Annotated in this window: 41 protein-coding genes and 1 pseudogene; 11 read left to right on the top strand and 31 right to left on the bottom strand. The window is 70.1% G+C overall.

What is annotated here, in order from left to right:
• Positions 1–51: 51 nt before the first annotated feature.
• Positions 52–1,812 carry a 2-isopropylmalate synthase gene (gene leuA / locus ACFWDI_RS29310; RefSeq protein ID WP_385308466.1) on the bottom strand — a complete coding sequence of 587 codons (1,761 nt, stop codon included), beginning with the start codon at positions 1,810–1,812 and terminating at the stop codon, positions 52–54.
• 325 nt (positions 1,813–2,137) lie between these two features.
• Here leuA and ACFWDI_RS29305 point away from each other — a divergent pair, with 325 nt between their 5' ends.
• Together ACFWDI_RS29305 and ACFWDI_RS29300 are read left to right on the top strand one after the other, a co-directional pair.
• Positions 2,138–3,205, top strand: a complete 1,068-nt coding sequence (locus tag ACFWDI_RS29305) for a M4 family metallopeptidase (RefSeq protein WP_385308464.1) — start codon at positions 2,138–2,140, stop codon at positions 3,203–3,205.
• Between the two features lie 25 nt (positions 3,206–3,230).
• Positions 3,231–3,497, top strand: coding sequence for a protealysin inhibitor emfourin (locus tag ACFWDI_RS29300; RefSeq protein ID WP_385308461.1), 267 nt, complete (start codon positions 3,231–3,233; stop codon positions 3,495–3,497).
• On the opposite strand, the gene ACFWDI_RS29295 is transcribed toward ACFWDI_RS29300, so the two are convergent.
• From ACFWDI_RS29295 to ACFWDI_RS29260, 8 genes are all read right to left on the bottom strand, one after another.
• Positions 3,481–4,140, bottom strand: a complete 660-nt coding sequence (locus tag ACFWDI_RS29295; RefSeq protein ID WP_385308459.1) for a TetR/AcrR family transcriptional regulator — start codon at positions 4,138–4,140, stop codon at positions 3,481–3,483. The two genes, ACFWDI_RS29300 and ACFWDI_RS29295, sit on opposite strands and share 17 nt — an antisense overlap.
• Before the next feature lie 74 nt (positions 4,141–4,214).
• Entirely contained in the window at positions 4,215–5,156 is a 942-nt protein-coding gene (gene era, locus ACFWDI_RS29290) for a GTPase Era (RefSeq protein ID WP_362680851.1), read from the bottom strand.
• Between the two features lie 20 nt (positions 5,157–5,176).
• Positions 5,177–6,136 (bottom strand): WxL protein peptidoglycan domain-containing protein, encoded by a 960-nt coding sequence (locus ACFWDI_RS29285; RefSeq protein ID WP_385308456.1) that lies wholly within the window; start codon positions 6,134–6,136, stop codon positions 5,177–5,179.
• Positions 6,137–6,498: 362 nt separating this feature from the next.
• Complete coding sequence (locus tag ACFWDI_RS29280) at positions 6,499–7,854, bottom strand: beta-xylosidase (protein ID WP_385308453.1); 1,356 nt, start codon at positions 7,852–7,854, stop codon at positions 6,499–6,501.
• 286 nt (positions 7,855–8,140) lie between these two features.
• A complete protein-coding gene (locus tag ACFWDI_RS29275; RefSeq protein ID WP_385308451.1) occupies positions 8,141–8,503 on the bottom strand; it encodes a hypothetical protein in 363 nt (120 codons plus the stop codon).
• A 38-nt stretch (positions 8,504–8,541) separates the two neighbouring features.
• Positions 8,542–8,895: a cytidine deaminase gene (locus tag ACFWDI_RS29270; protein ID WP_385308449.1), complete on the bottom strand. Its 354-nt coding sequence runs from the start codon at positions 8,893–8,895 to the stop codon at positions 8,542–8,544.
• 61 nt (positions 8,896–8,956) lie between these two features.
• Positions 8,957–9,691, bottom strand: coding sequence for a hypothetical protein (locus tag ACFWDI_RS29265; RefSeq protein ID WP_385308446.1), 735 nt, complete (start codon positions 9,689–9,691; stop codon positions 8,957–8,959).
• 92 nt (positions 9,692–9,783) lie between these two features.
• Entirely contained in the window at positions 9,784–10,665 is an 882-nt protein-coding gene (locus ACFWDI_RS29260; protein ID WP_385308443.1) for a helix-turn-helix transcriptional regulator, read from the bottom strand.
• A gap of 105 nt (positions 10,666–10,770) precedes the next feature.
• Here ACFWDI_RS29260 and ACFWDI_RS29255 point away from each other — a divergent pair, with 105 nt between their 5' ends.
• On the top strand, positions 10,771–12,186 hold the full coding sequence (locus ACFWDI_RS29255) for an MFS transporter (RefSeq protein WP_385308441.1): 1,416 nt from the start codon (positions 10,771–10,773) through the stop codon (positions 12,184–12,186).
• 55 nt (positions 12,187–12,241) lie between these two features.
• On the opposite strand, the gene ACFWDI_RS29250 is transcribed toward ACFWDI_RS29255, so the two are convergent.
• From ACFWDI_RS29250 to ACFWDI_RS29220, 7 genes and pseudogenes are all read right to left on the bottom strand, one after another.
• Positions 12,242–12,595, bottom strand: a complete 354-nt coding sequence (locus ACFWDI_RS29250) for an MmcQ/YjbR family DNA-binding protein (protein WP_385308438.1) — start codon at positions 12,593–12,595, stop codon at positions 12,242–12,244.
• Entirely contained in the window at positions 12,592–13,890 is a 1,299-nt protein-coding gene (locus tag ACFWDI_RS29245) for a hemolysin family protein (RefSeq protein ID WP_385308436.1), read from the bottom strand. The genes ACFWDI_RS29250 and ACFWDI_RS29245 overlap by 4 nt, the downstream gene beginning before the upstream one ends.
• Positions 13,887–14,384 carry an rRNA maturation RNase YbeY gene (ybeY, locus tag ACFWDI_RS29240; protein ID WP_385308433.1) on the bottom strand — a complete coding sequence of 166 codons (498 nt, stop codon included), beginning with the start codon at positions 14,382–14,384 and terminating at the stop codon, positions 13,887–13,889. The genes ACFWDI_RS29245 and ybeY overlap by 4 nt, the downstream gene beginning before the upstream one ends.
• A gap of 12 nt (positions 14,385–14,396) precedes the next feature.
• Complete coding sequence (locus ACFWDI_RS29235) at positions 14,397–15,425, bottom strand: PhoH family protein (protein WP_327323531.1); 1,029 nt, start codon at positions 15,423–15,425, stop codon at positions 14,397–14,399.
• Positions 15,426–15,600: 175 nt separating this feature from the next.
• A complete protein-coding gene (locus tag ACFWDI_RS29230) occupies positions 15,601–16,710 on the bottom strand; it encodes a carbohydrate kinase family protein (protein WP_385308430.1) in 1,110 nt (369 codons plus the stop codon).
• Between the two features lie 257 nt (positions 16,711–16,967).
• Positions 16,968–18,272 carry a glucarate dehydratase family protein gene (locus tag ACFWDI_RS29225; RefSeq protein WP_385308428.1) on the bottom strand — a complete coding sequence of 435 codons (1,305 nt, stop codon included), beginning with the start codon at positions 18,270–18,272 and terminating at the stop codon, positions 16,968–16,970.
• A pseudogene (locus tag ACFWDI_RS29220) lies at positions 18,269–18,430 on the bottom strand (5-dehydro-4-deoxyglucarate dehydratase); the annotation flags it as partial. The pseudogene ACFWDI_RS29220 and the gene ACFWDI_RS29225, both read right to left, overlap by 4 nt.
• 118 nt (positions 18,431–18,548) lie before the next feature.
• Between ACFWDI_RS29220 and ACFWDI_RS29215 the strand changes: the two are divergent.
• Positions 18,549–19,361 carry an IclR family transcriptional regulator gene (locus ACFWDI_RS29215; RefSeq protein ID WP_385308426.1) on the top strand — a complete coding sequence of 271 codons (813 nt, stop codon included), beginning with the start codon at positions 18,549–18,551 and terminating at the stop codon, positions 19,359–19,361.
• Positions 19,362–19,466: 105 nt separating this feature from the next.
• Here the strand turns inward: ACFWDI_RS29215 and ACFWDI_RS29210 are convergent, their stop codons facing one another.
• From ACFWDI_RS29210 to ACFWDI_RS29190, 5 genes are all read right to left on the bottom strand, one after another.
• Positions 19,467–20,474, bottom strand: a complete 1,008-nt coding sequence (locus tag ACFWDI_RS29210) for an adenosine deaminase (protein ID WP_385308424.1) — start codon at positions 20,472–20,474, stop codon at positions 19,467–19,469.
• Between the two features lie 25 nt (positions 20,475–20,499).
• Positions 20,500–21,408, bottom strand: a complete 909-nt coding sequence (locus ACFWDI_RS29205; RefSeq protein WP_385308421.1) for a ribonuclease Z — start codon at positions 21,406–21,408, stop codon at positions 20,500–20,502.
• A 13-nt stretch (positions 21,409–21,421) separates the two neighbouring features.
• Entirely contained in the window at positions 21,422–21,781 is a 360-nt protein-coding gene (locus ACFWDI_RS29200) for a histidine triad nucleotide-binding protein (protein ID WP_385308418.1), read from the bottom strand.
• 291 nt (positions 21,782–22,072) lie between these two features.
• Positions 22,073–25,279: a S41 family peptidase gene (locus ACFWDI_RS29195; protein WP_385308415.1), complete on the bottom strand. Its 3,207-nt coding sequence runs from the start codon at positions 25,277–25,279 to the stop codon at positions 22,073–22,075.
• 46 nt (positions 25,280–25,325) lie between these two features.
• Positions 25,326–25,865: a hypothetical protein gene (locus ACFWDI_RS29190; RefSeq protein ID WP_385308413.1), complete on the bottom strand. Its 540-nt coding sequence runs from the start codon at positions 25,863–25,865 to the stop codon at positions 25,326–25,328.
• Positions 25,866–25,939: 74 nt separating this feature from the next.
• On the opposite strand from ACFWDI_RS29190, the gene ACFWDI_RS29185 reads away from it, so the two are divergent.
• Complete coding sequence (locus tag ACFWDI_RS29185) at positions 25,940–26,335, top strand: hypothetical protein (protein ID WP_385308410.1); 396 nt, start codon at positions 25,940–25,942, stop codon at positions 26,333–26,335.
• 16 nt (positions 26,336–26,351) lie between these two features.
• On the opposite strand, the gene ACFWDI_RS29180 is transcribed toward ACFWDI_RS29185, so the two are convergent.
• The 4 genes from ACFWDI_RS29180 to hrcA all read right to left on the bottom strand — a co-directional run bounded on the left by ACFWDI_RS29180 (position 26,352) and on the right by hrcA (position 30,539).
• Positions 26,352–27,095 (bottom strand): 16S rRNA (uracil(1498)-N(3))-methyltransferase, encoded by a 744-nt coding sequence (locus tag ACFWDI_RS29180; protein ID WP_385308407.1) that lies wholly within the window; start codon positions 27,093–27,095, stop codon positions 26,352–26,354.
• Positions 27,095–28,165 (bottom strand): nitronate monooxygenase, encoded by a 1,071-nt coding sequence (locus ACFWDI_RS29175; RefSeq protein WP_385308404.1) that lies wholly within the window; start codon positions 28,163–28,165, stop codon positions 27,095–27,097. The genes ACFWDI_RS29180 and ACFWDI_RS29175 overlap by 1 nt, the downstream gene beginning before the upstream one ends.
• Before the next feature lie 214 nt (positions 28,166–28,379).
• Entirely contained in the window at positions 28,380–29,516 is a 1,137-nt protein-coding gene (gene dnaJ, locus ACFWDI_RS29170) for a molecular chaperone DnaJ (protein WP_385308402.1), read from the bottom strand.
• Positions 29,517–30,539, bottom strand: a complete 1,023-nt coding sequence (hrcA, locus tag ACFWDI_RS29165; protein ID WP_385308399.1) for a heat-inducible transcriptional repressor HrcA — start codon at positions 30,537–30,539, stop codon at positions 29,517–29,519. It lies immediately after the preceding gene.
• A gap of 195 nt (positions 30,540–30,734) precedes the next feature.
• Between hrcA and ACFWDI_RS29160 the strand changes: the two genes are divergently transcribed.
• Together ACFWDI_RS29160 and ACFWDI_RS29155 are read left to right on the top strand one after the other, a co-directional pair.
• Entirely contained in the window at positions 30,735–31,469 is a 735-nt protein-coding gene (locus ACFWDI_RS29160) for an MBL fold metallo-hydrolase (RefSeq protein WP_385308396.1), read from the top strand.
• 10 nt (positions 31,470–31,479) lie between these two features.
• Complete coding sequence (locus ACFWDI_RS29155; protein ID WP_385308393.1) at positions 31,480–32,301, top strand: DUF3097 domain-containing protein; 822 nt, start codon at positions 31,480–31,482, stop codon at positions 32,299–32,301.
• 118 nt (positions 32,302–32,419) lie between these two features.
• Here ACFWDI_RS29155 and hemW read toward each other — a convergent pair whose 3' ends face one another.
• Both hemW and ACFWDI_RS29145 read right to left on the bottom strand, forming a co-directional pair.
• Positions 32,420–33,652: a radical SAM family heme chaperone HemW gene (hemW, locus tag ACFWDI_RS29150; protein WP_385308390.1), complete on the bottom strand. Its 1,233-nt coding sequence runs from the start codon at positions 33,650–33,652 to the stop codon at positions 32,420–32,422.
• Positions 33,653–33,739: 87 nt separating this feature from the next.
• Positions 33,740–35,701, bottom strand: coding sequence for a SpoIIE family protein phosphatase (locus ACFWDI_RS29145; RefSeq protein WP_385308474.1), 1,962 nt, complete (start codon positions 35,699–35,701; stop codon positions 33,740–33,742).
• 240 nt (positions 35,702–35,941) lie between these two features.
• Here ACFWDI_RS29145 and ACFWDI_RS29140 point away from each other — a divergent pair, with 240 nt between their 5' ends.
• Both ACFWDI_RS29140 and ACFWDI_RS29135 read left to right on the top strand, forming a co-directional pair.
• Positions 35,942–40,063 carry a HAMP domain-containing protein gene (locus tag ACFWDI_RS29140; protein ID WP_385308472.1) on the top strand — a complete coding sequence of 1,374 codons (4,122 nt, stop codon included), beginning with the start codon at positions 35,942–35,944 and terminating at the stop codon, positions 40,061–40,063.
• A 7-nt stretch (positions 40,064–40,070) separates the two neighbouring features.
• A complete protein-coding gene (locus tag ACFWDI_RS29135; RefSeq protein ID WP_327323547.1) occupies positions 40,071–40,655 on the top strand; it encodes a response regulator in 585 nt (194 codons plus the stop codon).
• 132 nt (positions 40,656–40,787) lie between these two features.
• Here the strand turns inward: ACFWDI_RS29135 and ACFWDI_RS29130 are convergent, their stop codons facing one another.
• Both ACFWDI_RS29130 and lepA read right to left on the bottom strand, forming a co-directional pair.
• On the bottom strand, positions 40,788–42,677 hold the full coding sequence (locus tag ACFWDI_RS29130) for an AMP-dependent synthetase/ligase (protein ID WP_385308386.1): 1,890 nt from the start codon (positions 42,675–42,677) through the stop codon (positions 40,788–40,790).
• Between the two features lie 292 nt (positions 42,678–42,969).
• Positions 42,970–44,835: a translation elongation factor 4 gene (gene lepA / locus ACFWDI_RS29125; RefSeq protein ID WP_385308383.1), complete on the bottom strand. Its 1,866-nt coding sequence runs from the start codon at positions 44,833–44,835 to the stop codon at positions 42,970–42,972.
• A 204-nt stretch (positions 44,836–45,039) separates the two neighbouring features.
• On the opposite strand from lepA, the gene rpsT reads away from it, so the two are divergent.
• Positions 45,040–45,306, top strand: a complete 267-nt coding sequence (gene rpsT, locus ACFWDI_RS29120) for a 30S ribosomal protein S20 (RefSeq protein ID WP_326649855.1) — start codon at positions 45,040–45,042, stop codon at positions 45,304–45,306.
• A gap of 235 nt (positions 45,307–45,541) precedes the next feature.
• Here rpsT and holA read toward each other — a convergent pair whose 3' ends face one another.
• Positions 45,542–46,537: a DNA polymerase III subunit delta gene (holA, locus tag ACFWDI_RS29115; RefSeq protein ID WP_385308380.1), complete on the bottom strand. Its 996-nt coding sequence runs from the start codon at positions 46,535–46,537 to the stop codon at positions 45,542–45,544.
• Positions 46,538–46,666: 129 nt separating this feature from the next.
• On the opposite strand from holA, the gene ACFWDI_RS29110 reads away from it, so the two are divergent.
• Complete coding sequence (locus ACFWDI_RS29110; protein ID WP_327323551.1) at positions 46,667–46,909, top strand: hypothetical protein; 243 nt, start codon at positions 46,667–46,669, stop codon at positions 46,907–46,909.
• A 49-nt stretch (positions 46,910–46,958) separates the two neighbouring features.
• Here ACFWDI_RS29110 and ACFWDI_RS29105 read toward each other — a convergent pair whose 3' ends face one another.
• On the bottom strand, positions 46,959–47,750 hold the full coding sequence (locus ACFWDI_RS29105) for an arylamine N-acetyltransferase (protein ID WP_385308376.1): 792 nt from the start codon (positions 47,748–47,750) through the stop codon (positions 46,959–46,961).
• Positions 47,751–47,899 lie beyond the last annotated feature (149 nt).

Raw genomic sequence — 47,899 nt, 5'->3', positions numbered from 1 at the left:
GGCTCCCGAGGGAGCGGCCGGGGGCGCGGTGAAGATGCCCGGTGAAGCGGACTAGCGGGCCGCGCGGTTGACGGCCGAGACGACCGCCTTCAGCGAAGCACGGGTGGTGTTGGCGTCGATGCCGATGCCCCACAGCACCTTGCCGTCGATCGCGCACTCGATGTAGGAGGCGGCCTGCGCGGACGCGCCCTCGCTCATCGTGTGCTCCTGGTAGTCCAGCAGCCGCGCGTCGACGCCCACCGCGTTCAGCGCCTCGAAGAACGCCGAGATCGGACCGTTGCCGGAGCCGGTCAGCACCGTCTCGGCGCCGTCCACGACCGCCTCGACGGTCAGCGTGTCGATGCCGTCCTTGTCGGTGGTGGTCTGGCCGGAACGCAGCTGGATACGTCCCCAAGCGTTGTCCGGGTTGGGCAGGTACTCGTCCTGGAAGACCGACCAGATCGCCTTCGGCGTGACCTCGCCGCCCTCGGTGTCCGTCTTCGCCTGGATGATCTTCGAGAACTCGATCTGCATCCGGCGCGGCAGGTCCAGCTTGTGGTCGTTCTTCAGGACGTATGCGATACCGCCCTTGCCGGACTGCGAGTTGACCCGGATGACCGCCTCGTAGGAGCGGCCGACATCCTTCGGGTCGATCGGCAGGTACGGGACGGCCCACTCGATCTCGTCGACGGTCCTGCCCTGGGCGGCCGCGTCGGCCTCCATGGCGTCGAAGCCCTTCTTGATGGCGTCCTGGTGGGAGCCGGAGAAGGCGGTGTAGACCAGATCGCCCGCGTAGGGGTGGCGCGGGTGGATCTCCATCTGGTTGCAGTACTCGCTCGTCCGACGGATCTCGTCGATCTGCGAGAAGTCGATCTGCGGGTCGACGCCCTGGCTGAACAGGTTCATACCCAGCGTCACCAGGTCGACATTGCCGGTGCGCTCGCCCTGGCCGAACAGGCAGCCCTCGATACGGTCCGCACCGGCCATGATCGCCAGCTCGGCGGCGGCGACGGCGGTACCGCGGTCGTTGTGCGGGTGCACGGACAGACACACGTACTCGCGGCGGGTCAGATTGCGTGACATCCACTCGAAGCGGTCGGCGTGCGTGGACGGGGTCGAGCGCTCCACCGTGGCAGGCAGGTTGAGGATGATCTCGCGGCCGGCCTCGGGCTGCCAGACGTCACAGACGGCCTCGCAGACCTCCAGCGCGAAGTCCAGCTCGGTGTCGGTGAAGATCTCCGGACTGTACTGGTAGCCGAAGATCGTCTCCGGGCCCAGGATCTTCTCGGCGTACTCCATCACCAGCCGCGTACCGTCCACGGCGATCTGCTTGATGTCGTCCTTCGAGCCGCGGAAGACGACCCGGCGGAAGGTGGGCGCCGTCGCGTTGTACAGGTGCACCGTGGCGCGGTGGGCTCCGACGACGGACTCGACGGTGCGCTCGATCAGGTCCTCGCGCGCCTGGGTCAGGACGGAGATCGTCACGTCCTCGGGGATCGCGCCCTCTTCGATGATGGAGCGTACGAAGTTGAAGTCGGTCTCGCCGGAGGACGGGAAGCCGACCTCGATCTCCTTGTAGCCCATGCGTACCAGCAGGTCGAACATCTCGCGCTTGCGGGCGGGCGACATCGGGTCGATCAGGGCCTGGTTGCCGTCGCGCAGATCGGTGGACAGCCAGCGGGGCGCGGCGGTGATCCGGTTGTTCGGCCAGGTGCGGTCGGGGATGTCCACGGCCTCGTACTTGCCGTACTTGTGGATCGGCATCCCGGACGGCTTCTGCGTGTGGGTCGCGGTGGTGACGGGCGTGGGGCGACCGACGGAAGTGTCAGACATTGCGTAGGGCTCCTCGGGGTCCAGCAAGTAGGACGGCCGACTGAGTCGAAGCAGCACCAGATCCCGCGGGGAGGGGGTCGGCCTACGACTACAGGCCCTCGCCGCGGCAGCTAAGAAGAAGCAGCCCGAAACGCATGATGGGAAGCAGCCTAACCGAGCATCGCGGGGGACGGAGGTGCCGTATCAGTATGCGGGACACTATTCCGGTTACGGCCAAACAGTGCCGTATCACACTGAGGCAGCCCCCAAACCCCGTATCACTCCATTTCACTAATCATGGTGGCAACTAGTGACAGCACGATGACGCAGTGCCACAGTCCCCCGCATGGACGCCAACGCCCGCCGGGTCAACCCGGTCTTCTGCACCATCGTGCCGCCCCATGTCCTCGACAAAATGGCCCGCGCCGAGGACCCCACGATCGCCGAGCCCGCCGCCCGCACCCTTGAGCACGACGCCCTCCAGCGCACCCGCCGCCGGATCACCACCGTCCGCGGTCTCGCTCCGAGCACGGCCGGAGCCGTGTCGGACAAGCCCCATCGCACGATCTACGACGCCAAGCACGAAGAGATCGTGCCGGGCAAGAAGGTGCACTCCGAGAACGACAAGCCCGCCAGGGACGCCACGGTGAACCGAGCCCACGCGGGCCTCGGTGCCACGTTCGACCTGTATCTCAAGGCGTACGGCCGCCACTCCATCGACGGCTCCGGCCTGCCGCTGAACGCGACCGTCCACTACGGCGAGAACTACGACAACGCCTTCTGGGACGGCGAGCGGATGGTCTTCGGCGACGGGGACAACGATCTGTTCCTGGACTTCACGCTGCCCGTGGACGTGATCGGACACGAGCTCACCCACGGTGTCACGCAGTACACGGCGAATCTGGAGTACTTCAGCCAGTCCGGCGCGCTGAACGAGTCCATGTCGGACGTCTTCGGCTCGCTCATCAAGCAGTACGCCCTCGGCCAGAGCGCCGACCAGGCCGACTGGCTGATCGGCGCGGGCCTGCTGGGCCCCAATGTCACGGGCGTCGCGCTGCGCTCGATGAAGGAGCCGGGCACGGCGTACGACGACGACGTCCTCGGCAAGGACCCGCAGCCGGCGACGATGGAGGACTACGTCAAAACCGGTCGCGACAACGGCGGCGTGCACATCAACTCGGGGATCCCGAACCACGCCTTCTACCTGGTCGCCACCGCGCTGAGCGGCAATGCGTGGGAGCGGGCGGGCCAGATCTGGTACGACGTCCTGACCGGCGGCGAACTCTCCACGACCGCGCAGTTCACCGAGTTCGCCCGCCTCACGGTGGCCGCGGCCCGCTCGCGCTTCGGCGACGGTGAGGAGCAGGAGGCGCTGCTGAAGGCGTGGTCCCAGGTCGGGGTGGGTACCAACTGAGCCGTTCGCGTACTAGACAGGACCCATGCATATCCAGGTAAGGCGCACAGGTGGCTTCGCCGGTATCGAACGGTTCGCGGAGGTGGACACCTCGGGGCGGACCGATGCGGGCACCTGGCATGCCCTGGCCGAGCAGGCGATGGCCGGCGGCCGGAGCACGCCGCCGGACGGAGTGCCGGACGGGTTCAGCTACCGGATCACGGTGGACGGGCGCAGCGTCTACTGCGCGGATCCCCGGCTGTCCGACGCGCAGCGGCAGCTGATCTCGCTGGTCCTCAAGGAAGGTTCGTAACCGGGGCGGAGGCGGGCGCGGCGGACGTGGAGGCGGGCGCGGATGCCGAGGCCGCCTCCACACTGTCGCCCTGGCCGATCGCGAAGCCCCGGACGAGAGCCAGCAGGGTCTCGTCCGGGGTGCGCCGGCCAGTGAAGTAGCCCGCCCGCTCCAACTGGGCGAGGCCGTGCATCTGGCACCACAGCTGCCAGGCGCGCAGTGAGACGTCGCCGTCCCGGAAGCGGCCCGCGGCGGTGCAGCGGCGGATGACACCGTGCGGGACGCGGAGCATGGAGGTGCCCATCTCCCGGTCCTCGTCGGCGAGTTCGAAGCCGGCCAGCTGGGATCCACCGAACATGACGGCGTACACATTCGGTTCGGCGCGGGCGAACTCCTGGTAGACGCGGCAGATGGCATACAGATCGGCGACCGGGTCGTCGGTGGGCCGCACGAGGTCGGTACGCGCCATGAAGCGCTCGAACCCCTCGCGTATCACCTCGCGGACGAGTGCCGGCATCGAGCCGAAGTGGGTGTAGACCGCCATGGTCGAAGCGCCGACCGCCCTCACCAGGCGACGGGCACTGAGGGCAGCGGGTCCCTCGTCGGCGAGGACGCGGGCGGCCTCGTCGAGAAGCCGACGGCGAACGGAATCCTGGGGCGGCACAGCAGCAGCGTAACGCCGTTATGGACATAACGGGTGTCATGCGAAGCCGGCGCCCCAGGACAGTGACCCGACGGTCAGAAACCCAGCTTCCGCAGCTGCTTCGGGTCCCGCTGCCAGTCCTTCGCCACCTTCACATGCAGGTCCAGGAAGACAGGGGTCCCCAGGAGCGCCTCGATGTGCTTGCGCGACTTCGTGCCGACCTCCTTCAGGCGCTTGCCCTTCGGGCCGATGATGATGCCCTTCTGGCTCGGGCGCTCGATGTAGAGGTTCGCGTGGATGTCCAGCAGCGGCTTGTCCGCCGGGCGGTCCTCGCGCGGCAGCATCTCCTCCACCACCACCGCGATCGAGTGCGGCAGCTCGTCCCGTACACCCTCCAGCGCGGCCTCGCGGATCAGTTCCGCGACCATGACCTGCTCGGGCTCGTCCGTGAGGTCGCCCTCCGGGTAGAGCATCGGGCCCTCCGGGAGCAGCGGGATCAGCAGGTCGGCCACCAGCTGGACCTGCTTGCCGCCGACCGCCGAGACCGGGACGATCTCCGCCCACTCCATGCCCAGCTCCTTGCCGAGCTGGTCGATCGCGATCAGCTGCTCGGCGAGCGTCTTGGAGTCGACCAGGTCGGTCTTGGTGACGATCGCGACCTTCGGGGTCTTCTTGATGCCCGCGAGCTCCTTGGCGATGAAGCGGTCGCCGGGGCCGAGCTTCTGGTCGGCGGGCAGGCAGAAGCCGATCACGTCGACCTCGGCCCAGGTGGTACGTACGACGTCGTTGAGACGCTCGCCGAGCAGCGTGCGCGGCTTGTGCAGGCCCGGGGTGTCGACCAGGATCAGCTGGGCCTCGGGGCGGTGCACGATGCCGCGGACGGTGTGCCTGGTCGTCTGCGGCCGGTTGGAGGTGATCGCCACCTTCTGGCCTACCAGAGCGTTCGTGAGGGTGGACTTGCCCGCGTTGGGGCGGCCGACGAAGCAGGCGAAGCCGGCCCGGTGGGGGGCGTTGTTCTCTTGGGTACGAGCGCTCATGGCGCCCATTGTCCCTGATGTCACGAGCCCTCGGGTACGCGCGCCCTCACCCGCCGTACTCTGGCCCACACCCCGGCCGCCGACAGGCCCGCCGCCAGCACCACCGCGACCAGCCAGGGCAGCGCGAAGAAGGAGGTTCCGGCCGACTCGCGGACGTCCCGTGCGGTGGCTGTGAGTCTGACCTCGCCCCATTCGAGCTGGGGTGCTCCCGCCCAGCGTTCGGTGAGGCGGATCTTCTGGCGGGGCAGCAGCTCGGCGGGGATCTTCTTCAGATCGCGGTTGAGGAGATCGCGGCCGAAGAGGCCCTCCGCCTTGAGGGCGACCTTGGGGTTGAGCGTGACATTGCCGCGGTTGTAGAGGGTGTACGAGATGAGCGCACTGCTCTCGCCGGTGCCGGGCACCAGGGGCTGCTCGTGGGTGAGCGTGACGTTCTCGACGGAGAGCGCGGGGACGGTGGGACCGTTCACGCGCAGATAGATGCGCGCGCCGACCGCCTGCTGGATGCCGACGGCGAGCGAGCCCGTCGAGGAGTTGAGGCGCTCGTCGAGGGCAACCATGGCGCCGGGGTGGTCACCGGGTTCGGCGTCCTCGGGGAGGTTCACGGTGTACGGCACGGTGACCGAACTGTTCGCCGGGACGGTGACACGGTCGCGCTCGGGCTTGGCCCAGGCGCCGATGCCGCGCTGCTTCTCCTTCTGGGTGCGTACGGCGAAGCCGCCGTCCCGTTCGGTGTTGTACGCGTCGGCGGCATACAGCCGGAACGTCAGTGGGGCGGCGGTCTTGTTGGTGACCGTGACCTCGTCGGTGAGGGTCGTGCCGGGGTCGGCCGAGAGATAGAAGTACGGGCGCCGGCCCAGTTCGGAGGAGGTGGGGTAGACGGACCAGTTGCCGTTGTCGGCGGCGTGGGCGGCCGGGATCCCGTACCCGCCGTACAGCAGCGCGACCAGGACGGGCAGCAGGATGACGTACAGCTTGCGCATGTGCGGAGCCCCCCAGGGACGTAGCGGTGCCGGGGAAGTTCGAGCGGGCCGACCGGGTGCGCGCCCGGCCCGTCCGTTTTCTTTTTGAGGCTCGGTTCGCCTCCGGGGCGCCTTCAGCGTGTGTCGACGGTCGATCGTGCTCGATCCCTCGTTCCTCGGGACCTCCGCGCGTTCTCCCTTTCGACGCCCGCGCGCCCCTTCGGCTCACTCGCCGGGACCACTGAAGTGAGCGTGAGGGTCAGCACTGCCGAGTACGCGCCGTATGTCGCAGTCGATCGTGCTCGATCCCCCGTTCCTCGGGACCTCCGCGCGTTCTCCCTTTCGACGCCCGCGCGCCCCTTCGGCTCACTCGCCGGCACCACTTAGGTGAGCGTGAGGGTCAGCACTGCGGAGTACGCGCCGGGGGCGGTGTACGCCGGTACGTCCAGTGAGACCTTCGCGTCCACGGTGAACTCGCCTCCGGTGAGCGCCCCGTTGGGCGTGGAGGCGAGGGTCGCGCCCGCGCTGCCGACCGGTCCCGCGGAGCCGGCCGCACAGGTGCTGGGACTGCCCTGCTTGGTGGTGCAGGCCGGCGTCCAGCCGAGTCTGCCGGCGTCGATCTTCCCGCCGGGCCCGGTGAAGTCGGTGACCTTGCCGGTCAGGGACCACCCCGCGGGGCCGCCGCGGAAGTCCTTGACCGTCACCTTCTTCAGATCACCGGCGGCTGCCCCGCCCTTGCCGAAGTCGACCGCCGACATCTCGACGGTGTCACCGGCCTGGGACATGGACAAAGTGCCTGCGGCGACCGAGGTGTTGAGCTTCTGGCTGTTGCCGGGCAGAGGCGTGTCGTCGACGACGGTGTACGCCGCCGGGCCCGCGCCCTTCTCCGCCGACCAGGCACTGCCTTCGTACGCGACGATGCCCGTGGTCGCCTTGTCGTTGGCCTTGAGCCGCGCGGTGAAGCCGCCTGTGGCGTCGGCCTTGAGGGTCATTCTGTCGGCTGTCTCGGCCGCTCCGGCCCGTCCGACGACGGTGATGTCGGCGAGCGGAGTGAACTTGGCGCCGGTGACGGTGACCTGGTCACCGGGTTTGCCGGAGGCAGTGGCGAGCTGGATCGTGCGCTCGTTGGCCCCCGGAACGTCCGTCGCGACGACCGTCTGGGAGACGGGCGCGGGCGGATTGGTGACCGTACACGGGGTGTCCAGCTCCATGATGTAGCTGGTGTGGATGTTGTAGTCGCCGGGCGAGAGGGTGATCGAGCCGGGCGCGGTGACCTTGAAGGTGCCGGTCATCGAGAACGGCGGGAACGCTCCCTTGCCGGGGACGGGCGGGTTCTTCTTGGGGCCGGTGACCGTGACGCTGCCGGCCTGGGCGCCGCCGAGGGCGACCTTGCCGCTGGGCGTCATGATGTCGGCCGGAAGGGCGAGGTCGACCGGGTTGCTGGCGGCCGGCTTGGTGACCGTGTACGTGACCGTGACGGTGTCGCCCACCTTGGGGGCGGCGTTGTCGACGGTGATCTCGGCGGTCGTGGTGCCGTCGATGGGCGGGATACCGGCGATGGGCGGCGGTACGCAGTGGGTCGCGAAGTCCACCGGTGCGGAAACGGCGGCCATCGCGTTCGCGGGCGCGGCGAGCGATGCCGCGCCCGCGACCAGGGCGAGGGACCCCAGTGCGGCGGTCCACCGTCGCCTGCGGCCAATGGATCTTCGGATGGCGGATCTTCGGGTGGCTGTAGCCATGATTGCCCCCTTCTGAGGAATGCTGGGGGCCATTGACAGGGGACGGCCGAAAGAAGTCAATGGAATCGAAATGCGCTGTCTGATGACCCATCAGATACTGTCAAGATCCGCGTTTGCGCAGGCCGGAAGGGGAATCGGCGCCACCGGAAAAGGTGACGCCGATTTCTGTTACACCGGTGCTGTCATACCGTCCGGCTTCCCCGTCCGGCTTCCCCGTCCGGCTTCCCGTCCGGTACTCCCGTCCGGGAAGCTCCGGGGAATGCGGCCCGTGAGCGGCCCGACGGCTTCAGACCGCCCTGGTGGCCCGACGCCTACGGAACCGGTCGGCGAGAATCGCGGCTACGACAGCCACATACAGCAGGCCGAGTACTCCGGTCGCCAGATCCAGCCAGTCGGCCCCGCGGCCGAGCGCCAGATCCTCTGCCGCGGCTCCGCCCAGCCACACCGCCGCCAGCAGCACGCTCGCGACCGCCTGCGCGATCCGCGCCGCGCGCTCGCGTCCGTAGCCCTTCAGCAGCTCGCCCGCGGCGAAGCCGACCACCACGAAGGGCCAGACGTCCATCGCGTCCACACCACCCGTCGTGGCCGCCTCGACGAGGCTGCCGGCCCCGACGGTGCCGGCACCCGCCAGGGCGACCCAGCCGAACACCCGCCGAGGCCGTGCTCCCTTTGGAGCACCTCGGCGCATCAGCCCGCCGCCACCGCGGACTTGAGCGCTCCGTCGGGGCCGGCGAGCAGCACCGGGGTGTCCGGACCGCCCAGGTCACGTACCGCGGCGCGGTCCGCGTCGGAGGCGGCGTCCGCCTCGGAGACGACGGCCGCGGCCTCGAGGGACTTCGCGCCGCTGGCGACGGCCATGGCGACGGCGGTCTGCAGCGCGCTGAGCTTCAGCGACTCCAGCGCCACGGTCCCCGCGACATACGTACGCCCGGTGTCGTCCCGTACGGCAGCACCCTCGGGCACACCGTTGCGGGCCCGGGCGCTGCGCGCCAGCGTGATGATCTTGCGGTCCTCGGGGTCGAGGTCGGTGCTCTGCGTCATATCGCGAGCATAGATCGGCCGCCCGGCACGGAGCCGGGCGGCCGGTCGGAGTGGCAGGGGCTCAGCCCCGGACGCCCTTGACGAACTTGTCGCCGACCCGCTTGACCAGATCCGCGAAGTCCTTCTGCGCCGTGGGGCCGCCCTCGTTCATGTACGCGACGCGGGTGGCACCGGTGCCCTGGTGCGCGACCAGCAGATCGGCCTTGATCACGATGCCGGGCGCGAACTCAATGGACATCTCGAAGGCGTGCGATGCCTCGCCGACCTTCGGAAGGTCGAGCTTCTCGATCTTGACGGCGGTCTTCTCGCCCTCCATCTCGAAGGAGACGGTGGAACAGCTGCCCAGCGCCGTGCCGATGGCCTTGGTGAAGTCGGCGGCGCCCGCGCCGGCGAACGTGAGGACCTGCTGGCTCAGCTCGGTCTTGCCGTCGGCCTGCTTGAAGTCGACGTCTCCGCCCTTGGTGGCGCCCTTGACCTTGGCGCCCATCATGTCGGCGAGCGGCTGACACTCGGGCTTGTCGGCCTTCGGGGCCGGGGTGTTGTCGGCGGCGACCTTGCCGGCCTTCCAGCCGGCGGGAAGGTCCTTGACCTCAAGGGTCGCGGCCTTCATCTGCGCGGCGGTCAGCGGCGTGAGCGCCGGCGCCTCCCCGCCCTCGCCCTTCGCCTTGTCCTTGGACTGCTCCTGGCCGGCGGCCGGCTTCTTCTCGTCGGACGAACCGCCGCAGGCCGCCGCGGCGAAGCACAGCACGGAAACGGTGAGAGCGGCGGCAACGCCGCGGCGCATACGTGTACGCATGAAAGTGGTACTCCCCTGAATCTGGCTCAAAAGTGCTCATGGGGAGCTTCCCCCCTCCCCGGTAACGGGCAGAGGATACACATACGCCGAGGTCAGCCCGCCACCGGATACATCGAGCCGCGCCGGCCCTCCGGGCTCGCCAGCCACTCCAGCTTCGCGGCCGTATCCGCTTCCGGCAGCGGCGTATGCATCACGATCGCCAGATCCGGCCGGGCCGGCACCCGCAGCTGGGTCGACTCCACGAACAGCGCCCCGACCAGGGGGTGTTCCATCTCCTTGCGGACCTGCCCGCCGGGCGCGATATCGCGCCGCTCCCACAGCTCGGTGAAATCCTCACTGGCCGCCTTCGCCTCCTCGACCACCGACTGGAAGCCCTCGTCGTCGGGACGCTCGGAGCAGGCAGCCCGGAACTGCGCGACGACATTGGGCGCGTTCTGCTCCCAACTCTTGGCACGCGAGCGGTAGATGGGGTCGGTGAAGAAGGCGATCAGACAGTTCTGAACGAGCTCGGGGCGCATGCCGAGGACCATCCCCGCCGCGTCGTTGTAGAGGACCGTGTTCCAGTACGCGTCCATGATGTGCGCGGGGAAGGGCATCCACGCGTCGATCAGCCGCCGCAGCCCGGCGCACATGTCGGCGTCGCCCGGATCCACCTCGGGCGCGGGCGGGTTGAGCCCGGCCAGTACGTACAGATGGCGGCGCTCGACGCTGCTCAGCCGCAGCACCCGGCCCACCGAGTCGAGGACCTGCGGCGAGACGGTGATGTCCCGCCCCTGCTCCAGCCACTGGTACCAGGAGACACCGACGCCCGCGAGGACCGCGACCTCCTCACGGCGAAGTCCGGGCGTACGACGGCGGGCCCCACCGTCCGGCAGGCCCGCCTCGGCCGGACTGACCCTGGCGCGCCTGCTCATCAGGAACTCGCGCAGCTCGCCGAGGCGGTGCGCCTTCATCCCATCCTGCTCGGCCGTCATGGCCACGTACTCCCCCTGGTCCGTCCGCCTGGCTGCCTGGTGGTGCGACCAACAGGATAAGTTCCCGCTCCCCACGGATAGTCCTGTAGCCCGAGGCTGTTGCTCATGGCAATCGACACCTCCGCCCCCACCCTCGCGGCGACCGCGCCGCCGAAGCTCTCCGGCCGCGCCAAGCTGATCCTGCTCGTCCTGTGCGCCGCCCAGTTCATGGTCGCGCTCGACTTCTCCGTACTGAATGTGGCGCTGCCCGTCCTCGGCAAGGACCTGGGCATGAGCCAGTCCGCGCTGCAGTGGGCGGTCACCGCCTTCGCGTTGCCCTCCGGCGGCTTCCTGCTGCTCTTCGGCCGGACCGCCGATCTGTACGGGCGGCGCAAGTTGTTCCTCAGCGGTCTCGCCGTCTTCGGCGCCGCCTCACTGCTCGCGACCTTCGCCTGGGACCCGGCGTCCTTCCTGGCCGGCCGGGCCCTGCAGGGTCTGGGCGCGGCCGCCATCGTGCCGACCGGAATGTCGCTGCTCACCACCACCTTCCCGGAAGGCCCGCAGCGCGACCGGGCGCTGGGCATCAGCGGCACACTGCTGTCCCTGGGCTTCACCATCGGCATGGTGCTGGGCGGCGTACTGACGGACACTCTGGGCTGGCGCTCCACGATGGGCCTGCTGGCCGTGGCCGCGCTGCTCGTCCTCCTGCTGGCGCCCGGTCTGCTGGCCGAGTCCCGGCACCCGGAGCGGCCGCGTCTTGACGTGCCCGGCGCGGTCACCGTCACCGGCGGGCTGCTCGCCGTGATCTACGCCCTGTCCACGGCGGCCGAGCGAGGCTTCGGCGGGGTCGACGTCCTGGTGACGCTGATCGCCGGAGTCGCGCTGCTGGTCGCCTTCGTGGTGGTCGAGTCCCGGTCCCCCGCCCCGCTGGTCTCGCTGCCGATGCTGCGGCGGCGGACGGTGGCCTGGGGGAATCTGGGCGGTCTGGTCACCTTCTCGATGATGAGCACGGTCGTCTTCGTCCTCACCCTCTACCTCCAGGAGGTGCTGGAGCTCTCCGCCTTCCGGACCGGTCTGGTCTTCGGCGTCCAGGGCGTGCTGTCGGCCTTCGCCGGTGCGTACGCCCCCAAGCTCATCGGCCGCATCGGCGCCCGTCGCACGCTGGTCGTCTCGCTGCTCGGCCAGGGCGTGTTCGTCGCCGCGCTGCTCGGCATCGGCACCGGATCGGGCGCTCTGCTGGCGACCGTCGCCGTCTCGCTGGCCAGCGTCTGCCATCTGGGCGCGATCATCTCGTACGGACTGACGGTGACGTCCGGGGTGCCGGACGAGGAGCAGGGCCTGGCGACGGGGCTGGTCACCACGACGCAGCAGGTGGGGATCACCATCGGCATCCCGCTGCTGGGTGTGCTGGCAACGACGCAGGGCTCGCTGTTCGACGGGGTCCGTACGGTGCTGGCGGTGGACGCGGCGGTTGTCGTGGGAGCGGCGGTCCTGGTGGGGCTGGGCCTGCGGAAGCGGAATATCAGCCCCTCCGGCGATTGAGCAGCGGGGTCCGGGGCGGAGCCCCAGAGCCCCAGCTCAGGAAAGGCCGCCCAGGTCAAGCGCGGTCCAGGCGGAGGCGGTTCGCCTTGGGGAGGCCCGCCACCACCAGGTCGTACGAGTCCTCGATCAGCTCCCGGACCATCCGGTCCGGGAGCTCGCCGACCGTCACCGTGTTCCAGTGGCGCTTGTTCATGTGATAGCCGGGGACGATCGCCGCATGGTCGGTACGCAGCTGGACCGCGATCTCCGGCTCGCACTTGAGGTTCACCCTCAGCGGCCGGGCGTCCAGCGCGCTGAGCGCGAAGAGTTTGCCGAGAACCTTGAACACCGAGGTCTCGGGCCCGAACGGGAACTCCTCCACCGCAGCGTTGAATTCGAGGCAGAACGCCCTCAACTCCTGTGCCTTCATGCCGCCGCATCCCCCTCGGGCTTCCCCGGCACCGGCTCCGCCAGCACGGTGACGATTCTGTTCCGGCGGCCGGCCGGGGACTCCGCGGTCAGCCGCAGCGCACGCCCGTCCGGCAGGTCGACCACCGCGAACGCGCCCGCGATCGGCACCCGTCCCAGGGCCTTCGCCAGCAGTCCGCCGACGGTCTCCACATCCTCGTCGTCGAACTCGTCGAGCCCGTACAGCTCGCCGAGATCGTCGATGTCGAGGCGGGCGGTGACCCGGAAGCGGCCCTGGCCCAACTCCTCGACCTGCGGCACCTCTCGGTCGTACTCGTCGGTGATCTCGCCGACGATCTCCTCGAGGATGTCCTCGATCGTGACGATGCCGGCCGTGCCGCCGTACTCGTCGATGACGACAGCAACGTGGTTGCGCTTCTGCTGCATCTCGCGCAGCAGGTCTCCGGCGTTCTTGGTGTCGGGCACGAACACGGCGGGCCGCATCGCCGTGGAGACCAGATCGGCCTCGGAGTCGCGGTTGATGTGCGTCTTGCGGACCAGGTCCTTCAGATACACGATGCCCACGATGTCGTCCTCGTTCTCCCCGGTGACGGGGACGCGCGAGAAGCCGGAGCGCAGCGCCAGGGTCAGCGCCTGCCGGATCGTTTTGTACCGCTCGATGCAGACCAGGTCGGTCCTGGGGACCATCACTTCGCGTACGAGGGTGTCGCCGAGCTCGAAGACGGAGTGCACCATACGGCGCTCGTCGTCCTCGATCAGCGACTCCTGCTCGGCGAGGTCGACCATCGCCCGAAGCTCAGCCTCGCTCGCGAACGGGCCCTTGCGGAAGCCCTTTCCGGGCGTGAACGCGTTGCCGAGCAGGATCAGCAGTTGCGGGATCGGGCCCATGATGCGGGCGAGCGGAAGCAGGACGTACGCGGCCGCGGTGGCGGTGTTCAGCGGGTGCTGGCGGCCGATGGTGCGCGGCGAGACGCCCACCGCGACATACGAGACGAGCACCATCACTCCGATGGCGACGACCAGCGCCGTCCAGGTCTCCTTGAACTCCTCCAGGCAGACATAGGTGACGAGCACCCCGGCCGCCATCTCGCAGGACACCCGCACCAGCAGGGCGACATTGAGATACCGGGTCGGGTCGGCGCTGACCTGCGCCAGTTTCTCGGCGCCGCGCCGTCCGGAACGTACGGCTTCGGCCGCACGGAAACTGGAGACGCGGGCCAGGCCCGCCTCCGCGCACGCCGCCAGCCAGGCGACGACGACCAGCAGAATCGCGCCGAAGATCAGTTGACCGGTCATGAGACGGTCGGCGCCGGGGACGGACCGGTGTGGCCCTTCTCCGCCCGCCAGCCGTCGATGATCGCGGCCTGCAGACCGAACATCTCCGCCTTCTCGTCCGGCTCCTCGTGGTCGTAGCCCAGCAGATGCAGCACTCCATGGACGGTCAGGAGCTGGAGCTCCTCGTCCATGGAGTGCTGTGTCGGGGCCTCTTCGCCCTGCGTCTTGGCGACTTCGGGACAGAGCACGATGTCACCGAGGAGCCCCTGTGGGGGCTCCTCGTCGTCCTTGACCGGCGGACGCAGCTCGTCCATCGGGAAGGACATGACATCGGTCGGACCGGTCAGGTCCATCCACTGGATGTGCAACTGCTCCATGGCGTCGGCGTCCACGACGATCACCGAGAGTTCGGAGAGCGGGTGGATGCGCATCCGCGCGAGCGCGTAGCGGGCGACATCGAGGATCGCCTGCTCGTCGACCTCGGTTCCGGATTCGTTGTTGACGTCGATCGACATGGTGCGCTGTTACTACTTCCCGTTCGGGTGCCCGTTTTGGCCGTCGTACTTCTCGTACGCGTCGACGATACGGCCGACGAGCTTGTGCCGTACGACATCCTGGCTCGTGAGCCGGGAGAAGTGCACGTCCTCGACGCCCTCCAGAATGTGCTGGACCTGGCGCAGTCCGCTCTTCGTGCCGTTCGGCAGGTCGACCTGGGTGACGTCACCGGTGATGACGATCTTCGAGTCGAAGCCGAGCCGGGTCAGGAACATCTTCATCTGCTCGGCGCTGGTGTTCTGCGCCTCGTCGAGGATGATGAACGCGTCGTTGAGCGTCCGGCCGCGCATATACGCCAGCGGCGCGACCTCGATCGTGCCCGCCGCCATCAGCCGTGGGATCGAGTCGGGGTCGAGCATGTCGTGCAGCGCGTCGTACAGCGGCCGCAGATACGGGTCGATCTTCTCGTAGAGCGTGCCGGGCAGGAAGCCGAGGCGCTCGCCGGCCTCCACCGCGGGACGGGTCAGGATGATGCGGTTGACCTGCTTGGACTGCAGGGCCTGGACCGCCTTGGCCATGGCGAGATACGTCTTGCCGGTACCGGCGGGGCCGATGCCGAACACGATCGTGTGCTTGTCGATCGCGTCGACGTACCGCTTCTGGTTGAGGGTCTTGGGGCGGATGGTCCGGCCGCGGCTGGAGAGGATGTTCTGGGTGAGCACCTCGGCCGGGGTCTCGACCGCGCCGTTGCCGCTTTCGCCTGCTCTGAGCATGGCGATCGAGCGTTCCACTGCGTCCTCCGTCATCGGCTGCCCGGTGCGGAGCACCAGCATCATCTCGTCGAACAGGCGCTGGATCAGAGCGACTTCCGCCGCGTCGCCGATCGCGCTCACCTGATTGCCCCGGACATGGATGTCGGCCGCCGGGAAGGCCTTCTCGATCACGCGCAGCAGGGCGTCACCCGAACCCAGGACCGTCACCATCGGATGCTTGGCGGGGACGGTGAAGTGGGCTCGCGCCTGCCCCGGCGCAGGGGTCTGGGCTGTAGGTGTCTGAGTCATGGGCCGGCTCTGTGGCCTGCACATACCTCCCGTTGCAGGGTTCTCGCTGCTCGACAACCTCTGGGACACCAAGCGTACGACTTGGCACTGACAAGGCCGAGGGCTTTTCCGGGGGCGTTACGGAGGGGCGGCTTCAGGCGGGGGCCGCGGGCGGAGGGGCCGCAGGCGGGGGGCTTCAGGCGGAGCGGCCGAAGCCGATCGTCGGTACGGCTCGGCGCAGCGGCCACGGCCGGGTCGGCGCGGGCAGCAGCGTCTCCAGGAACGCGTACCGGCGCAGGGCCGTCGGGTCCTGGTCGTCACAGCCCTGGACGTACTGCCACCACGCGGCGATCTCGGACCAGCCCGGCGCGGAGAGCGAGCCGCCGAACTCCTGCACCGACAGGGCGGCGGTCAGCCCGGCGAAGGCGAGGCGGTCGGCGAGCGGCCAGCCCGCGAGCGTGCCGGTGACGAAACCGGCCACGAACACATCACCGGCACCGGTCGGGTCGAGCGCCTCCACCTCGATGGCGGGGACCTGGGCGCTCTCGCCGGTCCCGCCGTCGACGGCGTACGCGCCCTCCGCGCCGAGAGTGACGACGGCCAGCGGAACCCGCTCGGCCAGGGCGTGGGCGGCGGCGCGGGGGCAGTCGGTGCGGGTGTAGCGCATCGCCTCTTCGGCATTGGGCAGGAAGGCCTCGCAGTGCTCCAGGTCGGCGAGGTCGTCCGGGTCCCAGCGGCCGCTCTCGTCCCAGCCGACGTCGGCGAAGACGCGGGTGCCCTTGCGGGCGGCCTGGGCGATCCACTCGTCGCGACCGGGCGTGAGAGAGGCGATGGCGGCCCTGGCGGGCGGCGGGCAGTCCGGCGCGGGCTCGGGCGACGGGGCCTCGTGCCCGTGGGAGACCATCGTGCGCTCGCCCTCGTACGCCATGGAGACGGTGACGGGCGAGTGCCAGCCGGGCACGGTGCGGGAGAGCGCGAGGTCGATGCCCTCGCCCTGCGCGAGGGCGTCCCAGCAGTACTCGCCGTAGTGGTCGTCCCCGAACGCGGCGGCGAGGGAGGTACGCAGCCCGAGCCGGGCCAGGGCGGTGGCCATATTGGCGACACCACCGGGGCTGGAGCCCATGCCACGGGCCCAGGACTCGGTACCGCGGACGGGGGCGGAGTCGAGGCCGGTGAAGATGATGTCGAGGAAGACACTGCCGGTGAGATAGACGTCGCAGTCCGGATCGGCTGGTCTCCGGAGCGCGGCGAGCGGGTCCAGGCAGGTGGCAGCGTGGTGTGGATACTCTCCGTGTCCAATGGTCACCGTGCCGCTCCCGGTACGTGGTGCAGATCAGGCCAGTCTGCCTGATGGGGGGCGGGGGGTCGCGGGTGCGGGCCGGGGCGTAGGAAGTTTCCCCGCCCCGCCCCTTCCCGATTCTGTCCTCAATCGCCGGACGGGCTGATGTGTGGCAATCACGGGACGGGCTGCGTGTGCGGCAACCGCCGGACGGGCTGCGTATCCACCAACCGCCGGACGGGCGGCGGCGTGCACAGCAACCGCCGGGCGGGCGGCGTGTGCGGCTACCAGCGGGGGACGGGTGGCGCGACCCGGCCGGGCTCGGCGATCCGCATCGCCGCGGCGTCGTCGCGTTCGCGCATCGTGCCGTCGTCGTCGAGCCAGCGCCGGTGCAGGAGCGCCAGCCGCTCGCGGTCGAGTTCGACACCGAGGCCCGGCAGGTCGCAGACGGCGAGGCGGCCGTCCTTGAACTCGAGGCGCTCGGTGATGACGTCCTCGGTCTGCCACGGGTAGTGGCTGTCGCAGGCGTAGTCCAGGTTGGGGACGACCGCGGCGACATGCGTCATCGCGGCGAGGCTTATACCGAGGTGGGTGTTGGAGTGCATGGACAGGCCGACCCCGTACGTCCGGCAGATCGCGGCCAGTTCACGGGTGTTGCGGAGCCCGCCCCAGTAGTGGTGGTCGCAGAGGACGACCTGAACGGCGCCGCGCGCGAAGGCCTCGGGGATCTCGGCGAAGGTCGTCACGCACATGTTCGTCGCGAGCGGAACATCGGTGCCGGCCGCGACCTCGGCCATCCGGGCCGTCGTGCTCGCCGGGTCCTCCAGGTACTCCAGTACGTCAGCGAGCTCCTCGGCGACCTTCAGCGATGTCTCCACGGACCAGGCGCCGTTGGGGTCGAGCCGCAGCGGCCGGCCGGGGAACGCCTCCGCCAGCGCGCGGACCGCCGCGATCTCCTCCTCGGGCGTGAAGACGCCGCCCTTGAGCTTGAAGGAGGCGAAGCCGTACTCGCGGGCGAAGCGCCGGGCCTGCGCGACGACGCCCGCCGGGTCCACGGCCGCGCCCCAGTCGTCGGACTTCCCGGCGCCGCCGGGGTGTTCGGCCCAGCGGTAGAAGAGGTACGCGCTGTAGTCGACGGCGTCGCGCACCTTGCCGCCGAGCAGCGCGTGCACGGGCAGGCCGAGGGCCTTCCCGAGCGCGTCGAGGCAGGCGACCTCGAAGCCGGAGACGATGGAGAGCCGCAGCTTCTCGGCGGTCTGCGCACCGCGAAGGCCGCCGACGTCGACGGCGTCCGCGCCGGTGGCCTCGGGCGAGTCGCCGCAGACCTGCGCCGCGAGCTGATGCAGCCCGTTCAGATCGCTGACCTGGCAGCCGGGCAGTACCTCCGCCAACGGCGTTGCCAGGTCGAGGTACTTGGTGTCGCCGTAGGTCTCGCCGACGCCGGTGATACCTCCTGCCGTGACCACCTCGACGATCAGCCGCGGGGTGTACGGCTGGTGCACGCCCTGTGTGTTGAGCAGCGGCGGGTCGGCGACGAGGATCGGGGTGAGCCGCACCTCGGTGATCGTCAGGTCGTTGCGTGCGTTCACGCGGTGGCTCCTACCAGGTCGAGTCCGGCTGCCGGCAGTGCTTCGAGGTCCGCGAGGTCGTCGGGACCGGGTTCGGTGAGGGGTGCGCGTACCGGCCCCACGGGCCTTCCGCGCAGCCGGGCCGCCGCCTTGACCGGCGACACGGCGTAACCGGGCACGTCCGCGGCCTGCCCCATGCTGTCTCCCCATGTAGATGACGTACACGAATGAGAACGGAGAATAGATACGCGAACAGGGGGCGTCAATGGGCCCAGGTGCCCGGATGACGATCGGCGCATGTCGGAGACGGATTCGCAGACGGACTCGGAGCCGGAATCGGAGCCGGCGCCGACGCCGCAAACCGGCGGCGTGCGCGAGGTGAAGTCGGCGGGCCGCACCGTCGAGCTGCTCGAAGTACTGGCGGAGCGCGGCAACCGCCCCGCCCGGCTCCGGCTCGCGGAGGAACTGGGCGTACCTCGCAGCAGCATGTACGCACTGCTGCAGACGCTCATCGACCGCGGCTGGGTCCGCACGGACGCCACCGGCTCGCTCTACGCCATCGGCATCCGGGCGCTGCTCACCGGCACCAGCTATCTGGACAGCGATCCGCTGGTACGCGCCGCCCACCCGTATCTCCACGAGGCCTCGGACGCGCTCGGCGAGACGATTCATCTGGCCCGGCTGGACGGCGCGGACGTCGTCCATCTCGCGACCCGCGAGTCACATGAGTATGTGCGCACCTTCAGCCGGGTGGGCCGCCGGCTGCCCGCGCACGCGGGCGCGCTGGGCAAGGCGCTGCCGGCCGAGCGGCCGGACGAGCTGTTTCCCGAGGGCGGGTTGGAGCAGCTCACGCCCAACACCCATACCGACCGGGCCGTCCTCGCCGCCGACCTCGCCGCGATCCGCGAGCGCGGCTACGCCGTCGACCGCGAGGAGGGCGTGACCGGTATCGCGGGCTTCGGCTTCGCGCTGCGCCACGAAGCGCCCGCGACGGACGCGATCAGCTGCTCGGTGCCGGTGGCACGGCTCACCGAGGAGCACGAGCGGCAGATCGTGGCGGTGATGAGGGAGGTCCGCGCGAAGATCGAGGCGACGGCGAGCCGGCGCTGAATCGCCGGAGGGGCTGAACATTCAGCCCCTCCGGCGATTGAGGACACCCTCGAAGGGTGCGATCGGCGGCCCGGAGGCGCAGCCCCAGCGGCCCGATCCCGCCCGCTAGTCGGGGCGTCCGACCTCGAAGTCGTACGCCTCGACCTCGGCGATCAGCCGCGCCCGCCGCTCCTCGTCGTCGTCCAGGAAGGACGCCAGGAACGAATTGCGGGCCAGCTCACGCAGCTGCTCCTCAGTGAGCCCCAGTGCCTCGTGCACCGCGTGGAAGGTGTCGCCGATGTAGCCGCCGAAGTACGCGGGGTCGTCGGAGTTGACCGTGCACAGCAGCCCCGCGTCCATCATCCGCCCCAGCGGGTGCTCCTCGAGGACGTCGACGGCCCGCAGCCGTACGTTCGACAGCGGGCAGAGCGTCAGCGGAACCCGCTCCCGTACCAGCCGCTCGACCAGTTCCGGATCCTCCATGCAGCGCAGCCCGTGGTCGATGCGCTCGACGCCCAGCACGTCCAGGGCCTCCCGGATGTACGCCGGCGGGCCCTCCTCGCCCGCATGTGCCACCTTGCGCAGCCCGAGCGCGTCCGCCGCCTCGTACACCTCGCGGAACTTCGACGGCGGATGCCCGGCCTCCGCCGAGTCCAGGCCCACCCCCGCGATCCGGTGCAGATAGGGCTTCGCGGCGTCGAGCGTCGCCATCGCCAACTCGGCGGACTCGTCCCGCAGGAAGCACATGATCAGCCGGGTGGAGACACCGTGCCGCTCCTCGCTGCGGTCGAGCGCGCGGGCCAGCCCGTCGATCACCGTGCCGATCGGGACACCGCGGGCGGTGTGCGCCTGCGGGTCGAAGAAGATCTCCGCGTGGCGCACGCCCTGCCCGGCGGCCCGCGCCAGATACGCGTCGGCGAGTTCGGCGAAGTCGTCCTCGGTGTGCAGGACGGACATCAGCCCGTAGTACAGATCGAGGAAGGACTGCAGGTCCTGGAAGAGGTAGGCGCGGCGCAGCTCTTCAGTGTCCTTGTACGGCAGTACGACGCTGTTGCGCGCGGCGAGCGCGAAGGCGAGCTCGGGCTCGAGGGTGCCTTCGATGTGCAGGTGCAGTTCGGCTTTGGGGAGGGGCATTGCCCCATCTTAGGCCGTTTCGCGCTCAGGTCCTTTTGGGAACGGGGATCCGCCACAGGTCCTGGGCGACGGTCAGCTCACCCTCGTAACCGGCGGCTCTGGCCTGCCGCTCGAACTCGTACGGGTCGCTGTAGCGCTGCGAGAAATGCGTCAGCACGAGATGCCGCACGCCCGCGTCGCGCGCCACGCGGGCCGCCTGGCCGGCGGTCAGGTGGCCGTGGTCCGACGCCAGTTGCTCGTCCTCGTCGAGGAAGGTGGACTCGATGACGAGCATGTCGCAGCCCTCGGCCAGCGCGTACACGCCGTCGCAGAGCCTGGTGTCCATGACGAAGGCGAAGCGCTGGCCCCTGCGCACCTCGCTCACGTCGTCGAGGGTGACACCGTCGAGCACGCCCTCGCGCTGCAGTCGGCCGACACCCGGACCCCGGATGCCGTGCGCGGCCAGTTTCTCAGGCAGCATCCGGCGGCCGTCGGGCTCGGTGATCCGGTAGCCGTACGACTCGACGGGGTGCGAGAGCCTGTGGGCGTCGAGGGTGTACGCATCGGTCGTGGCCAGTACGGCACTGTCGCCGCCCACCGGCTTCTGGTCCAGCGCCACCGTCTCGCGGTAGGCCGTGGCGTACCGCAGCCGTTCGAAGAAGCGCTGTCCGCTCGCCGGGTAGTGCGCGGTGACCGGGTGCGGGACCCGGTCGAGGTTGATCCGCTGGATCACGCCGGCGAGCCCGAGCGAGTGGTCGCCGTGGAAGTGCGTGACGCAGATCCGGTTGATGTCGTGCGCGGCGACACCGGCGCGCAGCATCTGGCGCTGGGTGCCCTCGCCGGGGTCGAAGAGGATGCCCTCGCCGTCCCAGCGCAGCAGATAGCCGTTGTGGTTGCGGTGCCGGGTGGGGACCTGGCTGGCGGTGCCGAGCACCACCAATTCACGTACGGACAAGTCGGTGTTCCCGCTACCCGGGAGGCCACTCGAGGCCGCGGCCGCCCAGCAGATGCGCGTGCGCGTGGAAGACGGTCTGGCCTGCGCCCGCGCCGGTGTTGAAGACGATGCGGTATCCGGCGACGTCGACCTTCTCCTCACCGGCGACCTCGCCGGCCTCCCGCAGCACATCGGCGGCGAGCTGCGGCTCCGCGGCGGCCAGGGTGGCGGCGTCGCGATAGTGCGCCTTGGGGATGACCAGGATGTGCGTCGGGGCCTGGGGGTTGATGTCGCGGAAGGCGACGATGGTCTCCGTCTCCCGTACGACGGTGGCCGGCACCTCCCCCGCGACAATCTTGCAGAACAGGCAGTCAGCCTGCGGTTCTCCCGCCATGACCGGGTCCTCCTCGCGTGTGGTCGGTACCGACGGCATCGTATAGCCCGCGTCCGGACAGGCCCGCCGCGGCGGGGGTCAAGTGTGCCGAGCCCCTTTGCCCGTCCGCCACGACAGCCGGCGGTCACGACGGCCGGCGGTCACCACAGCCGGCGGTCACCACAGCCGGCGCCCACGACTGCGCGAACCGACAGGCGGTCACGCACGGGAGCGACCGCCGGCGGATCCGGCCGGCGCTCCGCGGCGCCAACCGGCCGTCACGCATTGTGCGGCAGGCCTCGCCGGCTCTGCCTACGGCAGGCTCGGCGCCGACTTCGCCGGGTTCTCCGACAGGACCGCCAGCGCCATCCGGACCGCCTCGTCCAGCTGCGGGTCGCGGCCCGCCGCGTGGTCCTGTGGCGTCATGACGACCTCCACGTCCGGGTCCACGCCGTGGTTCTCCACACCCCACTCGTAACCCTCCAGCCAGAAGGCGTACTTCGGCTGCGTGACCAGTGTGCCGTCGACCAGGGAGTACCGGCTGTCGATGCCGACCACACCTCCCCAGGTCCGCGTGCCCACCACGGGGCCGATGCCCAGCGCCTTGATCGCCGCGTTGACGATGTCGCCGTCCGAGCCCGAGAACTCGTTCGCCACGGCCACCACCGGGCCGCGCGGCGCGTCCTGCGGATAGCTCTGCGGCTGCATCCCGCGCGGCAGGTCCCAGCCCACGATACGCCGCGCCAGCTTCTCCACCACGAGCTGCGACGTGTGGCCGCCGCGGTTCTCCCGGACGTCCACCACCAGGCCCTCCTTCGCGACCTCGACCCGCAGATCGCGGTGGATCTGGGCCCAGCCCGGCGCCTGCATGTCCGGCACGTGGAGATAGCCCAGTCGGCCCCCGGACCGCTCGTGGACGTAACTACGCCGGTCGGCGACCCAGGCGTGGTACCGCAGCGGCTCCTCGTCCGCGAGCGGGACGACCACCGCGTGCCGCGGATCGCCGCCGCCCGCCGGGGAGATGGTGAGCTCGACGGCCTTGCCCGCCGCTCCGACCAGCAGCGGCCCCGGCCCGGTGACCTCGTCCACCGGTCTTCCGTCCACCGCGAGAATCGCGTCCCCGGCGCGCACCGCGACGCCGGGCGCGGCGAGCGGTGAGTGGGCCTGCGGGTCGGAGGTCTCGGACGGCAGGATGCGGTCGACGCGCCAAGTACCGTCCGCGGAACGGGAGATGTCGGCGCCCAGCAGCCCCTGCCGCGCCGCGGCGCTGCCGTAGCCGCCCCGGGGCGTGACATACGCGTGCGAGGTGCCCAGTTCGCCCTGCACCTCCCAGAGCAGGTCCATCAGGTCGTCGTGCGTGGCCAGCCGGGAGAGGACCGGACGGTACCGCTCCAGTACGCCGTCCCAGTCGACGCCGCCGAGATCCGCGCGCCAGAAGTTGTCGCGCATCAGCCGCCCGGCCTCGTCGTACATCTGCCGCCACTCCGCGGCCGGGTCGACACTGCTGCGTACGCGGGCGAGATCGACGGTGATGTTGGTGTCGCTGTCCTCGTCGCGCGAGGGCCTGCGGTCACTCGGTACGACCTTCAGCTTGCCGTCCGCGTACAGCAGCACCCGCTTGCCGTCACCGCTGACGTCGAAGCTTGTGGCGTCCGGGACGAGTTCCTCGATGCGCTGCTGGACCAGGTCGTACCGCTCCAGCGCGGTCTTCGGCCCCGGGTCGTCGGGCGTGGCCCGGGTCGCGCCCAGGACACCGCGCATCGGATGGCTCAGCCACAGCAGTCCGTCCTTGGCGGCGCGCAGCGTGGAGTAGCGGCCCGCCTCGACGGGGAACGGCACTATCCGGTCGGCGAGTCCGTCGAGATCGATACGGGTGACGGGGGCGCCGCTCTCCTCACCGTCCCGCTGGTCCCTGCCGCGGTCGTCCTTGTCCGCTTCGAAGGCCCGGCCGTGGCGCTGCGGCCCGAACGGCGACGGGGTCGTGGCGGCCAGCGTGATCAGATGCGGGCGGCAGCCGCCGACGAAGGCCAGATCGAAGACATGCGTGTCGTAGACCGGGTCGAAGGCGCGCTCGGAGAGGAACGCCAGATGCTTGCCGTCGAGCGTGAACGCGGGCTGGAAGTCGCGGAAGCGCAGCGGGGTCGCCTCGGAGACGGACAGATCCGCGGTGTTGGCGAGCTTGAGCTGGCGCAGCGGGGACGGTCCCGGATGTGACCAGGCGAGCCAGCCCGAGTCGGGCGAGAAGACCAGGCCGGTGGCGTGGCCGTGCTCGCTGTGGTCGACCTCGCGGACCTCGCCGCTCTCCCGCTCGACGAGCAGTACCCGGCCGTCGTGCGAGGCGACCGCGGCTCGGCTGCCGTCGGGCGCGACGGCAAGACTGAGTACCCGGCCGAGCCGGCCCGCGCCCAGCCTGCGCGGTGTCGCCCCGGGCGCCGGGCCGACGGCCGGGGCGAACTCGAGGGCGTCGTCCCCCTCGGCGTCCGTCACCCAGACCACATGCTCCTCGCCGTCGGCCCGGAAGGTGCGCGGCAGCCTGGCCCGTACGCCGGGCTGCACGCCGAGCGCCCGCGCGGGACCTTCGCGGTGGGTGACCCAGTGGACGCCGCCACGGATCTCCACCGCGCTGCCGCGCCCGGTGTGGTCGGGGGCCGCGGTGCCGAGATGGCGGTCGGCCTTGACGGGGCGCGGCCGCAGATCGGTGCGCTGGCCGCCGAGGCGGATGTCGAGCCGGCGGGGCCCGTCGCTCTCGAGGCCGTCGAGCAGCCACAGTTCACCGGCGGCGGCGTACACGACCCGGGTGCCGTCGGTGGAGGCATGGCGGGCGTAGAAACCGTCGATCCCGGTGTGGCGGCGCAGCTCCGAACCGTCCGGCAGCGACGAATAGACAGCTCCGACACCTTCGTGGTCGGAGAGGAAGGCAACCCGCTCCCCCACCCACAGCGGATACTCGACATTTCCGTCGAGGTCCTCGTGGAGGCGTACGAACTCGCCCTCGCCCGGCCGGTCGATCCACAACTTGCCCGCGGTGCCGCCCCGGTAGCGCTTCCAGGCGGCGGCCTCCCGCCCCATGGTGGCCGAGAGCAGCAGCGTGTGCCGACCGAACGCCACATCACCGACCGGTCCGTATGGCAGGACGGTGGCGGGCCCGCCGTCGAGCGGCACGGCCCGCGCCCAGCTGCGGCGCAGCGAGGCCTGGCCGTACGTACTGATCGCGAGGATCTCGCCGTCCGGCGTCCAGCCGCGTACGGACGTCTTCCCGCTGCCCCAGTGCGTCAGCCGGTCCGAAGGACCGCCGTCGACGGGCGCGAGATGCACTTCGGGCGCGCCGTCACGGCGTGAGGACCAGGCGATGTGCGCGCCGTCGGGCGAGATCCTCGGATGGTCCACCGGTACGTTGTCGGCGCTGACGCGCCACGCCCGGCCGCCGTCGAGCGGCGCGACCCAGACGTCGTCCTCTGCGGTGAAGGCGATCAACTCGCCGTGGACATGCGGATACCGGAGGTAGGCAGGCTGCGTCACACCGTCACCCTAGGCAGGTGGCCGCCGCCCGGTCACGCCTTTCCGATCACTTGCCCTGGTCGGGTGTCGCGGTCACGGTGACCGTGACGGTGACGGTGGGCCGCGGCGGGTCGCCAGGGCGGTGGGTGACGGACGGGGTGCGGGTGGGCGTGCGGGTCGGCGTGCCTGCGCAGTTGCCGAGGACGTCGGCCTGGAAGACGACCTTGCCATTGACCTTGGCGATGAGATCGCCGCGGACGCACCTCCCGGAACGCTCCTCCGTGACCTTGCCCTTGAGTGTGATGTCCTGGCCGATACCGGTCTTGCCCTGGCAGTCGACGGTGGCCACGCTCCGGGCGGAGGGCGACGCGGACGCTGTGCCGGCCGCCTTGGGGGCGCCCCCCAACGTCGCCGTACAGCTGAGCCACCGCACGTCGAAGCCCAGTCGCTCCAGCGTGCTGGTGCCCGTCCTGTCGGTGGTGACGGCGACGGCGACGGAGCTCAGCCCGCCCGTCGGTTCACAGGCCGCAACGCCCACAACTGCCGCACCGGCAGCGCCGATTGCGGCAAGAGTGCGCCGGTGTCGTACTCGTCTCAAGCACCGCATGGAGGGCAGGGTGTCACCGAGTGCCCGGAAGGAAAAGAGTGGTTGCGGCCACCTTTCCCCCGTACGGTCATGCAATGACCAGGAAGCTGATCCGGACGCGCCGGCTCGTCGTCGACGAGAACACCGTCTACATGTGGTCGGTCCGTCATAAGCACGCGCGCGCCGAAGGCCGTTGTACGGACTGCCGCACCACGCTCTCGCTGCGGCGCGAGGGGACGACGGCGCGCCTGGAGCTCGTCTTCCGGGCGAGCCCGGGCCGGATCATCGCCGAGGGCTACTGGGAATCGGGCTCGGTGGGCGACTCCGAGCGGAACTGGCTGAACCTCTACGAGCCGGGGTCCGCGCGGCGGCTTCTCGACGAGGCGACGGCGCGCGGGCTGCTGCCCACCGCGGCAGGCACGACCGAGGTCGACGGCTGGCCGCTGTTCGACGCGGTGGTGGCGGGCGACCCGGGCTCGGGCGTGTCCTAGCGAGGTAGCCGCCGTTTCAGGACCAGCGGCCGGTGCGGCCCAGCAGCAGCGCCGTGGCGGCCGTGCCCGCGGTCGACGTGCGCAGCACGCTGCGCCCGAGCCGGAACGGCTTCGCGCCCGCCTCGGCAAATGCCGCCAACTCCTCCGGCGACACGCCCCCTTCGGGCCCGACGACCAGCACGATCGAGCCCTCGGCGGGCAGCTCCGCGGTGGCGAGCGGCTCCGCGCCCTCCTCGTGCAGCACTGCCGCGAAGTCGGCTTCGGCCAGAAGTGAGGCAACCTGCTTGGTCGTTGCGGCGTCCGTGACCTCCGGGAAGCGGAGCCTGCGCGACTGTTTCCCCGCCTCGCGCGCGGTGGCCCGCCACTTGGCGAGGGCCTTGGCGCCCCGCTCACCCCTCCACTGAGTGATGCAGCGGGCGGCGGCCCACGGCACCACGGCGTCCACGCCGGTCTCCGTCATGGTCTCGACGGCGAGTTCGCCGCGGTCGCCCTTGGGGAGGGCCTGGACGACGGTGATACGAGGCGTGGGTTCGGGCTCCGTCGGGAACTCGAACGGCTCGACGATCAGCCGGTCCTTGCCCTCCGTGCGCAGCACGACACCGGCCGCGCCGCGCCCTCGCCCGTCCGTCAGCACGATGTCCTCACCGGACTGCAGCCTGCGTACGGAGACGGCGTGCCGTCCCTCGGGCCCGTCCAGGGTGAGGATCGCGCCAGGCCCCACGCCCTCCAGCGAGTCGACGACGAATACGGGCGCGGTCATCACGCACCGCCCAGCGCCAGCGCGGCCCGCGCGGAGTCCAGTTCGGCGGCGAGTACCTCGACGAGCTGACCGGCGGGCAGCTCGCGCGCCATCCGGTGGCCCTGTCCGGCCCAGAGAGCCATGCCCTGCGGGTCGCCCGCCTTGGCCGCGGCCTTGCGCAGGCTGCTCGTCAGATGGTGCACCTGGGGGTAGGCGGCGGGGGCGTACGGACCGTGTTCCCGCATGAAGCGGTTGACGAGGCCGCGGGCGGGCCGCCCGGAGAAGGCGCGGGTGAGTTCGGTGCGGACGAACAGCGGATTGGTCATGGCCTGCTTGTGCAGCACATTGGCGCCGGACTCGGGACAGACCAGGAACGCGGTGCCGAGCTGCGCGGCGCTCGCACCGGCCGCGAGCACGGCGGCGATCTGGCTGCCGCGCATCAGTCCGCCGGCGGCGATGACCGGCAGCTGCACGGTCTCGCGGACCAGCCCGATGAGCGAGAGCAGCCCGATCCCGGAGCCGTCGGCGGCGGGGTCGTCGCGGTGCGTGCCCTGGTGGCCGCCGGCCTCGATGCCCTGCACACACACGGCGTCGGCACCGGCCCACTGCGCGGCCTGCGCCTCCTCGGGCGTGGTGACGGTGACCACGGTGAAGGTGCCGGCCTTCGCGAAGGAGTCGAGCACTTCGCGGGTCGGACAGCCGAAGGTGAAGGAGACGACAGGAACGGGGTCGTCGAGGAGGATCGCGAGCTTGGCCTCGTACCCGTCGTCCCGTCCGCTGTCGGGGTCGCCGAGAGGCGTCTCGTACCAGGCGGCCTCACCGGCGAGCTGCTGCCGGTAGACACCGACGGCGGCGGGGTCGGCGGTGTTGGGCTGCGGCATGAAGAGATTGACGCCGAAGGGCTGACCGGTGAGCCCGCGGATCTGTTTGACCTCCTGGTACATGCCGTCCGCCGTCTTGTACCCGGCGGCGAGGAAGCCGAGCCCACCTGCGTCGGAAACGGCGGCGGCGAGCTGCGGACAGGAGGCGCCGCCCGCCATGGGGGCCTGCACGATCGGATACCGGCAGAGATCGGTCAGTGCGGAGGACATGCAGGCATGGTGCCATGTTGCTCGCGCGCGACCGAATCGGGCGTTCGGGGGGCCGTACGCCCTCCGGGGGTGTCCTCAATCGCCGGACGGGCTCAAATATCAGCCCCTCCGGTGTTTGAGGAGCGGGGCTTGGGGCGGAGCCCCAACAGAGCCCCGCCGGCGATTGAGGCGCGGGGCCCGGGGCAGAGCCCCGGCAACCCGCACCCCCCAACGGCTACCGCCCGTTGAACGCGTCCTTCAGGCGGGAGAACAGCCCCTGCTGCCCCGGCTGGAACTGCCCCGTCGGCCTCTCCTCGCCGCGCAGCTTCGCCAGATCCCGCAGCAGCCGTTCCTGGTCCGCGTCCATCTTCGACGGCGTCATCACCTCGACGTGCACGATCAGGTCGCCGCGGCCGCCGCCCCGCAGATGCGTGATGCCACGCCCGTGCAGCGGGATCGACTGGCCGGACTGTGTGCCCGGTCGGATGTCGACCTCCTCCATGCCGTCGAGCGTCTCCAGCGGGCACTTCGTGCCCAGCGCCGCCGCCGTCATCGGGATCGTCACCGTGCAGTGCAGATCGTCGCCACGCCGCTGGAAGACCGCGTGCGGCAGCTCGTGGATCTCGACGTACAGATCACCCGCCGGTCCGCCACCCGGGCCGACCTCGCCCTCGCCCGCGAGCTGGATGCGCGTGCCGTTGTCGACGCCCGCCGGGATCTTCACGGTCAGCGTCCGGCGCGAGCGGATACGGCCGTCACCGGCGCACTCCGGGCACGGCGTCGGCACGACCGTGCCGAAGCCCTGGCACTGCGGGCACGGCCGCGAGGTCATGACCTGGCCCAGGAAGGACCGCGTCACCTGCGAGACCTCACCGCGTCCGCGGCACATGTCGCAGGTCTGCGCCGAGGTCCCCGGCGCCGCGCCCTCACCCGAACACGTCGTACAGACGACAGCCGTGTCGACCTGGATGTCCTTCGTCGTACCGAAGGCCGCTTCGTTGAGGTCGATCTCCAGCCGGATCATCGCGTCCTGGCCCCGTCGCGTACGCGACCTGGGGCCCCGCTGCGACGCCGTACCGAAGAACGCGTCCATGATGTCGGAGAAGTTGCCGAAGCCACCGGCCCCGAATCCGCCCGCGCCTCCGCCGCCCGCCTGGGACAACGGGTCTCCGCCGAGGTCGTAGACCTGCTTCTTCTGCGGGTCCGACAACACCTCGTACGCGGCGTTGATCTCCTTGAAGCGCTCCTGCGTCTTCGGGTCCGGATTCACATCCGGGTGGAGTTCACGCGCAAGCCGGCGGAAGGCCTTCTTGATCTCGTCCTGCGATGCGTCGCGGCGTACGCCGAGTACGGCGTAGTAGTCCGTGGCCACTTACGACTCCGCCAGGATCTGTCCGACGTAACGTGCCACTGCGCGTACCGCTCCCATCGTTCCGGGGTAGTCCATGCGGGTCGGTCCGACCACGCCGAGTTTGGCAACTGCCTCGTCGCCCGAACCGTAGCCGACCGCGACCACGGAAGTGGAGTTGAGGCCCTCATGTGCGTTCTCATGACCGATACGTACGGTCATGCCCATGCCCGAGTCCTTGGCCTCGCCGAGCAGCTTGAGGAGCACCACATGCTCCTCGAGCGCTTCCAGCACCGGCCTGATGGTCAGCGGGAAGTCGTGCCCGAAGCGGGTGAGATTGGCCGTGCCGCCGATCACCAGCCGCTCCTCCGTCTCCTCGACCAGCGTCTCGAGCAGGGTCGCCAGCACCGTGGACACAGTGCCGCGGTCCTCCGTCTCGAAGGAGTCGGGCAGCTCCTGCACCAGGTGCGGCACATCCGCGAAGCGGCGCCCGACGATCCGGCTGTTGAGCCGGGCCCGCAGGTCGGCCAGCGAGGTCTCGCCGAACGGCGCGGGGCAGTCGATCATGCGCTGCTCGACCCGTCCGGTGTCCGTGATGAGCACGAGCATCAGCCGGGCGGGCGCGAGGGACAGGAGCTCCACGTGCCGGACCGTGGACCGGGTCAGCGAGGGGTACTGGACGACGGCGACCTGCCGGGTCAACTGCGCGAGCAGCCGTACCGTACGGCCCACGACGTCGTCCAGGTCGACGGCTCCGTCCAGGAAGTTCTGGATGGCGCGGCGCTCGGGCGCCGACAGGGGCTTGACGCCCGCCAGCTTGTCGACGAAGAGCCGGTAGCCCTTGTCCGTCGGGATGCGGCCGGCGCTGGTGTGCGGCTGGGCGATGAACCCTTCCTCTTCCAGCACCGCCATGTCGTTACGGACAGTAGCCGGGGAGACACCGAGCTTGTGCCGCTCGGTGAGGGCCTTGGAGCCGACGGGCTCCTCGGTGCCGACATAGTCCTGGACGATGGCGCGCAGCACCTCGAGTCTGCGTTCGCTGAGCATCTGCGCACACCTCCAGCCGTGGTTCCTTGTGGTGACTGCTTGGCACTCGTCATGTCCGAGTGCCAGCACTCCCCCGAGCCAGTGTACGGCTGTGGGGTACGCCCCTAGCAAGGGCCGTCCTGCAGGGCAGTCCTGCAATCGCGGCCGACCACGGTACCTCGCGACACCGCTGGTCCTTGCCGATAGCGTCGCGGTATGGACGTCAGTTGGGAAGACTTCGGCTGGGAGCGGTTGGCCGACGGGGTGGGGCGTCGGCGGCTGCCTGTCTGGGACGCGACCGTTGGACTGGTCGCCGGTGAGGACCGTGTCCTCATGTACGACACGGGTTCGACGCTCCGTGAGGGCGCCGAGCTCCGCACCCAGGCGCAGGCGCTGCTGGGCGGTCGCCGAGTGACGCATATCGCACTGAGTCATCCGCACTTCGACCATGTCCTGGGGACCGCGGCGTTCTCCGGGGCCGAGGTGTTCGGCGCGGTCGGCGTCGACGAACTGATGAGGCGGGAGCGCGACGAGATCCGCGGCACGGCCGTACGGCACGGGGTCCCGGTGAAGGACGCCGCGGAGGCCGCCGATCTTCTGGTACTGCCGCACCATCCGGTGTGCGGGGAGTGGACGCTCGAGCTGGGCGGCCGCCAGGTGCTGCTGGCCAATGTCGGCCCCGGTCACTCGGGCCACGATCTGGCGCTGCTGGTGCCGGGCGAAGGCCCGGGCAGCCCGGAGGTGGTCTTCTGCGGAGATCTGGTGGAGGAGTCGGGCGAACCGCAGGCGGGCCGGGACGCGATCCCGTCCCGCTGGCCGGCGGCGCTGGACCGGCTGCTGTCGCTGGGCGGCGACGACGCGGTGTATGTCCCCGGGCACGGGGCAGTGGTCGACGCGGCTTTTGTACGCGCACAGCGGGAATCGTTGGCGGAGCGCTTCGGCGTGTCGTAGCGTCGGCCAAATGCGCAGCTACAGCCCGGATCTGACGCCTCCTTGGAAGAAGCAGCAGCCGGCCCCGGAGGTCCCTGCCGAGTCCGACCTGGTCGTGGAGGAGGTCACGACGGGTTTCTGCGGTGCGGTGATCCGTACCGAGAAAACGGCGGAGGGCCCGACAGTCACGCTCGAGGACCGCTTCGGCAAGCACCGCGTGTTCCCGCTGGTCCCGCGGGGCTTTCTGCTGGAGGGCCGGGTGGTCACCCTGGTCCGCCCCTCGGCGACGGCCCCGGCCCGCCCGGCACGTACGGCCTCCGGCTCGGTCGCGGTCCCGGGGGCACGGGCGAGGGTCGCGCGGGCGGGCCGTATCTACGTGGAAGGCCGCCACGACGCGGAGCTCGTCGAACGGGTCTGGGGTGACGATCTGCGGATCGAGGGCGTGGTCGTGGAGTACCTCGAGGGCATCGACGACCTCCCGTCGATCGTCAAGGAATTCGCGCCGGGCCCGGACGCGCGCCTCGGGGTGCTGGTTGACCATCTGGTCCCCGGCTCGAAGGAGTCCCGTATCGCGTCCCAGGTCTCCAGCGACCACGCCTTGATCGTGGGCCACCCGTACATCGATGTGTGGGAGGCGGTGAAGCCGTCCTCGGTGGGCATCCGGGCGTGGCCGTCGGTGCCGCGCGGCCAGGACTGGAAGACGGGAGTCTGCCGCGCACTGGGCTGGCCGGAGAACACGGGAGCGGCGTGGCAGCGGATTCTGTCGGGCGTGCGGTCGTACAAGGACCTGGAGCCGCAGTTGCTGGGGCGAGTGGAGGAGCTGATCGACTTCGTGACGGCTCCGGGGGTGTGACCGGGGCTGGGCCCCGGACCCCGCGCCTCAATCGCCGGCAGGGCTTGAGTTGCCGGTCCGGCGAAATGTAAGCCCGTCCGGCGATTGAGGAGAGGCCCGAAGGGCGTACCCACCCCCGTCAGTCCACCAGGTCGCGTACCACCGCGTCCGCCAGCAGGCGGCCCCGCAGCGTCAGTACGGCCCGTCCCTCTTTGTACGGCCCCGGCTCCAGCAGGCCGTCCGACAGGGCCCGGCCCGCCGCCGCCAGGCCCGCCGGGTGCAGGAGCTCCAGCTCGCAGCCTTCCCGGAGCCGGAGCTCCAGCAGGATCCGCTCCACCCGGCGGTCCTGCGCCGAGAGGAGCTCGCGGCCCGCGCCCGGCGAGCGGCCCTCCGCCAGCGCCGCCGCGTACGCGCCCGGGTGCTTCACATTCCACCAGCGCACCCCGCCCACATGGCTGTGGGCTCCGGGGCCCGCACCCCACCAGTCCGCGCCGCGCCAGTACAGCTCGTTGTGCAGGCACCGGCCCGCCTCGGTCGTGGCCCAGTTGGAGACCTCGTACCAGTCGAAGCCCGCGTCCCCGAGCACCGAGTCCGCGATCAGATACCGGTCCGCGTGGACGTCGTCGTCGGTCATCGGGACCTCGCCGCGGCGGATCCGCCGCGCAAGCTGCGTGCCTTCCTCGACGATCAGTGCGTACGCCGAGATGTGATCCGGACCCGCGCCCACCGCGGCCGCCAGGGAGGCGCGCCAGTCGTCGTCGCTCTCGCCGGGCGTGCCGTAGATCAGGTCGAGGTTCACATGGTCGAAGCCCGCAGCCCGCGCCTCCGCGACGCACGCCTCCGGGCGGCCCGGCGTATGCGTACGGTCCAGCACCTTCAGCACATGCTGCCGCGCGCTCTGCATCCCGAAGGAGATCCGGTTGAAGCCGCCCTCCCGCAGCTCGGCGAGATACGCCGGGTCCACCGACTCCGGGTTCGCCTCGGTCGTGATCTCCGCACCGTCCGCGAGCCCGAACTCCTCGCGGACCGCGTCCAGCATCCGGACCAGATCCGAGGCCGCGAGCAGCGTCGGCGTACCGCCTCCGACGAACACCGTCCGTACCTGCCGCGGGTCGTCGCCCAGCACCTTGCGGGCGAGGCGGACCTCCTCCGCGACCATCGCGGCGTAGTTGTCCCGGGAGGCGAGCACGCCGCCCGAGCCGCGCAGCTCGGTCGCCGTGTAGGTGTTGAAGTCGCAGTAGCCGCAGCGCGTCGCGCAGTACGGCACATGCAGATAGAAGGCGAGCGGCCGGTCCCCGGCGCCCGTCAGGGCGGACGCGGGCAGCGACCCGTCCTCGGGCATGGGCTCACCATCGGGCAGTACGGAAGGCATGCCCCCCATTGTCCGTCACCTCGCGGGTGCCCCGGTACGGCCACCCACCGGGTGCCGGGCCGACTACCGCGCCGGGTGCCGGGACGGCTACCGCGCCTGGAGCACCAGCAGCGCCAGATCGTCCTCCGGTGGCGTCTCCCCGAACTCGTACACCCCTTGCTTGATCCGCTCCGCGACCCCTTGCGCGGTCAGGCCCGCGCAGCCGGCGAGCACCCGGGCGAGCCCGTCCTCGTCGTCGAACATCCGCGACCCCGAGCGCCGCTCCGTCACCCCGTCCGTGACGCAGAGCAGGGTGTCGCCGGGTTCCAGGTCGAAGGTCTGGCTCTGGTACGCGACGTCCTCGACGACCCCGAGCAGCACCTGCGACTCGGCCGCCGTGAGCACCCGGCCGTCGGGCCGCAGCAGCAGCGGCAGTGGATGCCCGGCGCTCGCCAGGGTGCAGCGCACACCTCCGCCGACCCGGGGCGAGGGCACCAGCTCGCCGTAGAGCAGGGACAGGAACCGCGCCTGCGGACCCTCCGGCACGCCCTGACCGCCCGCTGCCGCGACCATCAGCGCGGCTGATTCCGCCGCCTCCATCGCATCGTCGAGGAGCAGTCCGTTGAGCCGGTCCAGCACCTGGCCGACCTGGTAACCCTCGCGGGCGAGCAGCCGCAGCCAGGGCCGGGCGAGGCCGGTGACGACCGCGGCCTCGGGTCCGCTGCCCTGGACGTCGCCGAGCATGAAGCACCAGCGGCCGCCGGAGCCGGCCGGGAAGATGTCGTAGAAGTCGCCGCCCGCGACGCCGTCGTCGCTGGGCTCGTACACCAGGAACCGGTCGACACCGGGGATCTGCCCGACCTTGCCGGGGAGCAGACCGCGCTGCAGAACACGGCTGATGGTGGCCTGCCGGGTGTACTGGCGGGCCGCGCTGATCGCGAGAGCCACGCGGCGTGCGAAGTCCGCGATCAGCGCGGTCGCTTCGTCGGGTACGCGTGCGAGGCCGTACCGCGCGATCAGCAGGGTGCCGAGCCCGCGTCCGCCCGCGGCGAGGCGGTATGCGACGGCCGTGCCGTCATCGCCGCCCGGTTGGCCGTCACCGGGCCAGGGGATCGGTACGGGCCCGTTGCCTGCGGCCTCGGGCAGCAGCAGCGGCGGCTCCTTGTCCAGGGTCTCGCGCAGCTGCTCAGTGAGGGACTCGTCGCTGTGCCAGACCCGGGCGAGCCGCTGCGCGGTCCCCGCTCCGCCGCCCGTGCCCCAGCCCGATCCCGGCCGTCCCGACTCCCTGTCCAGCCAGATCGCGCACCAGTCGGCGAGCCTCGGCACCAGCAGCTGCCCGGCGAGCGCCGCGACCATGTCCTCGTCGAGCTGTCCGGCGAGCAGGTCGGATGCCTCGGCGAGGAAGGAGAGTGCGCCTCGGCTGATCCAGTCGGAGTCCTCGCGCACGGTGCGCCGGGGCGAGGGGGCGAGGATCTCGGCGGCGCGCAGTCCGCGATGCAGCGCGGGTTCGGCGCCGGGGAGCGGGCAGGTGTCCCAGCCGTCGACGGGGAGTCGGGCCCAGATGGTCTTGAGGCCGGGGCGGTAGGTGATGCCCCAGCGCTCGGCGAGGGCGGCGACGAGATGGAGGCCGCGGCCGTACTCGGGCGTGCCGGAGCGTTCCTCGGCGCCGTGCGGTTCATTGCGTACGGCCCTGGCCGGGTGGTGGTCGGAGACTTCGAGTACGAGGGCGGCGGGCTCGCCGTCCGCCGACTCCTCCAGCCTGCAGAGGAGTTCGACGGTGGTGCCCGCGTGCACGACGGCGTTGGTCACGAGTTCGTTGACGATGAGTACGGCGTCGTCGGCGAGCCGGTCCGTGCTGTGACCGCCCGGCGGGCAGCCCCCTGACCCGCGGCAGAAGGCGCAGGTGGCGAGCATGCCGAGGTTGGTCCAGTCGGCGATGGCGGCGCGCACGAAGCGGCGCGCGGCGGACGGTGCGAGAGGGTTGCCGGGCAGGCTGGTGCGAGCGACTGAACGCGCGTCATCCCGAAGCGGGTACAACGGTGTCGTGCGGTGAACGGTCTCGCGCTGCATCGGAAGGGACCCCACTGTGCGGCTCCTGGTCGGTTCTGGCAATGCGCCGCTTATGACACCGACAGAGTGACAGACTGAGCCTGCCCATAAGCGCCGAGTCACCGAAGTGGGCGGATTATGAACAGAGACAGTGCGTTGCCGCCAGCTCAGCCGGAGTCCCGGCTGCCTGCGGTGTCCTCCCCGCCCTCGGCCGACGGCGGCTGGATCCGCACCTCGGAGCTGCGCCCACTGCTGGCCGCGATGACGACCCTGCGCGACGGGGACTTCCATGTGCGGATGGCGGAGGTCCATGAGGGCATTCCCGCCGAACTGGCGGCGATGTTCAACCAGATCGCCGTGCGCAATCAGCACTTCACGGATGAGCTGTCGCGGGTCCGCAGGGAGGTCGTACGGCACGGACGGCTCGACGACCGGCTGTCGGCCAGCCCCGGCCAGGGCGCCTGGACCTCCGCCGTCATCAGTACGAACACCCTGCTGGACGCCCTGGTGGTGCCCGCCGCGAACGCCACCCGTGTGCTGGACGCGGTGGCCGGCGGCGATCTGACCCAGCGGGTCGATCTGCACGACGGCAACCGTCAGTTACGCGGCGATCTGCGCCGGCTCGGCCGTGCGGTGAACAAGATGGTCGACCAGCTGTCGCTGTTCACCAGCGAGGTGACGCGGGTGGCGCGCGAGGTCGGCACGGAGGGCCGGCTCGGCGGACGCGCCAAGGTGCAGGGCCTTTCGGGCAGCTGGCGGGACGTCACCGAGGCGGTCAACACCATGGCCTCCCGGCTGACCGCGCAGGTGCGGGACATCGCCGCGGTGACCACGGCCGTGGCCCGCGGCGATCTGACCCGTACGGTCACGGTCGAGGCGACCGGCGAGCTCCTTGAGCTGAAGCTGACCGTCAACACCATGGTCGACCAGCTCTCGGCCTTCGCCGACGAGGTCACGCGGGTGGCCCGCGAGGTGGGCACGGAGGGCCAGCTGGGCGGCCGCGCCCAGGTCCGCGGCGTCTCCGGCGTCTGGAAGGACCTCACGGACAACGTCAACTTCATGGCGTCCAACCTGACCAGTCAGGTCCGCAACATCGCGCAGGTCACCACCGCCGTCGCCAACGGCGACCTCTCCCAGAAGATCACCGTGGACGCCCAGGGCGAGATCCTGGAGCTCAAGTCGACGATCAACACCATGGTCGACCAGCTCCTGGCCTTCGCCGACGAGGTCACCAGGGTCGCCCGCGAGGTCGGTACGGAAGGCAACCTCGGCGGCCGCGCCCAGGTCCGCGGCGTCTCCGGCGTCTGGAAGGACCTCACCGAGAACGTCAACTTCATGGCGGACAATCTCACTTCACAGGTCCGCAATATCGCGCTCGTGTCGACGGCCGTCGCCCAGGGCGACCTCGGCAAGAAGATCACGGTCGAGGCGAAGGGCGAGATCCTCGAGCTCAAATCGACCATCAACACCATGGTCGACCAGCTCTCCGCCTTCGCCGACGAGGTCACCAGGGTCGCCCGCGAGGTCGGCACGGAAGGCAACCTCGGCGGCCAGGCCCAGGTCCGCGGCGTCTCCGGCGTCTGGAAGGACCTCACGGACAACGTCAACTTCATGGCGTCCAACCTGACCAGTCAGGTCCGCAACATCGCGCAGGTCACCACCGCCGTCGCCAACGGCGACCTCTCCAAGAAGATCACCGTGGATGCGCGCGGCGAGATCCTGGAGCTGAAGGACACCGTCAATACGATGGTGGAGCAGCTGCGCGCCTTCGCCGACGAGGTCACACGCGTGGCCCGCGAGGTGGGTACCGACGGCCGGCTGGGCGGCCGCGCCCAGGTCCTCGGTGTCACCGGCCTGTGGAAGGACCTCACGGACAACGTCAACTACATGGCCGACAATCTCACTTCACAGGTGCGGAACATCGCCCAGGTGGCGACGGCCGTGGCGCAGGGCGACCTCTCCAAGAAGATCGACGTGGACGCGCGCGGCGAGATCCTGGAACTCAAGACCACCATCAACACCATGGTGGACACGCTCTCCTCGTTCTCCTCCGAGGTCACCCGGGTGGCCCGCGAGGTCGGCTCCGAGGGCCAGCTCGGCGGCCAGGCTCGGGTCGAGGGCGTGTACGGCACCTGGAAGCGGCTGACGACCAACGTCAATGAGCTGGCGCTCAACCTCACCACCCAGGTCCGCGCCATCGCCGAGGTGGCGTCCGCCGTCGCCCAGGGCGACATGTCCCGGTCGATCACGGTCGAGACGCGCGGTGAGGTCTCCGAGCTGAAGGACAACATCAATCTGATGGTGTCCAACCTCCGCGAGACCACCCGCGCCAAGGACTGGCTGGAGTCCAATCTCGCCCGCCTCGCCGGTCTGATGCAGGGCCACCGCGATCTGATGGAGGTCGCCGACCTGATCCTGCGCGAGCTGACCCCGCTGGTGAACGCGCAGTACGGCGCGTTCTTCCTGGCCGACCCGGACGCCGGCGGCACTCCGCGCCGTACCACCTCCACCACCAAGGGACTGGCCTTCATCGCCGGTTACGGCTCGGCCCAGTCGGCCACCATAGACACCACCGGTATGCCGGGGCACGGTCTGGTGCGCCAGGCGGCCCTGGAGAAGAAGCGGATCCTCCTCGAGGAAGCACCTCCGGACTACATCAAGATCAACTCCGGCCTCGGCGAGGCGTCACCGGCAAGCGTTGTCATCATTCCGATCCTCTTCGAGGACAAGCTGCTCGGCGTCATCGAGCTGGCGTCCTTCTCCCGCTTCTCCGACGTCCACCTGGCCTTCTTCGACCAGTTCGTGAACACCATCGGCGTCGCCATCAACACCATCATCGCCAACTCCCGTACGGAGTCACTGCTCGGCGAGTCCCAGCGGCTCGCGGTCCAGCTCCAGGAGCGCTCCGACGAGCTCCAGCGCCAGCAGGGCGAACTGCAGCGCTCCAACGCCGAGCTGGAGGAGAAGGCCGCACTACTCGCGACCTCGTCGCAGTACAAGTCGGAGTTCCTGGCGAACATGTCGCACGAACTGCGCACGCCGCTGAACTCCCTCCTCATCCTGGCCCGGCTGCTCTCCGACAACCCCGACGGCCATCTCTCCGACCAGGAAGTGCAGTTCGCCACCACGATCCACCGCTCGGGCTCCGACCTGCTCCAGCTGATCAACGACATCCTGGACCTGTCGAAGATCGAGGCCGGCCGGATGGACGTACGCCCGAAGAAGCTGCCGCTGATCAAGGTGCTCGACTATGTCCACGCCACCTTCCGTCCGATCACCCTCGACCGCGGGCTGGCCTTCGAGGTCGCGGTCGGCGAGGACGTACCGCGCGAGATGTACTCCGACGAGCAGCGGCTCCAGCAGATTCTGCGCAATCTGCTCTCCAACGCCATCAAGTTCACCTCCTCCGGCCGCGTCGAACTGAGGGTGAAGCGGGTCAAGGACCCCGACGACAAGGTGCTCAAGGGCATCGACGACCTGATCGCCTTCGCTGTCGCCGACACCGGCATCGGCATCGCCCCGGAGAAACTCCCGGTGATCTTCGAGGCGTTCCAGCAGGCCGACGGCACGACCAACCGCAAGTACGGCGGAACGGGCCTCGGCCTCTCCATCAGCCGGGAGATCGCGGGGCTGCTCGGCGGCCGCATCATCGCGGAGAGCGAGCCGGGCCGCGGATCCACTTTCACGCTGTACGTCCCCGTCCTCTACCCCGGCCATGCCGGCGGCGAGAGCGACGGCTCCCACGACGGCCACGACATCCAGGATGTCCATGGCATCCAGGACATCCCACTGACCGCGCCCGAGCGGCACTACAGCGAGCATGTGCCGCGCCCGGCCCTCGAGGACGGCTGGCCCACGACGACCAAGCTGGAGGAGTGGAAGTCGGGCCGGGCGGGCCGGATCCTGCCGGGCCGCCGCGTCCTCATCGTCGACGACGACATCCGTAATGTCTTCGCGCTCACCCATGTGCTCGGCAGAGTGGGCATGCCTGTGCTGTACGCGGAGAACGGCCGCGAAGGCATCGAGACCCTGGAGCGCAACCCCGACGTCGAACTGATCCTGATGGACATCATGATGCCCGAGATGGACGGGTACGAGACGATCGAGGCCATTCGGCGCAGCCCGCTCTGGACCGACCTCCCGATCATCGCCCTCACCGCGAAGGCGATGCCGGGTGACCGCGAGAAGTCGATCGCGCAGGGCGCCAACGACTACGTGCCGAAACCGGTCGACGTGGATCGTCTGCTGACCGTCGTCTGTTCCGTGCTGGATCCGAAGGGCGGAACGGCCGGGCCGGACAGTGCGCCTCCGGCCGAAGAACCCGCGATATCGGGGCAGCCAGTCGGCGATGGGGAGCCGACTGCCCCGCCGACAATCACGTGAGGACACGATGAGCACAGAGGCACCCACCGCCGACCCCGCGAGCATCCTCCTGGTGGACGACATGGAGGACAATCTCGTAGCCCTCGAGGCAGTCCTGGGGTCCCTCAACGAGCCTCTGGTCCGGGCACGTTCCGGGGAGGAGGCGATGAAGGCGCTGCTGCGGCGGAAGTTCGCGGTGGTCCTGCTGGATGTGCGGATGCCCGGCATGGACGGCTTCGAGACGGCGTCCAACATCAAGCGCCTCGACCAGACGAAGGACGTCCCGATCATCTTCCTGACCGGGACGCAGGCCGACAGCGGCTTTGCCTTCCGGGGCTACGCCACCGGGGCGGCGGACTTCCTCACCAAGCCCTTCGACCCCTGGGTACTGCGCGCCAAGGTGAGTGTGTTCCTCGAACTGCACCGCAAGAACCGCCAGTTGGAGCGGATGCTGGCACAGGACCAGGAGCAGCTGGGCCAGATGTCCCAGCGGCTGAGTGCGATCGAGAGCGAGCTGGACAGGAGCGGCTCGAACGATATGCCGGAGGTGCGGGTACAGCTGACCCGGGTGGAGGAGATCCTGAGGGACCTGCGTCGCGGGCGGAGCCAGTAGTCCCCGTACGCCCTCCGGGAGTGTCCCCGATCGCCGGACGGCCTGGATTCCCGCCCGTATCGGGCGGGAATCCAGGCCTTGTCGGCGTGTGAGGCGGGGGCCCGGGGCCTGGGGCGGGCGGAGCCCCGGTTACTACGCCTCGCGGGAGCCTGCGTACATGTCCTCGATGAGGTCCTTGTACTCGCGCTCGACGACCGGCCTCTTCAGCTTGAGGCTGGGGGTCAGCTCGCCGTGCTCGATGTCCAGGTCCCGCGGCAGCAGCCGGAACTTCTTGATCGTCTGCCAGCGCTGCAGCCCTTCGTTGAGCCGCTTCACATAACCCTCGATGAGCTGCTCGGCCCGCTCGGTGGCGACAACCTCGGCGTACGTCTTTCCGTCCAGGCCGTTCTCCTTGGCCCAGCCGAGGATGGTCGGCTCGTCCAGCGCGATGAGCGCGGTGCAGAAGTTACGGTCCGCGCCGTGCACCAGGATGTTGGAGACGAACGGGCACACCGCCTTGAACTGGCCCTCGACCTCGGCCGGCGCGATGTACTTGCCGCCGGAGGTCTTGATCAGGTCCTTCTTGCGGTCCGTGATGCGCAGGTAGCCGTCATCGGACAGCTCTCCGATGTCGCCGGTGTGGAACCAGCCGTCGGATTCGAGGACTTCGGCCGTCTTCTCGGGCAGCCGGTGGTAACCCTCCATGATCCCGGGGCCGCGCAGCAGGATCTCGCCGTCGTCGGCGATACGCACCTCGGTGCCGGGCAGCGGCTTGCCGACGGTGCCCGTGCGGTACGCCTCGCCCGGGTTGATGAAGGACGCCGCGCTGGACTCCGTAAGGCCGTAGCCCTCGAGGATGTGGATTCCGGCTCCGGCGAAGAAGTAGCCGATGTCGGGCGCGAGCGCCGCCGAGCCGGAGACCGCGGCGCGCAGCCGGCCGCCGAAGGCCTCGCGCAGCTTGGAGTAGACGAGCGCGTCGGCGATCTTGTGCTTGGCGGTGAGTCCGAAGGGCGCGGAGGCCGAGCCCGTACGGCGGAAGTTGTCCTGCGCGGCCTTGGCGTACTCGCGTGAGACACCGGCCGCCCACTGGAAGATCTTGTACTTGGCGCCGCCGCCGGCCCGTGCCTTGGCCGCGACTCCGTTGTAGACCTTCTCGAAGATCCGCGGCACGGCCGCCATGTAGGTCGGCTGGACCACCGGCAGATTCTCGATGATCTTGTCCACCCGGCCGTCGACGGCGGTGACATGACCGACCTCGATCTGCCCGGAGGTCAGCACCTTGCCGAAGACATGCGCGAGCGGCAGCCAGAGGTACTGCACGTCGTCCTTGCTGATCAGCCCGGTCGCGGCGGTGGCCTTGGCCATGTACGACCAGTTGTCGTGCGGCAGCCGGACGCCCTTGGGCCGGCCCGTGGTGCCCGAGGTGTAGATCAGCGTCGCCAGCTGGTCGGGCCTGATCGCCTCGACCCGCTCCTTGACGGCGTCCGGGTGCTTGGCGAGGCGCTCCGCGCCCCGGGCCTCCAGGTCGGCGAGCGAGAGCACCCAGCCCTCGGGGTCGCTCTCGTCCGGCTCCACGCCCGTCGCGTCGATCACCACGACATGCTTCAGCTCCGGCAGGTCGGCCCGCCGCTCACGCGCCTTGGCCAGCTGGGAGGCGTCCTCGGCGATCAGCACCCGGCTCTCGGAGTCGGAGAGGATGTACGCCGACTCCTCGGCGTTGGTGGACGGGTAGATCGTGGTGGTCGCGCCGCCCGCGCACATCACGCCGAGGTCGGCGAGGATCCAGTCGACCCGGGTGGAGGAGGCGAGCGCGACGCGCTCCTCGGCGCGTACCCCGAGGTCGATCAGTCCGGCGGCAATGGCATAGACCCGCTCTGCGGCCTGCCCCCAGCTCAGGGACTTCCAGTCGTCGGGCCCCTGGCCGGTGGCGGGGGCCACCGGGTAGCGGTAGGCCTCGGCGTCCGGCGTAGCCGCCACGCGCTCGGTGAAGAGACTCGCCACAGAGGGCGGTCGGTTCTCGATCAGGGTCATTGTGGCGCTCACGACATCCTCCGGGCCTGCGGGCAGCACTGCACGAGTGGCTGTTGTTTAACTGGCGAGTAACCATCGAGCCGTGCTCAGGTTAGAGGGCATGGGACCTGCGCGTAAGGGGCTACGGGCTGCCGCTTGATAACGAACGGCACGCTCGGCCATTGGCTGGAACCGCCGGTCGGTGCATCCCTCATCTATCGGGTGATGCGTCCGACACCTATCGGGTGATGCGTCCGCAGACACGCGAAAAGCGCCCGTCCGGACCCCCGGCGGGCGCCTTCGCTTGTCGGCTGCGACGGTGCGGCTACTTCTTGGCCTTGCCGCTGTCGTCGCTGGACAGCACGGCGATGAAGGCCTCCTGCGGGACCTCCACGCTGCCGACCATCTTCATCCGCTTCTTGCCTTCCTTCTGCTTCTCCAGCAGCTTCCGCTTACGCGAGATGTCACCGCCGTAGCACTTGGCGAGGACGTCCTTGCGGATGGCGCGAATGGTCTCGCGGGCGATGACGCGCGAGCCGATCGCGGCCTGGATGGGCACCTCGAAGGCCTGCCGCGGGATGAGCTCCCTGAGCTTGGCGACGAGCCTCACTCCGTACGCGTACGCCGCGTCCTTGTGCGTGATGGCGGAGAAGGCGTCGACCTTGTCGCCGTGCAGCAGGATGTCGACCTTGACCAGGCTGGCGGCCTGCTCGCCGGTGGGCTCGTAGTCGAGGGAGGCGTAACCGCGCGTCTTGGACTTCAGCTGGTCGAAGAAGTCGAAGACGATCTCGGCGAGCGGGAGGGTGTAGCGGATCTCGACCCGGTCCTCGGAGAGGTAGTCCATGCCGAGCAGCGTGCCGCGGCGGGTCTGGCAGAGCTCCATGATCGAGCCGATGAACTCGCTGGGCGCGAGGATCGTGGCTCGTACGACCGGCTCGTGGACATCCGAGATCTTGCCCTCGGGGAACTCGCTCGGGTTGGTGACGGTGTGCTCGGCACCGTCCTCCATGACCACGCGGTAGACCACGTTCGGCGCGGTGGCGATCAGATCGAGACCGAACTCGCGCTCCAGGCGCTCGCGGATCACGTCCAGGTGGAGCAGACCGAGGAAGCCCACGCGGAAACCGAAACCGAGAGCGGCCGAGGTCTCCGGCTCGTAGACCAGCGCGGCGTCATTGAGCTGAAGCTTGTCGAGGGCGTCGCGCAGCTCGGGGTAGTCCGAGCCGTCCAGCGGATAGAGGCCGGAGAACACCATCGGCTTGGGGTCCTTGTAGCCGCCGAGGGCCTCGGTGGCGCCCTTGCTCAGCGAGGTGATCGTGTCACCGACCTTGGACTGACGGACGTCCTTCACGCCGGTGATGATGTAGCCCACCTCGCCGACGCCGAGACCGTCGGCGGGGGTCATCTCCGGGGAGGAGACACCGATTTCCAGCAGCTCGTGGGTGGCGCCGGTGGACATCATCCTGATGCGCTCGCGCTTGTTGAGCTGCCCGTCGACGACTCGTACGTAGGTCACCACACCGCGGTACGAGTCATAGACGGAGTCGAAGATCATCGCGCGGGCGGGCGCGTCGGCGACGCCGACCGGGGCGGGGACGTCGCGCACCACGCGGTCCAGCAGGGCCTCCACGCCGATGCCGGTCTTGGCCGAGACCTTGAGGACGTCCTCCGGCTGGCAGCCGATGAGGTTGGCGAGCTCCTCGGAGAACTTCTCCGGCTGCGCGGCCGGCAGGTCGATCTTGTTGAGGACCGGGACGATCGTGAGGTCGTTCTCCATCGCCAGGTAGAGGTTGGCGAGGGTCTGCGCCTCGATGCCCTGCGCGGCGTCCACCAGCAGGACGGTGCCCTCGCAGGCCGCGAGCGACCGGGAGACCTCATAGGTGAAGTCCACGTGGCCCGGGGTGTCGATCATGTTGAGGATGTGGGTCGTGTTCCGACCCTCGCCCTCGGTGGGCGACCACGGCAGGCGGACCGCCTGGGACTTGATCGTGATGCCGCGCTCGCGCTCGATGTCCATGCGGTCGAGGTACTGAGCGCGCATCTGCCGCTGATCGACCACACCGGTCAGCTGGAGCATCCGGTCGGCAAGCGTCGACTTGCCGTGGTCGATGTGCGCGATGATGCAGAAATTGCGGATCAGCGCCGGGTCGGTACGGCTCGGCTCGGGCACGTTGGTAGGAGTCGCGGGCACGCAGGGTCCTGATTCTTGAGACGCCGGGGCGTCTCGTCTCGGGCGATGTCGGATCGATACGTAGGCTCCATCGTCCCACGGGAACGGGACTGCGCCCGGTTTGGGCCGCTGGAGGGGCGGCTGGTAACGTGGGCAGCTGTGTCTCGTGCCCTCTCAAGTACGGGACGCAAACTCAAAGATCATCGAACCTGAAAAGGCTCTTTCGTGGCGAACATCAAGTCCCAGATCAAGCGGAACAAGACGAACGAGAAGGCGCGCCTGCGCAACAAGGCCGTCAAGTCGTCGCTCAAGACCGCGATCCGCAAGGCCCGCGAGGCTGTCGCCACCGGCGACGTCGAGAAGGCCACTGTGGCCGTCCGTGAGGCGTCGCAGAAGCTCGACAAGGCCGTCTCCAAGGGTGTCATCCACAAGAACGCCGCCGCCAACAAGAAGTCGGCGCTGGCCATCAAGGTTGGCTCCCTCCAGGGCTGAGCTCTTGACTGATCGCCGGTAGGGACCCAGCGGGCCCTCTCTCCCGCTCCTTCCCGGCACCCCGCGCCGCACACCGAACGCGTTCGCCACGCGGGTGCGGCGCACAAAGCTTGAACCGTGAGGCCCCGGTGACCGTCCTTCCCCAGGACGGACGCCGGGGCCTCTGGCGTGCCCGGCCCTCGGTGTCCCCCTCCCCGCCCGAGGGCGGGGAGGGGGGCAAGGCCGCCCGCAGGGTCTACCGCCCCGACCGCGCCGCCCGCGCAACCGCCACGACCGCCTTCTCCAGCGCGTACTCCGGGTCGTCGCCGCCGCCCTTCACGCCCGCGTCCGCCTCCGCGACCGCGCGCAGCGCCGCCGCCACCCCGTCCGGCGTCCAGCCACGCATCTGCTGGCGGACCCGGTCGATCTTCCACGGCGGCATGCCCAGCTCACGGGCGAGGTCGGCGGGCCGCCCGCCGCGGGCCGAGGAGAGCTTGCCGATCGCCCGCACACCCTGCGCCAGCGCGCTGGTGATCAGGACCGGCGCGACCCCCGTCGACAGCGACCAGCGCAGAGCTTCCAGCGCCTCCGCCGCCCGGCCCTCCACCGCACGGTCGGCGACATTGAAGCTGGAGGCTTCGGCGCGGCCCGTGTAGTACCGCCCGACGACCGCCTCGTCGATGGTGCCCTCGACGTCCGAGGTCAGCTGGGAGACGGCGCTGGCCAGCTCCCGCAGATCGCTGCCGATGGAGTCGACCAGCGCCTGGCACGCCTCGGGCGTCGCGGACCTGCCCAGCGCGCGGAATTCGGACCGTACGAAGGTGAGCCGCTCCGCCGGCTTGGTGGTCTTGGGGCAGGCGACCTCACGGGCGCCTGCCTTCCGGGCCGCGTCCAGCAGGCCCTTGCCCTTCGCACCGCCGGCGTGCAGCAGGACGAGGGTGATCTCCTCTGCCGGAGCGTCGAGATAGGCCTTGACGTCCTTGATCGTGTCGGCGGAGAGGTCCTGCGCATTGCGCACGACGACTACCTTGCGCTCGGCGAAGAGCGAGGGGCTGGTCAGCTCGGCAAGGGTGCCGGGCTGGAGCTGGTCGGAGGCGAGGTCGCGTACGTCCGTGTCGGCGTCGGCAGCGCGGGCCGCCGCCACCACCTGCTGCACGGCACGGTCGAGGAGCAGGTCCTCCTGGCCCACGGCGAGCGTGACGGGGGCGAGGAGGTCGTCGGGCGAATTCTGCTGGCTGGGTTTGCGGATCATCGCGGTCCAGCATCCCACGGGGCACTGACACTCCCGCGCGTACCGGCATTCTCGTACGCGGGATCGCCGTACTCGGGATCTCCCCCTACTCGGGAATCCCTTACCGGAGACGTACCGGAGAATGGACCGGTGAGTGACGCGAGACATGTACTGGTGCTGCCCGACCGCGACGCCGCCGAGGAGGTGGCACAGGAGCTGGCGGGCCGCTTCGGGGTGGCCGAGGAGCCCCAGCTCCTACGCGATGCGCTGGCCGGCGAGGACGACGCCGAGGACGCGCAGTGGCTGGTCGTCGTGGAGGACCCGAAGGCCCGCCTCGACCCCGCGGCGCTGGACGATTTCGCCGCGGAGTGGGAGGGCTGGCTGGAGGCCTAGCGGGCCGGCTCGGCGCGTCAGCGCGTCAGCCGGTCAGCCCGTCAGCCCGTCAGCTCGGCCGGCTCGGGGCGGACGGCAACCGGTCGAGTACCAGCCCGAAGTGGTCGCGGTAGGCCGCCAGGACCGCGGCATCGTCGGCCAGCGGCTGCTCATGGCGCTCACCGTGCTCGGTGGTGACCAGTGTGCGGCCGCTGAGCGTGATCCGGCCCTTGGTGGTGAGCCGGGAGCAGACGAGGGACCGGGGGAAGTGCGAGGCGGGCGAGGTGCGGTGCCACCAGGACCCCGCCTCGAAGTCGGCCAGGACGCGGGGCCGCGTATCGAGGCGGAACTGCGGTTTGCCGTCGCGGTAGACGTCAAGATCGCCGTACTCCGTGGCCTCGGCGATCCGGAACGTACCGGCCGGGTCCCGCTGATCGCCCCGCTCGTCGAGTGCGAGGGGGTGCTGGGTGTGGTCGCCGAACCCGACATCGGCCAGCCAGGGGCCGGAGGAGTCCGCCGTCTCGACGCGCAGGGCGAGATGGTCGTACGGGATGCCGAGCCGCCCTTCGTCACCGAAACCACGTGCCTGGAGGAGGGTGACCGTGAAACCCAGCTCCCGCAGCAACACGGCGAATGCGCCGTTGAGTTCGTAGCAGAAGCCGCCCCGTCGGGCATCCACGATCTTGGCGAGGAGCGCCTTCTCCTCGAGCACGATGTCCTCGCCGAGATGGATGGATAGATTCTCGAAGGGGACTGTCCGCAGGTGCCGCAGCTGCAGATCGCGCAGAGCGGTGGCGTCGGCGCGCTCCGGGCGGGTGGCCCCGATACGGCGGAGATAGGCATCCAGGAGATTGGCGTCCATGGAGTGAGTCTGGCGCGACGTCGGACCGCGCGCCATGGACCGCAGGTCCTAGGCCTGTAGGCCGAGGCGCCTGGGACGGATACGCCGCCGGCGTGCGGTCCACGACCGATGAGGAGCGGGAGCGGCGGCGGCCGCCCGACGCGGCGGCC

Origin of the sequence: Streptomyces sp. NPDC060064 (genome assembly GCF_042736455.1) — a bacterium.
GTDB lineage: Bacteria > Actinomycetota > Actinomycetes > Streptomycetales > Streptomycetaceae > Streptomyces.
This window is presented reverse-complemented; position numbering and strand designations above follow the sequence as displayed.

Coding starts and splice junctions, on each gene's coding strand:
- leuA (WP_385308466.1), bottom strand. CDS start 1,812: ATGTCTGACACTTCCGTCGGTCGCCCCACGCCCGTCACCACCGCGACC.
- ACFWDI_RS29305 (WP_385308464.1), top strand. CDS start 2,138: ATGGACGCCAACGCCCGCCGGGTCAACCCGGTCTTCTGCACCATCGTG.
- ACFWDI_RS29300 (WP_385308461.1), top strand. CDS start 3,231: ATGCATATCCAGGTAAGGCGCACAGGTGGCTTCGCCGGTATCGAACGG.
- era (WP_362680851.1), bottom strand. CDS start 5,156: ATGAGCGCTCGTACCCAAGAGAACAACGCCCCCCACCGGGCCGGCTTC.
- ACFWDI_RS29285 (WP_385308456.1), bottom strand. CDS start 6,136: ATGCGCAAGCTGTACGTCATCCTGCTGCCCGTCCTGGTCGCGCTGCTG.
- ACFWDI_RS29280 (WP_385308453.1), bottom strand. CDS start 7,854: ATGGCTACAGCCACCCGAAGATCCGCCATCCGAAGATCCATTGGCCGC.
- ACFWDI_RS29270 (WP_385308449.1), bottom strand. CDS start 8,895: ATGACGCAGAGCACCGACCTCGACCCCGAGGACCGCAAGATCATCACG.
- ACFWDI_RS29265 (WP_385308446.1), bottom strand. CDS start 9,691: ATGCGTACACGTATGCGCCGCGGCGTTGCCGCCGCTCTCACCGTTTCC.
- ACFWDI_RS29260 (WP_385308443.1), bottom strand. CDS start 10,665: ATGACGGCCGAGCAGGATGGGATGAAGGCGCACCGCCTCGGCGAGCTG.
- ACFWDI_RS29255 (WP_385308441.1), top strand. CDS start 10,771: ATGGCAATCGACACCTCCGCCCCCACCCTCGCGGCGACCGCGCCGCCG.
- ACFWDI_RS29250 (WP_385308438.1), bottom strand. CDS start 12,595: ATGAAGGCACAGGAGTTGAGGGCGTTCTGCCTCGAATTCAACGCTGCG.
- ACFWDI_RS29245 (WP_385308436.1), bottom strand. CDS start 13,890: ATGACCGGTCAACTGATCTTCGGCGCGATTCTGCTGGTCGTCGTCGCC.
- ybeY (WP_385308433.1), bottom strand. CDS start 14,384: ATGTCGATCGACGTCAACAACGAATCCGGAACCGAGGTCGACGAGCAG.
- ACFWDI_RS29235 (WP_327323531.1), bottom strand. CDS start 15,425: ATGACTCAGACACCTACAGCCCAGACCCCTGCGCCGGGGCAGGCGCGA.
- ACFWDI_RS29215 (WP_385308426.1), top strand. CDS start 18,549: ATGTCGGAGACGGATTCGCAGACGGACTCGGAGCCGGAATCGGAGCCG.
- ACFWDI_RS29210 (WP_385308424.1), bottom strand. CDS start 20,474: ATGCCCCTCCCCAAAGCCGAACTGCACCTGCACATCGAAGGCACCCTC.
- ACFWDI_RS29200 (WP_385308418.1), bottom strand. CDS start 21,781: ATGGCGGGAGAACCGCAGGCTGACTGCCTGTTCTGCAAGATTGTCGCG.
- ACFWDI_RS29190 (WP_385308413.1), bottom strand. CDS start 25,865: ATGCGGTGCTTGAGACGAGTACGACACCGGCGCACTCTTGCCGCAATC.
- ACFWDI_RS29185 (WP_385308410.1), top strand. CDS start 25,940: ATGACCAGGAAGCTGATCCGGACGCGCCGGCTCGTCGTCGACGAGAAC.
- ACFWDI_RS29180 (WP_385308407.1), bottom strand. CDS start 27,095: ATGACCGCGCCCGTATTCGTCGTCGACTCGCTGGAGGGCGTGGGGCCT.
- ACFWDI_RS29175 (WP_385308404.1), bottom strand. CDS start 28,165: ATGTCCTCCGCACTGACCGATCTCTGCCGGTATCCGATCGTGCAGGCC.
- hrcA (WP_385308399.1), bottom strand. CDS start 30,539: ATGCTCAGCGAACGCAGACTCGAGGTGCTGCGCGCCATCGTCCAGGAC.
- ACFWDI_RS29160 (WP_385308396.1), top strand. CDS start 30,735: ATGGACGTCAGTTGGGAAGACTTCGGCTGGGAGCGGTTGGCCGACGGG.
- ACFWDI_RS29155 (WP_385308393.1), top strand. CDS start 31,480: ATGCGCAGCTACAGCCCGGATCTGACGCCTCCTTGGAAGAAGCAGCAG.
- hemW (WP_385308390.1), bottom strand. CDS start 33,652: ATGCCTTCCGTACTGCCCGATGGTGAGCCCATGCCCGAGGACGGGTCG.
- ACFWDI_RS29145 (WP_385308474.1), bottom strand. CDS start 35,701: ATGCAGCGCGAGACCGTTCACCGCACGACACCGTTGTACCCGCTTCGG.
- ACFWDI_RS29140 (WP_385308472.1), top strand. CDS start 35,942: ATGACGACCCTGCGCGACGGGGACTTCCATGTGCGGATGGCGGAGGTC.
- ACFWDI_RS29135 (WP_327323547.1), top strand. CDS start 40,071: ATGAGCACAGAGGCACCCACCGCCGACCCCGCGAGCATCCTCCTGGTG.
- holA (WP_385308380.1), bottom strand. CDS start 46,537: ATGATCCGCAAACCCAGCCAGCAGAATTCGCCCGACGACCTCCTCGCC.
- ACFWDI_RS29105 (WP_385308376.1), bottom strand. CDS start 47,750: ATGGACGCCAATCTCCTGGATGCCTATCTCCGCCGTATCGGGGCCACC.